Raw genomic sequence first — 41,994 nt, 5'->3', positions numbered from 1 at the left:
GGTGGCGCGCTCAGGGTTGTTTCGGTTTCTTCATCAGGAAGTCCATGTAGGTCGAGGACTCCGGAAAGAGCTCTTTCTCGGCCTCGAACTCCTGCATGGCCTGCGTGTCGTTACCGACGTTCGCGTACAGCATGCCCAGTTGCGCGTGAAAGCCCGGCGGCGGCGTGTGGCCCTGGCCGCGAATTTCCTGCAATGACTTCTCGAGCGAATCGATCTGCGCCTGCGGCGCCTTGTCGCCCTTCAGGTAGTCGTAGACCGCGGGCTGATAGCCGTTCCATTGGTAGAGCGGCGGCGGACCGTTCGCGACGCATCCTGTGAGGAGCATCGCAGCAGCAGCCGTGGCCGGCAGGCAGATTCCCCGTATCGTGCCGATGTACTTCATTGGTAACCCCGTTTTCGTGGTTGTTGTCAGTGATTGATTCTTCCGGGACGCACCGAGGTGCGCCCACGGCGCGCCGAATCGCGCCCAACTGCGCTTACCGCTGTTACTGCGCCGCCTTCAACGCGCCCGCATCCACCTGCTCTGCGAGATGATTGACGGCTTCCTGGATGGCAAGCTCGAGCACCTTGCCGTTGAGCGTGGAGTCGTAGCTCGCGGTGCCGCCGAAGCCGATCACCTCGCGGTTCGACAGGCTGAATTCGCCCGCGCCCTGGCTCGACGCGACGACTTCGGACGTCGTGGTGTTCACCACGTTGAGGCTCACCTTCGCGTACGCCACCTGGTTCTTGCCGCGGCCCAGAATGCCGAAGAATTCGTGGTCACCCACTTCCTTGCGGCCGAACTCGGTCACGTCGCCGGTGATCACGTAGTTGGCGCCCTTGATGGCCTGCCCCTTCTTCATGAAGCCGGCTTCCTGGCGGATCTCTTCGAGGTTGTCGCGATCGAGCACGTTGAAGCGCCCGCTCTGCTGCAGCGACGTGATGAGGATGGTCTTGGCCTGGCCGCCCAGACGGTCGATGCCGTCGGAGAAGATGCCGCGCATGTAGCTCGAACGGTTATCGAACTTGCCGACGGCGATGCCCACGGGCTTGCCGGTGGCGGGCCGCTGCGCGCTCGTGACGGGCGGCACGGGCAGCGTGCGCGACGACTCGGTGGCACATCCGCCCAGCGCCACGGCTGCGACAGCAGCAGCGGCGGCAAGCGTGATCCCGCAGGTCTTGAAGAGCTTCATTATTTCTTCCTCGATGGTCACGAAAACAGCAATGGTCAACACGCGACGCGCGACACGACGGCCGTGCGAAAGCACGCCGGCAAACGCGGACGCGTGAAAGAACTAGAGCGCCTGGAAAGGCAGGGAAACGTTGGGGACGCGGTAGCGGCTGTGCGCCGGCCGCGAGGCATGCAACACGCGCGACGACGCGCGGGCCGCTGCGATCTTATGGTGATCTGCTCGATCTGCTTGATCTAACCGGACGGCGATCGCTTTTTCAGCGACCGTGACCGTCATTCCCCGAAGCCCGGTGGGCTTGAACCCGTTGGTGCGGTGGTTCATTTTTATAGTAGAAGCCTGTTTGTAACAGGTTGTAATCTACCGAAATTTGCAATTAGCTGCGACCAAACTTCGCAAGAAATGCATAAATACGACAAATTATGCAGTGCGCATCGCAGGCATCACAGGCCGAGCCCGCGGGCAAACCGCTGCCGCAGAAACTGGGTGAAGGCGCGAATCGTGACGGCGCCCTCGCGGTGCTGCGGGTACACCGCGTAAAGCGCAAGCGGAGGCGCGACGAAGCCGTCGAGCACTTCGATCAGTTTCCCGCTGCCCAGCGACCCCGCCACGATGAACTCGGGCAGCAGCGCGATGCCGAGCCCCGCCACCGCTGCATCGCGAATCACCTCGCCGTTGTTGGCGCGCAGCGGCCCGTGCACCTCGAAGGTCTGCCGCGCGCCATCCACGACGAAATCCCACCCCGAGCGTCCCTCCTGCCCATACAGCAGGCAGCTATGGCGCGCGAGGTCCGCAGGTTCAGCCGGTAGCCGGTGCCCCGCCGCATAGCCGGGACTGCTGCACGCCACCATCCTGATCTCCGCAAGCTTCTGCGCAATCAGCGTGGAGTCGGCCAGGGTGCCGATGCGCAGCGCCATGTCGAAGCCCTCGCCCACCACGTCCACTACGCGGTCGCTCAGGTCCATGTCCACGCGCACGTCCGGGTTCGCGCGCATGAAGTCGGCGATGAGCGGTGAAAGATGGACGGTGCCGAACGACATCGGCGCGCTGATGCGCAAAAGCCCACGCGGATCGGCACGACGCGACGACATGGCCTGCTCGGCGTCGGCCACGTCCGCGAGGATGCGCTTGGCGCGCTGGTAGAAGTCGTTGCCCAGGTCCGTCACCGCGAGCTTGCGCGTGTTGCGCACCAGCAGCCGCACGCCCAGGCTCGCTTCGAGCGCCATCACGCGCCGGCTCACGAACTGCTTGGAGAGCTGCAGCCGGTTGGCGGCGGCCGTGAAGTTACGCGCCTCCACGGTCGCCACAAAGATTCGCAGGTCATCCAGTTGCATGGTGCCGTCCGGTTCGGTGTCGAGAAGGCTGGCTGCGCGGCGCGCCGCTTTGTCCACCACAACGCGACAGTGATTCACATTTGATGGCGATTATAGCCACATGGATTGACCTACACTGCCTTCACTGCTTCCGACAACGACGTCGTCGCTGCCGGCCCAGAAACAGATCACCGGAGAACGTCATGCTTGAAATCAGACATGCCAGCGAACGCGGTCGCGCCGAACACGGCTGGCTCAACTCGCGCCACACGTTTTCGTTCGCCAACTACTACGACCCGAAGCAAATGGGCTTTTCGGACCTGCTCGTGATCAACGACGACCGCGTCATGCCGGGCCGCGGCTTCGGCAAGCATCCGCACCGCGACGTGGAAATCTTCTCGTACGTGCTGGAAGGCGCGCTCGAACACAAGGACACGATGGGCAACGGCTCCGTGATCGTGCCCGGCGACATCCAGTTGATGAGCGCCGGCACGGGCGTGGCGCACAGCGAGTACAACCCGTCGGCTACGGACCGCGTGCACTTCCTGCAGATCTGGATCGCCACGCAGAAGAACGGTGAAACGCCGCGCTACCAGCAACGCATGTTCACGCCCGAAGAGAAGCGCGGCACGCTGCGCCTCGTGATCTCGCCGGAAGCGAGCGGCGAATCGCTGCAAATCCGTCAGGACACGCGCGTCTATGCCGGTCTCTTCGACGGCGACGAGCGCGCGGAACTGGAGCTTGCCGCTGAGCGCTACGCCTACGTGCACGTTGCACGCGGCAGCATCGAGGTGAACGGTGTGACGCTGGGCGAAGGAGATGGCGTGCGCATTCGCGACGAACGCAAGCTCACGTTCAGCGGCGGCAAGGACGCCGAGATTCTCGTGTTCGACCTGCGCAACATCGAGGTCTCGGACTTCTGGGGCTGATCCGCCCGTGGGTCAGTAAATGAGGGATGGCGCGGTACGCTACGTACCGCGCCATCGCTTTGTCGTTTAGCCGGCCGGCCGAGGACCGCAACCAGCGCCCGGCCCGGCAGCGCGCTTCGCCGGCTTATCCGCTTTGTCCGCGCTTTGTTCGCGCTTTGTCCGCGCTTATTTCACCGACACGTCGATGTCGCCGAAGTACTTGCGCGCCAGCGTCTTCACGGTGCCCTCGGCCTGCACTTTGGCGATGGCCGCGTCGAGTTGCTTCTTCAGTGCCGCGTCGCCCTTGCGGATGCCGAACGCGATGCCGCTGCCCAGAATCTTGTCGTCGCGCACGGGCTGGCCGACGAACGCGAAGTCCTTGCCGTCCGGACGCGAGAGGAAGCCCGTCTGCCCCGCCGGCGCGAGCACGAGCGTCGCGTCGAGGCGTCCTGCCTGAAGGTCCGCGTACACCTGGTTCTGGTCCTGGTACGGCACCACCGTCACGCCCGCGTTCTCCCAATGGGCCTTCGCGTAGCTCTCCTGGATCGATGCCTGCAACACGCCCACGCGCTTGCCTTTCAGCGATTCAGCCGTGGGCAGCAGGCCGCTGTCGCGGCGCGCGATCAGTTGCGTCGGCACGCGGTAGATCACGGTGGTGAAGTCGATGGCTTCGCGGCGCTTTTCCGTGGCATTCATGGCCGAGTTGATCGCGTCGAACTTGCGGCCCTGCAACGCGGGAATCAGGCCGTCGAACGAGGTTTCCACCCATTTGCAGGTCAGATGCGCCGCACCGCACACCGCGTTGCCGATGTCGATGTCGAAGCCTTGTAGTTCGCCGTTAGGCCCCTTCGATTCGAACGGCGGGTACTGCGCTTCCAGGCCGAAGCGCAACACCGAATCCGCAGCGAACGCGCTGACTGAGGCAGATGCCGAGGCGAACGCGCATGCAAGCACGAGCAGTTTTCCGAGCAACTTCATGGATGATCCCCTTTCGTCTGTTTCGTCTGTGATGTGACGCCGCTTGTGGACGTCCATAAGCGATGCGCGGAAGTGTCCGCGCCGCCCTGTTTTCCAACCTCGTGCTTCCAAACTCGTTGTTGCCGGCGTTCATGCCGACCTGCCCGATCATGCGGTGGGTGCCACTTCCGCAGGCGTCGCAATGCGCCGGTGTTCGAGCACCGGCAAGCGCGCGCGCACGGCGTTAAGCGTCTCGGCGCTCAGCGTGGCAAGCGCCACGCCGGGCCCATCCGCGTGGCACGCCAGCACCTCGCCCCAGGGCCCGACGATCATACTGTGACCAAAAGTTCGCCAGCCATTGGGATGTGTCCCGCACTGACCCGACGCGAGCACATACGCCTCGTTCTCCACGGCACGCGCGCGCAGCAGCAATTCCCAATGCGCGAGGCCGGTGGTGTGCGTGAACGCCGCGGGCACAGCGATGACGTCCGCAGCCGGCTTCGCACGAAAGAGTTCGGGAAAGCGCAGGTCGTAGCACACGGACATGCGTAGCATCCCGAACGGACCTTGCGCGGTGCCGATCGCGTCGCCGCCCACCATCGTGTCGCCCTCGGCGTGCTGTTCCGCGCCCTGGTTGAAGCTGAAGAGATGAATCTTGTCGTAGCGCGCCGTGCAGGCGCCCGTGGGATCGAACAGCAGCGACGTGTTGTACGCGTGCGTGTCGCGTTGCTCGCCGCTCGCGGGACGAATCGGCACAGTGCCGCCGATGAGCCACGTCTGCGTGTCGCGCGCAAGATCGGCGAGCGCGCGTTGAATCGGCCCGTCGCCGAACGTTTCGGCCAGCTTCACGCGCTCGTCTTCGCCTACGCCGATCCAGCAGAAGTATTCGGGCAGGCAGACCAGCGTGGCGCCGCGGCGCGCCGCCTCTTCCACCCAGCGGCGTGCCTCGGCCAGGTTGTGTGCCACATCGGCCGTGCTGCTCATCTGCACGACCGCTGCCGTCGTTGTGCCTTGCATGGCGCTCATGCCGCGCTCCCTCAGATTTCGCACAGCCGCCGCGCGCCTTCCAGCAGCGTGGCGTCGTCTTTCGAAAAGCTCAGGCGGATCAGGCCGGAGTCCGTGCCATCGGTGTAGAACGCCGACAGCGGAATAGTGGCCACGCGGGCATCGCGAATCAGGCGCAGCACGAAGTCGCTGTCGCGCTCGTCGGAGAAGTGGCGAAAGCGCGCGAGCATGAAGAAGCTGCCTTCGCTCGGCAGCAATTCGAAGCGCGATCCGGCCAGCGCGTTCGCCAGCAGATCGCGCTTGCGTTGATAGAACGCGGCGAGGTCGAGGTAGCTCGCAGGGTCGGCAAGCGCCTCGACGAACGCGTACTGCATCGGCGTGTCCGCGGAGAACACCATGAACTGGTGCACCTTGCGGATCTCGTGCATCAACGCCGCGGGCGCGAGGCAATATCCCACGCGCCAGCCCGTGACGTGGTACGACTTGCCGAACGACGACACGATCACGCTGCGTTCGGCGAGTTCGCGGTGGCGCGCCATGCTGTGGTGGCGAGCGCCGTCGAAGATCACGTGCTCGTAGACCTCGTCCGCGAGCACCACGATGCCGGTGTTGTGCGTTACGGCCTTGAGCCGCTCGATGTCGGCGTCGCTGAATACCGTAGCCGTAGGGTTGTGCGGCGTGTTCACGATGATCATGCGCGTCTTCGGTGTGATCTTCGCGGCCACTTCGTCCCAGTTCACGCGGAAGTGGTCGGTGGAAAGCTTGATGGCGACGGGCGTGGCGCCCTGCAGCCGCACGATGGGCGCGTAGCTGTCGAACGAGGGCTCGAAGTAGATCACCTCGTCGCCCGGATGCACGAGCGCGCTGATGGCCGAATACAGGCCCTCGCTCGCGCTCGCGATCACGGTGACTTCGGTGGCCGGGTCGTAGCGCGTGCCGTAGAGCTGTTCGACTTTCTCCGCAAGCGCGTCGCGCAACGCGCCGACGCCTGCCATCGGCGCGTACTGGTTGTGGCCCTCGCGCATGGCGCGCGTCACGCCGTCAACCAGCCTTGCATCCGGATCGAAATTGGGTGCGCCCTGCGAGAGGTTCAGCGCGTCGTGTTGCGCGGCGAGCTGACCAATCACCGTGAAGATCGTGGTACCGACGTCGGGCAGTTTCGAGCGAATCTGCAAGGCGCTCTGCATGGGGCTTTCTCCATCTGACAGGATCTGCGGCCGGCCTGCGCGGCAGGCGGCGCCTCGATCCGATGGTAGCGATTAAGCCCGATCCACCCTGCGCCCACAATCGAAACTTCGTCATGCGGGCCATGCATTTACATCATGGCGGCGGCGCTCACAGAGGCGCCGCGTCGCATTCACTGCAACGGCCGCCCTTCGATCTGTTCATACAGAACGTTGCCCTCGTCGTCCTCGAAGCGCTCCACGTAATTGCGTGCGCCGCACAACGGGCAGCGGAATAGCAGGCCTTGCCCTTCGTTCTTGATGACGACATCGGACAGCTCCCACGGCTGGCCGCAGGACTGGTTTCGGCAGACAAACTGGCTGGACATGCTGGGTTCTCCTGGCGGTAGGGCTGCCAAGACTACCGCATGTGGGCGGACAAGGGAGAAAACGGCGAGGATGGCCAGCGCAAGCCTGTTTCCTGAGGGGAGCAGGCCCTAGTGCGCAAAGGCCGGCGTCGGCATGCCGGTCATGCCCTTGAGCGTCTCCGACGGACGCACGCCGAAGAGCCGCCGGTAGTCCGTTGCGAACTGACTCAGGTGCCAGAAGCCCCACGCTGCGGCCACGTCCTGCACCGAGCAGGCGTCTTGCGCGGCGCGGCCTTCGCGCGCCGCGTTGCACAGGTCGCGCCGCGCGCCGTTCAAGCGAATGGCGCGCAGATAGGTGACGGGCGCCATGCCGAGCACGTCCTGAAAGCAGTACTGCAACGTGCGGCGGCTCACGTGCAGCCGTTCGCAGAGTTCCGGCACGCCCACCGGCCGGTCGCGGTGCTCGAGCACGTGGGCGCGCGCCGCTGCCACGATTGCCTGGCGCCGTTGCGGCGTAGTTGCCGCAAGCGGCTGCGCGTGGTCGGCCGAGCAGAGGTCGAACAGCGCCGCCAGCACCGACGATTGCAGGTTGCTGCGCGCGAAGCCCGAAAGCGGCACGCCGGCCTGCGCGCCGTCGTCCAGCATCTGGCGCAGCGACGTGCACAGGCGCAGCTTGCGCGCCGCGCCGATGGAGACCACCTCGGTGTGCGGCACCTGGTTCGTGAGCCCGAGGTGCTCGACCTCGGCCGCATAGCGCCGCAGCACGTCGCCCTGCACCACCACGCCGAAAAACTCGTAGCCGGCCGGCGTGACGAGTTCGAACTCGACGCCGCCGGGCCGGAACGCGAGGGCGTCGTCGCCGATCAGCTGGGCGTCGATGCGCCCATTGCCCTCACGGCAAAGCGGAATGCCGAACCAGTACGCGTCCGATTGCACCTCGCAGGTCTGGCGCAGCGCGTGGCTCGTCGTTTCGCGAAACACCGTCATGTGGTCGAGAAACAGCTCGGTGAGCGTGCCCGTGAAGCGGCCCGCGCTCAGCTGATCGTAGATCTGGTCCCAGCCGTGAAGACTGCGCGCCTGCTCGTCCGCATCGTGCGCGACCGAGTTGCGCAGACACAGATCGTCGTCCGTGGCGGCGCGAGCGGTGGGCGCAGCGGCGTGGGGATACGGGGAATCGGTGTTCATACCGGGCCGGCAAAAGAGGCATTCATGACGACTCCATCACGCAAGTCCCATGCCGATGGGGCTCGCCGCCCTGCGGCAGGGTGTCGCGGCGAGGTTGCTCCATTCGTGAACAGAACCACGGAATCTGTTCAGAAATGGCGCGCTACATGAAACAGCACGAAACAGTGAGAGAACAACGAGACAACAACGTCATGCCATGCCGCAAAGCAGTCTCGGCCTGCGCATGCATCGCCGCAGTGCGCCGCGCACCGCGATGCGTCATGCCGCGTCCGCATTGGCACGCTTCTGGCGTAACGAGCGCCCGGCAGGCGCGCCGCAGCGCCGGACCAACAATGCAGACCCATGCAGACACATGTGAGGAGCGACTGATGAACCACGCGGAAATGCAGTTCCTGACCACCGAATACCCCTACAAAAAGCAGTATGGAAACTTCATCGGCGGCGAATGGGTGAAGCCCGTCGGCGGCGAGTATTTCGATAACGTCTCGCCCATCACCGGCGAGCCGTTCACCTCGATTCCGCGCTCACGCGCCGAAGACGTCGAACTCGCGCTCGATGCCGCGCATCGCGCCAAGGACGCCTGGGGCAAAGCCTCGCCCGCCGAGCGCGCGAGCGTGCTCAACCGCATCGCCGACCGCATGGAAGCCAACCTGCAGCGCCTCGCCGTGGCCGAAACCATCGACAACGGCAAGCCCCTGCGCGAAACCCTGGCCGCCGACATCCCGCTCGCCATCGACCACTTCCGCTACTTCGCCGGCTGCATCCGCGCCCAGGAAGGCTCGGTCTGCGAGGTCGATCACGACACCGTCGCCTATCACTTCCACGAGCCCCTCGGCGTGGTCGGCCAGATCATTCCGTGGAACTTCCCGATCCTGATGGCCGCCTGGAAGATCGCCCCGGCGCTCGCCGCCGGCAACTGCATCGTGCTCAAGCCCGCCGAGCAGACGCCCGCTTCCATCCTCGTGCTGATGGAGCTGATCCAGGACATCCTGCCCAAGGGCACGCTCAACGTCGTGAACGGCTTTGGCCTGGAAGCGGGCAAGCCGCTCGCCACCAGCAAGCGCATCGCGAAGGTCGCCTTCACCGGCGAGACCACCACGGGCCGGCTCATCATGCAGTACGCGAGCGAGAACATCATTCCGGTGACGCTCGAGCTGGGCGGCAAGAGCCCGAACATCTTCTTCGCCGACGTGATGGACCGCGACGACGGCTACTTCGACAAGGCACTGGAAGGCTTCGCGATGTTCGCGCTGAACCAGGGCGAGGTCTGCACGTGCCCGTCGCGCGTGCTGATCGACGAGAAGATCTACGACCGCTTCATGGAACGTGCGCTCAAGCGCGTAGCCGCCGTGCAGCAGGGCCACCCGCTCGACCCGAAGACGATGATCGGCGCGCAGGCCTCGCAGGAGCAGCTGGAAAAGATCCTCTCGTACATCGACCTGGGCCGCCAGGAAGGCGCGCAGTGCCTCACGGGCGGCGAGCGCAACGTGCTCGCGGGCGAACTCTCGAAGGGCTACTACGTGAAGCCCACGGTGTTCCGCGGCCACAACCGCATGCGCATCTTCCAGGAAGAGATCTTCGGGCCGGTGGTGTCCGTCACGACGTTCAAGACCGAGGAAGAAGCGCTGGAGATTGCCAACGACACGCTGTACGGCCTGGGCGCCGGCGTGTGGACGCGCGACGGCACGCGTGCGTATCGCTTCGGGCGCGCGATCCAGGCGGGCCGCGTGTGGACGAACTGCTACCACGCGTATCCGGCGCATGCGGCATTCGGCGGCTACAAGCAGTCGGGTATCGGCCGCGAAACGCACAAGATGATGCTCGACCACTACCAGCAGACCAAGAACCTGCTGGTGAGCTACAGCGAGCAGCCGCTGGGGTTCTTCTGATCGGTGGCTTGATGCGTTGGTGAAAGACGGGCGGCGGGCGGAAGAAACGCACGCCGCCCCCACGTTTTCTTCTACAGGGAGGCTCGCATGAGTATGCGCAACTGCGCAGCTTTCCGCGCGGCGGCATCGGCACGCCGGCGCACCGCACGCAGCTATCCGCGTGGGCGTTCGCGCGCTGGCGGCGCGGTCGTCGCGTACCACCATCACGGAGCAACACGATGTCTGTTGAAGACGTCTCTCGCGTAATTGCCACGCCGGCCGCCGTAGCGCTGATCGACAAGCTCAAGGCCGAGCACGGCAACGTGATCTTCCATCAGTCGGGCGGATGCTGCGACGGCAGCGCGCCGATGTGCTTTCCCGCCGCCGAATTTCGCGTGGGCGCATCCGACGTGAAGCTCGGCGCCATTGCGGGCGTGCCGTTCTACATGAGCGAATCGCAGTTCGAATACTGGCAGCACACGCAATTGATCATCGACGTGGTGCCAGGCAATGGCGGCATGTTCTCGCTCGAACGTCCCACGGGCCTGCGCTTTCTCACGCGCTCGCGGCTCTTCGACGACGCCGAAAACGACTGGCTCGCTGTGCATCCCGTGGAGCGGGCCGACGCGTAGGGCTTAAGCGGCAGTGTCCGCCGTTTCAAGCGCTACGCGTCGCAAGCCAGTCAGTTGCTTACGGCTGACCGCCAGGTGCTTCCACTGCCGCTGCCGGTGCCACCGAAGAAAGCAGCGCGTCGCTATCGTCCTTGAGTCCGACGCCGGTCAGGCCCAGTCTGCGAGCGTGCGTGAGCAGATAGTGGAGCTTGTGCGCGGCGGCCGCGTAGCTCAAGCCTTCGGGGCGCACGTTGGAAATGCAGTTGCGTTCGGCGTCGGTACGGCCCACCTTCGGTTCGTAGGTGAGATAGACGCCCAGGCTATCCGGCGAACTCAAGCCTGGCCGCTCGCCAATCAGCATCACCACGAGCTTCGCGCCCAGCAGTTCACCAATCTCGTCGCCCAGTGCCACGCGCGACTGCCGCGCCACGATCACCGGCCCGATCTTCCAGTCCGCGAGCTTCGCCTGTACTTCGAGGAAAAGCGGCATCGCCTGCTTTGATGCGGCGAACGCGGAGAGCCCGTCGGCAATCACGAATACGACGTCGGGCGCGCCCTCCATTGCCGCAGTGCGCAGCGTTTCGCGGCTTTCGTCCGAGAGCCGCCGGCCCAGGTCCGGACGGCGCAGATAGTGTTCGCGATCAGGCGCGGCACTGTGCACATCGAGCGAGACAATGCCGCGCGCGCGCAGCGCATCGTGCAAAGGGCCGGCATCGAACGGCTGATGCACGGCGTCGCGTGCCTGCGCGTGCGAGAGATTGAAGGCGAGCAGCGGCTGCGTAGGCAGGCTGTTGCCCGCGCGGCCCAACGCGATGCGCGCCTGCGTGAAGCGCCGCAGCGCCTGCCACGGGTTCTTTTCGAGAAAGTCGCTCATGCCACGCCCATCCATTCGCTCGCGCCCTCCAGCAGCGGCTGGCGCGGCGACACGGGCAGCAGCGCGCCGCGCGCGTCGATGATCTGCATGGACTCCAGCCATTCCTCGAACTCGGGCGCACGGCGCAGGCCCAGCACCTCGCGCACGTAGAGCGCATCGTGAAACGAGGTGCTCTGGTAGTTGAGCATGACGTCGTCCGCGCCGGGAATGCCCATGATGAAGTTGATGCCCGCCACGCCGAGCAGCGTGAGCAGGTTGTCCATGTCGTCCTGGTCCGCTTCGGCGTGGTTCGTGTAGCAGATGTCGCAGCCCATCGGCACGCCCAGCAGCTTGCCGCAGAAATGGTCTTCGAGCCCCGCGCGAATGATCTGCTTGCCGTCGTACAGATACTCCGGCCCGATGAAGCCCACCACCGTGTTGGCAAGCAGCGGCCGGAAGCGGCGCGCCACAGCATAGGCGCGCACTTCGCAGGTCTGCTGGTCCACGCCGAAATGCGCGTTCGCCGAAAGCGCACTGCCCTGCCCGGTTTCGAAATACATCACGTCGTCGCCCACCGTGCCGCGCTTGAGCGAAAGCGCCGCCTCGTGCGCCTCGGCCAGCAGCGCGAGCGAAATGCCGAAGCTCGCGTTGGCCTTCTCGGTGCCGGCAATGGACTGGAACACGAGATCGACAGGCGCGCCCTTTTCGATGGCCGCGATCGAGTTGGTGACGTGCGTCAGCACGCAAGTCTGCGTGGGTACGTTATAGCGCTGGCGGAACTCGTCCATCATGACGAGCAGCGTCGTGATGGCGGCGAGGCTGTCCGTAGCGGGATTAATGCCGATCACCGCGTCGCCACAGCCGTACATGAGGCCGTCGAGCATCGAGGCGGCAATGCCCTTGACGTCGTCGGTGGGATGGTTGGGCTGCAGGCGCACCGACATGCGGCCCGGCAAGCCGATCGTGTTGCGAAAGCGCGTAATCACCGGACGCTTGCGCGCCACGGTAACGAGATCCTGGTTGCGCATGAGCTTCGAAACGGCTGCGACCATCTCCGGCGTGAGGCCGTCGGTAATACGCAGCAGCGCGTCGGAATCCGTCGTGCCTGAGAGCAGCCAGTTGCGAAAATCGCCCACGGTAAGGTGCGCGATCTCGGCAAATGCCGCTTCGGAATGACCGTCCATGATGAGGCGTGTGATCTCGTCCTGTTCGTACGGAATCACGGCTTCGTTCAGGAACGTGCGCAGCGGCACTTGGGCCAACGCCATCTTCGCGGCCACGCGTTCCTCTTCGCTCGCCGCGGCCACGCCCGCGAGCTGATCGCCGGAACGCAGCGGGCTCGCCTTCGCGAGCAGCGTCTTCAGGTCGGCGAAGCGATAGGTGCGTGCGCCGATTGTCTCCGTATAGCTCATCGTCTTTGCTCCATCGTGCGAGCGCCGCACACGGGCAAATAGGCCGTGTGCGGCGCCGCGCGTCTTGCGGGTCGCTTACTCTTCGAGCAGCGCGTCGGCCGGTGCCGTCTCGCGCTGGCTGCGCGTGGCGAGGAAATACACGTAGCCGAGCGCCATGAACACTGCGAACACCAACGCCACTTCGAGGTTGAAGTACACCATCGTCGCGAGCGAAATCACGGCGGCAACGAGCGCGAACGCCGGGAAGAACGGGAACAGCGGCGCGCGGAACGGGCGCTCCATATTCGGGTCCGTACGGCGCAGCTTGAAGAGCGCCAGCATGCTCACGATGTACATGACGATAGCGCCAAACACCGACATCGTCACGATGTTCGCCGTAAGCGTCTGGCCGGCGAACTGGATCAGCTCGTCGCTATAGATGGCTGCAATGCCGATCACCCCGCCCGCCAGAATCGCACGATGCGGCGTCTTGAAGCGCGGATGCACCTTGGCGAGCCACTCGGGCAAATAGCCGGCGCGAGCCAGCGCGAAGATCTGCCGCGAGTAGCCGAGGATGATGCCGTGAAACGACGCGACGAGCCCGAACAGGCCGAGCCACACGAGCATGTGCATCCAGCCGCTGTGCTCGCCGACGATGTACTTCATGGCTTGCGGCAGCGGGTCGTTGATGTTGGAGAGCTTGGTCCAGTCGCCCGCGCCGCCGGCGAACACCATCACGCCGATCGCGAGCGCGACGAGCGTCAGAATGCCGGTGACGTACGCAATCGGAATGGAACGCTTCGGGTTCTTCGCTTCTTCGGCGGCCATGGCCACGCCTTCAATGGCGAGGAAGAACCAGATCGCGAACGGGATGGCTGCGAACATGCCGTGAAACGCGCCCATGCTGAAGTGATCGGCGCCGGCCCAGCCGCCCTTCGTGAAGTTTGACCATTCGAAGCCGGGCGAGACCACGCCCATGAACACGAACAGTTCGAAGATGGCGAGCAGCGTGACGAAAAGCTCGAAGGCGGCAGCTATCTGCACGCCTACGATGTTGAGCGCCATGAAGACAAGGTACGCGCCCATGGCCGCGTGCTTCGGTTCAAGGCCGGGAAACTGCACGTGCAGATACGCGCCAATGGCGAGCGCAATGGCAGGCGGTGCGAACACAAACTCCACAAGTGTCGCGGCCCCCGCGATGTAGCCGCCCACCGGACCGAACGCGTGCCGCGCGTAGGCGAACGGGCCGCCGGCATGCGGAATCGACGTGGTGAGTTCCGTGAAGCTGAAAATGAAGGTGGTGTACATCGCGGCGATGAAAATCGCCGTTACGACGAAACCCAGTGTGCCGGCGCTCGCCCAGCCATAGCTCCAGCCGAAATACTCGCCGGAAATGACGAGCCCCACCGCGATGCCCCACAGCTGCCACGTGCCCAGCGTCTGCTTCAGCTCATGATGCGTGACTTGCCCTACATGCTGGCCCTTCGACTCTGCTTTCATCGGAATCTCCCCTGACGTTGCGGCCCGGCGCCCCACGCGGACCGACAGCCTTGGGCGGATAGTAGAAAGCCATAAATAGAGGCGTTATCGAAAATCGGCAAAGGTGTGCTGCGCCGCCGTACCGCCGTGTTTTAAGGAGCGGCTGCTTACTGCGCGTCGCCCGGCCCTTCGATTTCGGCCTGCGCCTTGCGATCCACCGCATGACGCCAGCGCGCGCCGAACGTGAGGTTGTGCAGCCAGATGGTGAGTACGCCCATGAACGTTTCGTACGAGCCCGCTGCCGCGTAGGCGATGGGCACATGCAGGAACAGCGGGCCGAGCAGCGCGCCCATCGCGGGCGCCGAATAGGTGCCGAGCGTCAGGCCGAGCCGCGCGGGGTTCACGCCCATTGCTTCCTTCATGCCGGCGCGCCACGCTTCGAGCCGCCCTGCGGGCGCGCTCTGGTTCAGCAACGACTCGATGGCCTGCGGGCTGTCCAGTTGCCTCATTTGCGCGACGATGCGCTCGCGCTCGGTGCCGTCGGTGCCGCATTGTTCGAGTGCCGCGTCCACGATGCGCGCGAGTTCTTCCGGCGAGGGGTTTTCCGCCGCGAGTGCGTCGAGCCGTTCGCGCGTGGCGACATCCAGCACAATGCGCTCGGGCAATTTGCCTTCGCGTTCCAGCTTGCGATAGTTGTCCGCGAAATACTTCACCGACATGAGCCCCGTTGCTGCGGAGAGCATCACCGCGCCCGTGGAAAACAGCGCGCCGCCCGCGTGGTCGCCCACCGTGTGCGAGACCTCGTCGATGGAATTCGCCGCGAACAGCGCGAGCACCGCGACAGGCGCGAGCGTGGCGATGCGCTTGCGCATCTCGTCGTTGCTCATGCCTGCGCCGCGCAACGCGGAGAGTTCGGCACCTTCGGCCATCACGTCGTCGGCGGAGGCGGCGAGGAACTTCGCAAAGCCGCCCATGTGCAGCGCGTCCTGCACGACTTCCACCGTGGGCGCCATGACAGCAAGCGACGTGAGAATGGCGCGCGCGCCTTCGGAGGTGCGATTCGCGTCGTCGGCACTCAAGCGCCGCAACGCGTACTCGCGGCCGAACGTGTCCGCGAGCAGCGTGTCGAGCCGTGCGACGTCGGCCTGCGTGCGCGCATCGTGCTCGCCGCTGGACGCAGAAACGCTCAGTACGTCCGACGAAAAATCGCGAATGAGGTTGATTGGCGTGTCGAAGTCTTCGTCGTCGGCGAGCGCACCGCTCGACATCTGCGCGAGGACCGCGCCGCGAAAACCGTCTCGCGCTTGCGGGCCTGCTTTTTCGAGCGCGCGGCCCAACTGCTTGCCGCTCTCTTCACGCAGGCGTTCGAGGTCGCTCTCCAGCACCTTCGGGCGCGCACCCGCGCGCACGAGCCCCGGCAACCACGTCGTGACGAACTTGTGCTGCGAATGCGTCGCCACGTGGCGGATCGCGTCGAGCACAGCGTCCGGCGTCTGCGAGCAACGCACGAGATGCAGCGTGGCGCCCTGTGCATAGAGGCGTTCTACGATCTGTGCGGCCTCTGGATACATTTCAACGAGCGCCGCCATTTCCGTGGGCATTTCATCGCTGTCAGCATCAAACGATTCACGCTCGAAGTGGGCCTCGACGAATTCCTCGGCCTCGGGTCCGCTCGTCACACCGAGCGCATTCCACCGCTCGCGGCGCGTCTGCAACGCCTCGCGGGTTTGCGGCGGCAGCGCGGCCAGCACGTCGGCGGGTACGTTGAGCATGTGGCCGGCGTCGAACGACGTTTCGTGCTCGCCGTCGCGCGTTGCGATCTTGAAAGCGCGTGTCCATGCGGGACCACCCGACGCTTCATGCACCACGTGCAGGCCCGCACGCTGCTGCGGCGTCAGTGCGCCGACCCAGTCCAAAAGCGCATTGCGTTGTCCCCACTCGTCGTGCTCCCAGACCGCGCGCTCGTGCAGATGCGAGACCACGTCTTTCACGCGCTCGTCGCAACTCTTCATGCGCGGCATGACGCGACGCACGGTGTCGGCGCTGCGGCGAAAAAACGGTGCGCGTTCGTAGCCGAGCACGTACGCGATGTCGCGCGCGGAAAGCTTCACCTCGGCCGCATGGGCCGTAGAAAGCAATGTGATTGCGCGGCTCAGTTCCTCGCGGCCGGCAGCGGTATCGAAGGGCGGCGATGAAGGCGTCGGCAGAGCCTGTGGCTCGTGTGCCTCGTTTTCATCCTCGTCGCGCGAGCCACCAGCGATGGGAAATATCGGGCCGCGTGCGCCGGCGCCGATGGCAGCGAGACCGGTGTGCGGATCGATTGCGGTGTAACCCTTCGGCAAGCCGGTGTTCGCGTCGGCTTCGATCAGCGCGTAACGCGTCGTTCCGCTCGCTGCGTCGTAGCGCATTGCGAGGTAGGCGTCGGTGCCCGCCGGCTTCGCGAACTCGCCGCCGCCCGGCGCGGCGATACGCGCTTCCTTGCCGACCGCATAGCCCAGGCTCGATAGACGGACCATCGGCACGGTGCCCTGCTCATCGAGCAACGCACGGTTGGCGGCAGCACTTTCGCGCAACCGTGCGGCCCCCGTCCTGGAGGACGAAACGCTCGCACTGTTGGCCGCCATGCTGACGAAATGCGTGAGAACAGGAGATGGCTGTGGTGGCTTAGGTGGCTGTGGTGGTTTTGACCTGCTCGAGAGCGTGGCTGGCAACGCAGACGTGCGCCGAAGCGCTGAGGGCGCGTTCGCTGACCCCGCTTCTGCAACGTCCGCTCCTCGCACAACCGATTCACCGTCGCGCTGGCCGCGCGGACTTGGGCCGAGCGCCGAAAGCCCGGCGCCGGCCGCAGGCCGAGACATCGGCGCGGGCGGGGTGGCGCCGCCTCCCTCTGCGGAGAGGTTGCTATTGTTCTGCACCCCAACATTTTTTGCGGCATCGCCGCCCGAAGTCACTTTCACGCTGGATTCCTTACTGATGGTCGGGTGGTATGTCGCGACGTCTGCCTGCCGCGCGAATGCAACGCGGCCCGCGTGACGCCTCCATGCGTCACGCGAGCCGCCTCATGCACGCTCACCAGCCAAGCGGCAGGTGCGATGGCGCTGTGCCGGCAGATGTCAGAAATCGTTCTGCTGGTTCAGATCGCCGGCGCTCACGGTCACGTCGGACGACGAGAACGTGACGTTGCCGCCGTCGCCCGTTTGCCCCTTCACCGCATGGCCCGACAACATCGCGAGCGGATTGCCGCCGTCCTGCAGGCGCTCGATCTCTTTCGTCGCGCCGGAATTCAGCGTGACGTTGCCTTGCGAATCGATCACGCCCACCGAATCTCCGCTCTTGTTGTACAGGTTCCCGTTCGAGTCTTCCTGTAGATGCAGTGCCTCGCCACCGGCCTTCGAATTGATCTTCACGTCGTGCAAGCCCTGCCCGTTCGGTGCTCCGGTGCCGGTGGTGGACGGCTGGCCCGTGAAGTTGACCGGCGTGTACGGCGACGGAGACTGGCCTGTCGTGCTCGCGCCGCCCTGCTGCGGGAACTGCCCGGTATTCGGCTGATTGGTGGGCGTGCTCGCGCTGTTGCTGTCGGCGAGCAGCTTCTCGATGTCCTGAAGAATTTCTTCGGTGAAGCCTGCATTGTTCGACGCGCCGGTCTCGAAAGACGGTTGCGTTTGCGAATTCAGATATTGGGTTGTGATGGAGTTCGTGCTCATGGAGATCTCGCAAAGGTTGACACAGTGGGTCAGCAAGACAAACCAGACAATGAAAGACAGGCGGCCCGCGCAAGGACAACGCCCCATCGCATAGCGTAGAAACTGCCTGCGGCAAAGCGGTGCGCAACGCGAAGCCAGGTTTTGCGCTGCGAAACGTTTGATGCAGGCACGAGAGCAAGTGCCGCTCATTGCGGCCATACCTTCCATGCCGCATCGCGCATCCAATGCATCGATTCGTTCGCGCGTGCGCGTCTTCGCATGTCATACGCCAGCAACGCATCTCAGCAAGAGAATCGGGAACCGGCCTTGCGGACAGGCTGTGCACGCGTGCGCATGTACGCTGGCGCACATTCGCGTTTGCCGCATTTGCGCTCACTCACGATGCTCGATATTCAATGCGATCCTGTGGTGCTCGGCGTACTGCTCTCGATCTTCGCGACGGGGCTGCGTATCGGCGCACACGCGGAGCTTGAAGATCTGCTTATCGTGTTGCGCCTGCTGCATCCGAAGCAGGCTGCCGTGGACATCTGCGAGGTGCGTTTGCTGATCGCAAGGCACCGCTGGGTAGATGCCTTGAGACTGCTGCGGCAAATGGAGGAACAAGGCAACGGTTCGCCCGTCGTGTGGGCGCTCCAGGGCTGGTGCCTCTACGTGATGCGCGATACGGACTGGCGGCGCTGCGTGTCCGCTGTGCTGCGCGCGGGCGACCCCACGGCACTCGCCATTACGGCCCGATTCCTCGAAGTACCCGAGGCTGGCGACGCCACCGCCGAGCGCATCGCCGACGCGATGGAGCGCGGCCGCCGCGTCGGCGCACGCCTCGTGCAGCGCTGGTAACGCGCGCACGCATCGACATTTCAGCGCTCCCCGCAACGTTGCGCGCTCGCCTTCGCTAGAATCATCCGCGAACGCAGCGCCGTATCGCATGCTGCCGATACCGGCATTCACCGCAGCGCATCATTGGTGCACCGCACCGAACGGGGATCCCTCCATGACGGACAAGAGCAACACGAGGAACGCAAGCGCATTTCGTCCTGCCCTCGAACGGGCGCTGGGTCATTCGCTCGACTATCTGGAGGCGCTCGACGAAAGCCCCGTGGCTGCAAGGGCCAGCCTCTCCTCTTTGCGCGAACGTCTGGCAAAGCCGCTCGGCGACGAAGGCGTGGCCGCTGAACGCGTGATCGACGATCTCGTGAAAGACACGGCAGGCGGCATCGTAGGCAGCGCGGGAGGCCGATTCTTCGGGTGGGTGATTGGTGGATCGTTGCCGGCTGCGCTCGCGGCCGACTGGCTCACGAGCGCCTGGGACCAAAACGCCGCGTCGTTTTCGTGCGCGCCCGCCGAGGCCGTAGTGGAAGAAGTGTGCGGCGCGTGGCTCAAGGAACTGCTCGGATTGCCGGCGCAGGCGAGCTTCGGCCTGACGAGCGGCTGCCAGATGGCGCATGTCACGGCGCTTGCGTCCGCGCGTCATGCGTTGCTCGCGCAACGCGGCTGGGACGTGGAACGCGACGGCCTGTTCGGTGCGCCCGCCATCCGCCTGCTGAGCAGCGATCAATTGCACGGCAGCATCTCGCAAGCCACGCGGCTGATCGGCATGGGAACGGGCGCGGTACAGACCTTGCCCTGCAACGACACGGGGCGGCTCGACGCAGCGGTGCTCGAAGCGGCCCTGCAACAGGCGCCCGATGCACCGACCATCGTGCTGCTACAGGCGGGCGATCTCAACATCGGCGCCTACGATTGCTTCGCGGAACTCATTCCGCTTGCGCACCGGTACGGCGCGTGGGTGCATGTGGATGGCGCCTTCGGCTTGTGGGCGAACGCGAGTCCCCGTTACAGGCACCTGCTCGCGGGCGTCGAACACGCAGATTCGTGGACCACGGACGGCCACAAATGGCTCAACGTCCCCTACGACAGCGGATACGCGTTCGTCGCACATCCCGATGCGCACCAGCGCACCATGGGCTACCAGGCGAGCTACATCAGCTACAACGAACAGGTGCGCGAGCAGAAAGATTGGAGTCCGGAATGGTCTCGCCGCGGGCGGGGCTTTGCTACTTACGCCGCGCTACGGCAATTGGGCCGCGGCGGCGTGGCGAACCTGATCGAACGTTGCTGCGAAGCGGCGCATGCGATCGTGATGGGCGTTGCAGCGCTGCCCGGCACTCAACTCATGTGGGAGCCGCAAATCAACCAGGGGCTCGTGCGCTTCCTGCATCCCAAGCCAAACGCAACGCAAAGCGATCACGACCAGTGGACCGACGCCGTGACGGCCGCCGTGCTCGCGAGCGGCGAAGCGCTGTTCAGCAACACGACATGGCGCGGCAAACGGTGTATGCGCACATCGGTCTGCAACTGGCAGACGGACGAGCATGACGTGAAGCGATCGATTGCCGCGGTGGCCGCCGCATTGCGGCAACTTCGCGGATGAGCCCACACGATAGGCATCGGCGCGCTTCGGTGCACGTCAAAGCACCTTCGTCGCCGAATGCCACAACTGCATCAATTCGTCGAACTGCGTGATGAGCTCGTAGCTCAAGAGAAAGGCGAACATGTAGCCGGGGCCGGGAAAGCGCTCCACGCTGTGAAGAATGGGCCGTGCGAGGCGCGCCCTCAGCATGTCGCGCGTGAGCACCCACGTGATGACAATACCGATCACTGCGCCCGCGATCACGTCGGTGGGATAGTGCAGACCGAGATACACACGTGGCGCACAGATGAACACCGCGGTGTAGATCAGCGCCAGCGTACCGATGCCTCGCCACACGAGGAAGATACCCGTGGCTATGGCGAACCACAGCATGGCGTGATCGCTCGGAAACGAGCTCCACGTTCTCATCACGCTATCGCCCAGCCCCACGGCAGGGAAGTTCAGATGCAGGCTCGTGTCGTAGATAGGCCGCTCGCGAAACGGGAGCGCGTGGGCGAGAAGCCGGCCCGTCATGAGCGCAATGAACCCGCTTGCGATCGTGGCCACCACCATTTCGCGCGCCCATTCGCGGCGCTCGCCGGGCGTGAACCAGATCCACCACAGCGCGGCAATCAGCATGAGGCCCTTGAACAGATACAGAGCCGCGATCGTTCTGATTGCGTGGTTGATTATCGCGGAGTGGGCTGCGTGGTTGACGATGAAGGTTTGAACTGCTGTATCGAAACCGCTCACTTTGACGTCCTGAGTTGCAATGGAAAATAAACGAGGTCTTGTTCTCGTGTTTTCCTCTCGCTGTCCCCGTCAGAAGATTGCGCGTTCGCTGCTGCATTGCGCAACCGTGGCGCGTACAGAGCGCCGTGTGGTGAGGGACGATGATACGGTCAAAGCCCTAGCCAGCAGGCATAAAAATCGTAACGGGGGGTAACGGGAGCGAAGCGGGACAGCAAGCGGCGCACCAGAAAGCCGCAAAGAGGCCGATTGACCTGCATCAAAGGGGCCCGATACCGGCCGCGTAGCGTGTTCGTAGTCGCGCCTTATATTGAGAGCGGCGGGCATTCGAGCCGCTGCGTGCATCGCACTTGCCGGAACGGCGATACCCTCTTTGCGGATTTGAGATATGCGGATACGTGCACTGTTGAGCCTGTTGCTGCTGGCAATCGTCGTGGTGCTGCCTGGGTGCGGCTACAACGCCATCCAGACCGAGGACGAACAGGTGAAGGCGAGTTGGTCGGAAGTGCTGAATCAGTACCAGCGCCGCGCAGACCTCGTGCCTAATCTCGTCAACACGGTGAAGGGATACGCAAATCAGGAAAAAAATGTGCTCACGAGCGTAACCGAGGCACGCGCGAAGGTGGGTTCCATTCAAGCGACGCCCGGCCTTATTTCGGATCCCCAGGCGTTCGCCAAATTCGAAGCTGCACAAGGACAACTCACGTCGTCTCTCTCCAGACTGCTAGTGGTGTCGGAGAACTACCCGCAACTCAAATCGGACGCGAATTTCAGAGACTTGCAGGCGCAGCTCGAAGGAACGGAAAACCGCATTGCCGTCGCGCGGAATCGGTATATCAAAGCGGTGCAGGCGTACAACGTCACGATCCGGTCGTTTCCCAGCAATCTCACCGCAAAAGCTTTCGGCTATCAGGAGCGGCCCAATTTCTCGGTGAGTAATGAAGCCGAGATTTCGAAGCCGCCGCGCGTGGACTTTGGCACCCCGCCAGCGCCAGCGGGCGGAGCATCCAATTGAACGTCGTTCGTCTCGCGATTGCACTCGTCGTCGCGTTGCTCGTCCTTGTCGGTGTGCCCGCTCACGCCGACGCACCGGTGCCCGCGCTAACTGCGCGCGTCACCGACGAAACGGCTACGCTCACCAGCGAGCAAAAGGCCACGCTCGAACAGTCGCTTAAAGGCTTCGAAGCCCAAAAGGGGGCGCAGATCGCCGTGCTGATCGTTCCTACCACTGCGCCCGAGACGATCGAGCAGTACTCGATTCGCGTGGTCGAGCAGTGGAAACTCGGCCGCAAGAACGTGGACGATGGTGTCCTGCTCATCGTGGCGAAGAACGATCGCACGCTGCGCATCGAGGTCGGCTATGGCCTTGAAGGCGCGCTCACGGATGTCACGAGTAACCGCATCATCAACGAGACCATCGTACCGCGCTTCAGGCAGGGCGATTTCTACGGCGGTATCTCGGCGGGTGTCGACAGCATCATGCGTGTCGTGAGCGGCGAGCCCTTGCCGGCACCGCCCGCCCAGAAGCGCAGCGCCGACGGCAACGGGCGTTTGCTGCCCGTACTCTTCCTGCTGACCGTGGTCGCCGGCGGCATCTTGCGCGCGATATTGGGCCGGCTTCCGGGGGCGGTGGTAACGGGCGGCGCAATCGGCTTCCTCGCCTGGCTGCTTTCCGGCGCGATGCTCATCGCCGTCGTGGCGGGTGTAATTGCGCTGCTGTTCACGCTGCTGGGCAGCGGCATGGGCGCATACGTGGGTGGACGCTCCATCGGTGGTGGAAGGTTTGGGGGCGGTTCGAATCGCGACATCTTTCGCGGCGGTGGTGGCGGATTCGGTGGCGGCGGCGCCTCGGGCAGGTGGTAGCAATGGACGTCAAGCGCCTTCTCAGGCATCTCTTCATGACGCGCTGGCGAGTCAACGCAGCGTTTCCCCGTTCATCGCTGCTTGTGATCGAGAAAGCTGTGCACGAGAGCCATCAGACCCATGTGGGCCAGATCCGTTTCGCCGTAGAAGGGGCATTGCATAGCGGGGCGCTGCTCAAAGGCCAGTCGGCCCGCGAACGCGCAATCGACGTGTTTTCCGAACTACGTGTCTGGGACACCGAGCACAACAACGGAGTACTGATCTATTTGCTTCTGGCAGATCGCGACGTGGAGATCATCGCCGACCGCGGCATCGACGCCAAAGTCGATCGCGAAGAGTGGGAGACCATCTGTCACGCCATGGAATCGGAGTTTCGGCGCGGAAACTACCAGCTCGGTGTGATGGGGGGAATTGCGCTGGTCACACAACTGCTGAAGACGCACTTTCCGGCTCATCGTCCTCCGCGCGAAGAATTGCCGAGTTCACCGGTGGTGCTTTGACGCGTTCAGGTAATCTGGATACCTGACGATATGCGTTACTCGAGTAACGTGATCTCGATTCGCTCCTTTCCTTTCCCCGTATTTTTTCGTTTGAGCTTCAGGGCGCCAACTTCGCCCGTCGATTTCGGATGCGTGCCGCCGCACGCCATCGTGGCAAAGCCCTCCACCTTCCAGTAGCGACGCTGCGCTTCGACATCGCTGAAATTGGTCACGATAGCCAGATCGCGCTTCGTCAAATCCAACGCGGCCTGTTCGATCTCGGGAAATAGCGGCGAGACGCTCTCATCGCTCGCGAAGTCGATGCGTGCCTTGTCTTGCGCAATATGCGCACCAATGCGCTCGATACCCGGCCTGAGTCGATACACGAGTTGCAGCACCATTTCGGCTGCGAAGTGCAAACGCATCAGCCGGTAGCGACGTTCCCAGTCGATTCGCCACGTCACTCGGTCGCCCACTTTGAGCGAATGCTCAGGTGGAAGGGTGTAGATGATTTCGAGGCCTATCTTTTCGGCCTTGATGACGGGATAGACGCCAAGCCAACCCGAGTCGCTTTCCTGACCGCCTGAGGCGGCGAAAAAAATCGTCGCCTCCACCTGGACCTGCTTGCCGTTCGCGTAGCTCACCACGGTATCTAACGTGGTTCGATAGGGCTCGTCCCAGAATACTTTGCGCGTCATGACTGGGTCTGTTCTTGTGAAAGGGAGAGACAGCGTAGCCAGGGACGGGTGGTGTGGCTTGTACGATCTTGCGGCCCCGCCAGGCTCACCAACGAGTTCACGAATTCCATGGCGAATCGTTCATACCGGCAGGACGCGCACGGGAGGAGCCACGAGCATGCTGCAGACACAGATCGCATTGCAAATGCTGCTGAATGCCATCGCTCGCCGCCCGGCCCGTCCTGCAGCCACGCATGTAGCCGCGGCTACCACTGCCAGTCCGCCCCCCGCCACGAAGGAGAGCAAGATGCCGAGCGAATTCGATTTTCTTGACAAGCACTACGATAAAACGGACATCCCCGAGGTCGCCGCACAGTCCGCGCGGGAGCGGTTCGGCAACTATCCCGTCGCACGCACGAGCACGGTCATATACGGCATCGACTGGGAAACGCTTGTCGATTCGATTATCAAAGCCGTCGACAACTATTCGTACGGCGCAATCTTCAACACATCGGCATTCGCGTATCTCGGCCAGTACAACGGCGCGCCGCAGTGGAACATCGTCCTCACCGGATTGAAATACGTGAACGCCACGATCAAGGTGGTCGGCTCGACGCCGACGTACACCATCGAGGACTACGACAACGGAACGATCGTGGTCAACGCACAGGTCGCGGGCAACAATCCGCCGATGCTCGGCGATATCGTGCATTTGCAGGCTGCGATCGGTAACTACATCGGGACGGTGCAGTTGAAGAATTGAAGACAGGGACGGCGTTGTTGTTGTGGGGCGCGAGATGTGCGATTGGGGTGCGATTCAGATGCCCAGTCGGGCTTGCTGCGAAGCTGTGGATGATTGCCAATGAAAAGACCCATAAGTCTCTCGACTTATGGGTCTCGGTTTCTTGCGTTATGAGGCTATCTACAGACACCCTCAAACATCAATATTCCCCGCCCTCAACGCATTCGACTCGATAAACGCCCGACGCGGCTCCACGTCGTCGCCCATCAGCGTCGTGAAGATGCCGTCCGCCGCAATCGCATCCTCAATCTGCACGCGCAGCAGGCGCCGCACGTTCGGGTCCATCGTCGTTTCCCAGAGCTGTTCGGGGTTCATCTCGCCAAGGCCCTTGTAGCGCTGCTTCGAGACGTTGCGCTCCGCGTCCGTCATCAGCCACTTCATGGCGCTCTTGAAGTCGTTCACGGCCATGCTGCGCTCGCCGCGTTTGATGACTGCGCCCTTGCCGATCAAACCCTTGAACGTGTTGGCCGTATTCAGAAGTTGCTGATAGTCGGCGGTCAGCAGGAATTCCTCGTCGATCACCGTGACCTTCACGTTGCCGTGATGGCGCCGCTCCACGCGCAGCGAGCGCAGTTCGCGCACCTGGTCGTACATGGGCACCACGCTGACTTCGGGCTTCAGCGGGTCGTCGCGCAAAGCGATTTCAAGCGCCTGGGCCGATGCCTGGGTGGACGCCTCGCTCGTGAGGTCGATGGCCACGCCGTCCATCACGGCCTCGAGCGCGCGCTCGTCATAGAGACGGCTCAGACGATTCACCACCGCGCGTGCGAGCAGGTATGACCGCGCCAGTTCGCCCAGCGCGTCGCCTGCGATCGGCGTGCCGTTTTCGGTGGGCAGCAGTTCCGATCCGTTCAACGCCACTCTGAGCATGTGTGCGTTGAGTTCGGCATCGTCCTTCAGGTATTGCTCGTCTTTGCCGGCCTTGAGCTTGTAGAGCGGCGGCTGCGCGATATACACGTAGCCGCGCTCGATCATGTCCGGCATCTGGCGATAGAAGAACGTGAGCAGCAGTGTGCGAATGTGCGCGCCGTCCACGTCAGCGTCGGTCATGATGATGATGCGGTGGTAGCGCAGCTTCTCGAGGTTGTAGTCTTCCTTGCCGATGCCGCAGCCCAGCGCGGTGATCAGCGTGACGATCTGCTCGGAAGACAGCAGCTTGTCGTAGCGCGCCTTCTCGACGTTGAGCACCTTGCCGCGCAGCGGCAGGATTGCCTGGAACTTGCGGTCGCGGCCCTGCTTGGCCGAGCCGCCTGCGGAGTCGCCCTCCACGATGTAGATCTCCGACTTCGCCGGATCTTTCTCCTGGCAGTCCGCGAGCTTGCCGGGCAGACCCACGCCGTCCAGCACGCCTTTACGGCGCGTCATTTCGCGGGCCTTGCGTGCGGCGTCGCGCGCGCGTGCGGCGTCCACGATCTTGCCGCAGATGATCTTCGCGTCGTTCGGCGTTTCGAGCAGGAACTCTTCCAGCGCCTTCGCGACCACTTCCTCAACGGGCGCGCGCACTTCGGACGAAACGAGTTTGTCCTTCGTCTGCGAGCTGAACTTCGGCTCGGGCACCTTCACGGAGAGCACGCACGAAAGGCCTTCGCGCATGTCGTCGCCGGAGGTTTCCACCTTCGCCTTCTTCGCGACTTCGTTGTCCGCGATGTACTTGTTGATGACGCGCGTCATCGCAGCACGCAGGCCGGTCAGGTGCGTGCCGCCGTCGCGCTGCGGAATGTTGTTCGTGAAGCACAGCACGTTCTCGTTGTAGCTGTCGTTCCACTGCATGGCCACTTCCACGCCCACGCCGTCTTTTTCGCCGTTCACGTGGAAGATCGTGGGATGCAGCACCTGCTTCGTCTTGTTGATGTACTCCACGAAGCCCTTCACGCCGCCCACGAACGCGAAATCGTCTTCCTTGCCGCTGCGCTGGTCGGTAAGGCGGATGCGCACGCCGTTATTCAGGAACGACAGCTCGCGAATGCGCTTGGCGAGAATGTCGTAGTGGTATTCGACGTTGCCGAAGATGGCCTCGTCGGCCATGAAGTGCACTTCGGTGCCGCGGTTTTCGGTTTCGCCGACGTACTGCATCGGCGAGACGCGCTCGCCGTTCACTTCTTCGATCACGCGGTTCTGTGCGATGCCGCGGTGGAATTCCATGAAGTGCTTCTTGCCGCCGCGGCGCACGGTGAGGCGCAGCCAGCTGGACAGTGCGTTCACGCACGACACGCCCACGCCGTGCAGGCCGCCCGACACCTTGTAGCTGTTCTGGTCGAACTTGCCGCCCGCGTGCAGTTCCGTCATCACGATTTCGGCGGCGCTGCGCTTCGGGTCGTGCTTGTCGTCGAGCTTGATGTCGGTGGGAATGCCGCGGCCATTGTCCTGCACGGAAATGGAGTTGTCCGCGTGAATGATCACGTGGATGTCGTTGCAGTGGCCGGCCAGCGCTTCGTCGATGGAGTTGTCGAGCACTTCGAACACGAGGTGGTGCAGACCGGTGCCGTCCGACGTATCGCCGATATACATCCCCGGGCGCTTGCGGACCGCCTCCAGACCCTCGAGGATCTGAATGGAGGAGGCGCCGTAGCTGTTGTCGGGTTGCGTATTGTTCAGTTCACTCATGGAATTTTCCGGTTCTGCGTCACTGCCAGTGTTGCTGCTCGATACGTTTCAAAAAGCCATAAAAACGCCAAAGGGGCGCTGCGCCCCCTGGTGTTCTTGTTTTTTTGCGGCGTCAGATGCGCATTGGCATCACCACGTATTTGAACTGTTCGTTCTCTGGAATGGTGATGAGCGCGCTGGAGCTGGCATCGCCCAGGCTTACCTGCAGCATGTCGACCTTCAGGTTCGCGAGTACGTCGAGCAGGTACGTGACGTTGAACCCGATGTCGATGGTGTCGCCTTGATAGGCGATCTCCAGTTCTTCCTGCGCCTCCTCCTGGTCCGCGTTCGTGGACATGATCTTCAACTGGCCCGGCTGCATGATGCAGCGCACGCCCTTGAACTTGTCCGACGTGAGAATGGCCGCGCGTTGCAGCGAATGCTGCAGTTCTTCGCGGCCAATCAGGAACGTGTTCTTGTGCGACTTCGGAATGACGCGCTGGAAGTCGGGGAACTTGCCTTCCACGAGCTTCGACACGAGCTCGACCTGGCCGAAGGTGAACTTGACCTGGGTCTGCGCGATGTCGATTTTCAGCGTGTCGTCGATGTCTTCGAGCAGGCGCTGGAGTTCGAGAATCGTCTTGCGCGGAATGATGACTTCCTGACGCGGGAACGCGCCCTCGATCTTCATCGACGAGAACGCGAGGCGGTGGCCGTCGGTCGCGACTGCCATCAGCTGGTCGCCGTCCACCACGAGCAGCATGCCGTTCAGGTAGTAGCGGATGTCCTGCTGCGCCATGGCGAAATACACCTGGCCCAGCAACTGGCGGAACGTTTTTTGCGGAACCGTGAGGCTCGCGCCGAAGTCTTTGGCTTGCGCGACCGTAGGGAACTCGTCCGCGGCGAGCGTCTGCAGCGCGAAACGGCTCTTGCCCGATTGCACGGTCAGACGCTTGTCCGACAGCGACAGGCTTACTTCGCCGCCCGGCATGGCGCGCAGGATGTCGAGCAGCTTGCGCGCAGCCACCGTGGTTGCGATGGAATCGCTGCCTACGCCGAAATCGGCGCGCGTGGTGATCTGGAGTTCGAGGTCCGTGGACAGGAACGACACATCGGAACCGGTTTTGGTAATCAGCAGATTGGCGAGGATCGGCAACGTGTGGCGGCGTTCGACAATGCCGCTCACCGTTTGCAGCGGCCTGAGGAGGTTATCGCGTTCGGTCTTGACCAGTTGCATAGAGTTCCTTCGTTGATGTGACGGCCTGCGCGTCTCGCCCGGCTCGTCACCGCGCGGCCCCGGTCCCCGCCGGCGCCTGCGTGCAGTACCGGCCTCGGCGTGAAAATCCCGCCCGCGACCGCCGGGCGGTTAAACCTGTATTGTGCCTTAAAACGGAACCACTTCCCCAAAATGGGGGTGTTCTGCGAAATAAACAGAGCTGGGCTGCACGGCCTGGCCACCCCGTCTCACCGCCCTTCCCGCATGCGTTTTCACGGTACTGCCTGGCCGGGCGGCAGACCCGGTTGCAGGCGCGATTGAGGTGCAATTGAGGCGCAATTTGCAACAGTGGCAACCGGTCCTGCTATCCCTTCAACGTCTGTTCCAGCACATGCAGTTCGTGATTGAGCTGGGCGTCCTTGCTGCGCTCGTCGGCGATCTTGCGCACGGCGTGCAGCACGGTCGTATGATCGCGCCCGCCGAACAGCTCGCCGATCTCGGGCAGGCTCTTCTGCGTCAGCTCTTTCGCGAGGTACATGGCGATCTGCCGCGGCCGCGCGATGTTCGCCGGACGCTTCTTCGAGTACATGTCCGCGACCTTGATGCTGTAGAAATCGGCCACCGTCTTCTGGATGTTTTCCACCGAAATCTGCCGGTTCTGCACCGTGAGCAGGTCTTTCAGCGCTTCCTTGGTGAGTTCGATCGAGATCTCGCGGCCGTGGAACTTCGAGTACGCGAGGATCTTGCGCAGCGCGCCCTCCAGCTCGCGCACGTTCGAGCGCAGATGCTTGGCCACGAAGAACGCGACGTCCTCGTTCAGGCTCACGCCTTCCGACTGCGCCTTGCGCATCAGGATCGCCACGCGCATCTCGAGCTCGGGCGGCTCGATGGCAACGGTCAGGCCTGAATCGAAACGGGAGATCAGGCGGTCGTCGATGCCGGAAATCTCTTTCGGATACGTATCGCTGGTGATGATCACCTGCGCCTTGTTGGCCACCAGCGCCTCGAACGCGTAGAAGAACTCTTCCTGCGTGCGCGACTTGCCCGAGAAGAACTGGATGTCGTCGATCAGCAGGAGGTCGAGCGAATGGTAGTAGCGCTTGAAATCGTCGAACGCCTTGCGCTGATACGCCTTCACGACGTCGGACACGTACTGCTCCGCATGGATGTAGCGGATGCGCGCGCCGGGCTTGTCCATCAGCAGCTGGTTGCCGATGGCGTGAATCAGGTGAGTCTTGCCGAGCCCCACGCCGCCGTACAGGAAGAGCGGGTTGTACGAGATGCCCGGGTTGTCCGCCACCTGGATCGCGGCGGCGCGGGCGAGCTGGTTCGCCTTGCCGGTCACGAAGTTGTCGAAGGTGAGCACGGGGTTCAGCTTGGAGCGCTCGTAGGTGGGATCGGCTTCATTGCTGGCCGCGCCCGCCGCGGCGCCGCCCGGGCGCCATGTACGGCGTGCCGCCGCGGCTTCGTTGGCGTCGAGGCTGGGGAGGTCGAGATCTGCGGCGTCGTCGGCGATCTGGTTTGCACCGTTGCCGGCCGTTGCCACCTGGGCGACCTGGGCTGCGGCGTGAGCCGCATGAGCGGCCTGCACGGCGCCGACGGCGGACTCCACGGCAGCCGCGCCCGGCCCTGCCGCGGTACCAAGCGGCCCAAGCGGCCCGAGCGGGGCACGTGGCGCCGCGGGCGGCCGCACGCCCCCCTTGGGATCGAGGACGAACTGGACATCGATTGGCGCCTGCCAGAACTCGCGCGCGAGATCGGCGATACGACCGGAAAACTGGCTCTTGACCCAGTCGAGCTTGAAACGGTTCGGCGCGGCAATGCGCAGCGTATTTGCTGCGGCGTCGAAGGCGACCGGGGCCAACGGTTTTATCCACGTCACGTACTGCTGGGGCGTCAATTCACGCTCCAGCAGTGCGGAACAGTGTTGCCAGAAATCGTTCATCAAGTTGCGTCGTTTTGTATGCACCGCCTCCGTCTGCTGCCTTCGTCGCGCGAACACAACGAGGCCCGGGCAGCAGGCGGACAACGCCCCGCCGGGCCCGCGCAGCAAGCGTTTGCGCAAGCGGGCCAAGCCGGAGCGTGGTGCAGGATTCTTGGGATCAAGGCGAGATTCTACCGCCAAAATGCAGGGGGAAGCGAGTTATCCACAGGGCCGGATCAAGGCCCGGCGCGGGGGGTTCAGGAAGGGCTCCGGCCTTTCGGGGCCATCTCGCAGCCGCCTGGACGGCTGCTGAAGTCGCGGCCTAAGCTATTGACGACCAAGAGAAAACCGGCTTAAATAGCGGGTTCCGCGAAAACCAAATCCCTTGACCTGCCGGTTGTCGCCTTGTGTGGCCGGTGTTAACACTGATTAGCGCTGGTCATGCTGGTTATCGGCTGGTCGTAGCGTGAAATGCACGCGTGAGATGCGGCTGCCCATGCAGCCTTCCATGCGATTACCCGCAGCGATGTCCGCGCGGTGGATCCCGGCGAGCAGGCCGGCAACCGACTCTCGACAAGTGAGATCAACATGAAACGTACTTTCCAACCTTCCGTGACGCGCCGTAAGCGCACCCATGGCTTCCGCGTTCGCATGAAGACCGCGGGCGGCCGCAAAGTGATCAACGCCCGCCGCGCGAAGGGCCGCAAGCGCCTCGCCGTCTAAGGCGCGCTGCGAGCGGATTGCGCGCCGGTTCCGGCACTCGCGCCAGCGCGAAACCGGATCTGCGCGCCGCATCAGGCCCAGTTCCGTTGCAAGCGCAAGCCGCCTTTCCCAAAGCCGCAAGGCTGCTGAAAACGGATGAGTTCTCATCCGTTTTTCGTTTGCGCCCGTGGCGCCGTTCGGCGCACTTCGTGGTGTACGGCCGGCCCACCGGCAACGAAGCGCGCCTCGGCCTCGTGATCGGCAAGAAGTTCGCGCCGCGCGCGGTCACGCGCAATCTCGTGCGCCGTATTGCGCGCGAGATGTTCCGGGTGCGGCGCGCCGAGTTCGGCGGATGGGACGTGCTGCTACGTCTGCATACGCGCATCGACCGCAAGGCTTTGCCGAGTGCGTCCTCGCCGCCGCTGAAAGCGTTGTGCCGCACCGAGATCGGCATGCTGCTCGACAAGGCCGCTCGCGAGATCGCAAAGCGCGAAGCACAGGCGGCGCCGCAGGAGAGCCAGCCGGCGTCGGGCGAGGCCGCGCAAACGGTGCGGCCCGCAGAGCCTGGTGCGGCAGGCACGGCCGGCGCCTCGGGCACCGGCAAGACAGCGCCGGCGTGACCATGACCGCGAACGATGTAACCGACCTGCTACGATCCAGGCCAAGCGCGAACGCTGCCACTGCAATGGCCGTCGCCGCACGAACGCCGACCGCTCCCGCATGCCGAAGGCGCCCTCGGCTAAACCGGGGTAACCAGCGGGGCAGACAGCTCGCTATCCGCTCCACTTCGCGGCTTCACCTTGCCGCACTGCCATGCAAACGGTACTGATCGCATTACTGCGCTTCTACAAGATTGCCGTGAGTCCACTGCTCGGCAACCGGTGCCGCTTTTACCCCTCCTGTTCCGACTACGCGCGCGAAGCAATCCAGTATCATGGCGCCGCGCGTGGTACTTACCTCGCGGCAAGGCGTCTGTGCCGGTGCCATCCGTTTTCCGCGGGCGGCATCGATCTGGTCCCGCCACCTACTTCCCAAAGCGCTGACGCGCCACGCCATCGACACTGAGACAACGCATGGATATCAAACGCACCGTCCTATGGGTCATCTTCTTCATGTCAGCGGTCATGCTGTTCGACAACTGGCAACGCGACCATGGACGCCCGTCGATGTTCTTCCCGAGCGCGACGCCCACCCAGACCGCTGCAAGCGGAGCCTCCGGCGCCGCTGCGGCGTCGGCCACGCCGGAAGCCGGGCAGGCACTGCCGGCCGCCAGCGGCGCCGCACCCGCGAACACGGCGCCGGCCGCGCAGGCGCAGCTCGTGCATTTCCGCACCGACGTCTATGACGGCGAGATCGACACGCGCGGCGGCACGCTGGCCAAGCTCTCGCTCGTGAAGGAAGAAGACGGCAAGCCGAACCAGTACATCACGCTCTTCGACCACACGAAGGACCACACGTATCTGGCCCGCACGGGTCTCCTGGGCGGCGACTTCCCGAACCACAACGACGTCTTCACGCCGGCCGCTGGTCCGCGCGAGCTCACCGGCAACGCGAATTCGTTCCAGCTGAGCTTCGAGTCGCCCGTGAAAGGCGGTGTGAAGGTCGTGAAGACGTACACGTTCACGCGCGGCAGCTACGTGATCGGTGTGGACACGAAGATCGACAACGTCAGCACTGCGCCCGTCACGCCGACGCTCTACATGGAACTGGTGCGCGACAGTCAGCCCGTGGAAACGCCGCGCTTCTCGCACACGTTCATCGGACCGGCGGTCTACACGAACGAGCATCACTTCCAGAAGATCTCGTTTAGCGACATCGACAAGAACAAGCAGGACTACGCGAGCTCGTCGGACAACGGCTGGGTCGCGATGGTGCAGCACTACTTCGCGACCGCGTGGATACCGAAGCAAGGCGCGAAGCGTGACATGTACGTCGAGAAGATCGACCCGACGCTGTACCGCGTGGGCGTGAAGGAGCCGGTGGCGACCATCGCGCCGGGGCAGTCGGCCGACGTGTCGGCACGCCTGTTCGCCGGTCCCGAAGAAGAGCGCATGCTCGAGGGCATCGCGCCTGGCCTCGAACTCGTGAAGGACTACGGCTGGGTCACGATCATCGCGAAGCCGCTCTTCTGGCTGCTCGAAAAGATTCACAGCGTGGTGGGCAACTGGGGCTGGGCGATCGTGCTGCTCACCGTGCTCATCAAGGCCGTGTTCTTCCCGCTTTCGGCGGCGAGCTACAAGTCGATGGCGCGCATGAAGGAGATCACGCCGCGCATGCAGGCGCTGCGCGAACGCTTCAAGAGCGACCCGCAGAAGATGAACGCCGCGCTGATGGAGCTCTACAAGACCGAGAAGGTCAATCCGTTCGGCGGCTGCCTGCCGGTGGTGATCCAGATTCCGGTGTTCATTTCGCTGTACTGGGTGCTGCTCTCGTCGGTGGAAATGCGCGGCGCGCCGTGGGTTCTGTGGATTCACGACCTCTCGCAGCAGGACCCGTACTTCATCCTGCCGGTGCTGATGGCCATCTCGATGTTCCTGCAGACGAAGCTCAACCCCACGCCGCCGGACCCCGTGCAGGCCAAGATGATGATGTTCATGCCGATCGCCTTTTCGGTCATGTTCTTCTTCTTCCCTGCCGGCCTCGTGCTGTACTACGTGGTGAACAACGTGCTTTCCATCGCGCAGCAGTGGTACATCACGCGCATGATGGGTCAGAAGAAGAAGGCGGCCTGATCGTCGCACGCGTCGCAAAAAAAGCCGCCCGGCTATCAAACCGGGCGGCTTTTTCTTTTGGCTCGTCGCGGCGCCGTCGCGCTAGCCTGGGCGGCCAACCGCGTGCCAGTTCGAGCCAGCCAGCTTCCGCCGCTCAGCTTTTGCCGGCGTTGCCGTAGAACTCCGAAATGAGTTCTTCCACGAGATAGCGATGATGCGGCGACAGCGCTTCGATCTTCGACGCCAGTTCCAGTGCTTCGGGCGAGAGCGGATACTTTTCGTCGCGGGGCCGTGGCTTCGGCACTGTTGTCGAGCCCGCGCTGCCCGAGGGCGGTCCGTAGTGCAGCCAATGCAGATCGACACTCAGCCATTCAGCGAGCGTGCGGAGTTTGTCTTCCTTTGGAATCGTGCGTCCGGTCAGCCACTTGTGGGCCGTTTGCGGCGATACTGGCTCACCGTGATAGCGCAGGTTGAAATGCATGGCGAGGTCAGTACCGCCGCGAAGCTTTTCGGGCGCGCGCTTCATCGCGAACTTGAGTCGTTCGGTAAAAGCGGCTTTTTCTTCGGGCGTTGGCATGGCGCGATTGTGCAATCCGCCTCATATGGTGCTAACAACCAGCCAGGCTATATTTAGTGCATTTACGCTATATATAGCCTGATTTGACGATTCTTTGATGCAAACTGGATTCAACTGGCCAACCCTCGCCGAGCCTTGCGGATGGCCGATCTCGTCACGAAGAGACAAAGTCGTCCACGCAATTTCGTCCCAAAATGCATTAGCTAATTCGAGATATCGGATCACCATTAGATATTCGACATGGTCGATTCGCCATGCGCGCACTTCGCGTTCCTGGCCTCAACGGCGTGCGCGATACAATGCCAGGCGCTCCATGCTTGAGCCCGCAATACGCAACCCGCAACTCGCCGCTCCACCGTTTTCGCTCTGATTCGCCACCATGCTCGCCACCGATTCCGATCCGATCGTCGCCATTGCCACTGCGCCGGGGCGCGGCGGAATCGGCGTAGTGCGTGTCTCGTTCGGTCGCGCCGGCGAGCCCGCCGCCCGGTTGCTGATGCAGACCATCGTCGGGCAAACGCTCGCGGCTCGTCACGCGAGCTATGTGCCCTTCCTCGATGCAAACGGCAATGCGCTGGACCGCGGCATCGCGCTGTACTTCCCCGCGCCGCACTCGTACACCGGCGAGCACGTGCTGGAACTGCAAGGGCACGGCGGCCCCATCGTGCTGCAGCTGGTGCTGCAGCGATGCATCGACGCAGGCCGCGAATTCTCGCTGCGCCTCGCCGAACCGGGCGAATTCACGCGCCGCGCGTTTCTCAACGACAAACTCGACCTGGCCCAGGCCGAGGCCGTGGCCGACCTGATCGAGGCCAGCACGGAAGCGGCCGCGCGGTCGGCCGGGCGTTCGCTCGAGGGCGCGTTTTCGCGCGATATCCACGCGCTCGTCGAGGACGTCATCGCGTTGCGCATGCTCGTCGAAGCGACACTCGATTTCCCCGAGGAAGAGATCGACTTTCTCGAAGCCGCGGACGCACTCGGCAAGCTCGCTCGCATCCGCGAGCAGCTCGCCCACGTGCTCGCTGAGGCACGGCAAGGCGCGCTTCTGCGCGAGGGATTATCGGTGGTGCTTGCGGGGCAGCCGAACGTCGGCAAGTCGTCGCTGCTGAACGCACTGGCGGGCGCGGAACTCGCCATCGTCACGCCGATTGCCGGCACCACGCGCGACAAGGTTTCGCAGACCATTCAGATCGAAGGCATTCCGCTCCATGTGATCGACACCGCAGGGCTGCGCGAGACCGAGGACGAGGTGGAGAAGATCGGCATCGAGCGCACGTGGAGCGAGATCGAACGCGCCGACGTGGTGCTGCACCTGCTCGATGCGCGCGTCGGCATGACCGGTGAAGATCGCGCCATCGCGACGCGGTTCCCGGCCGCGGTGCCGGTCATCCGCGTACTCAACAAGAGCGATCTCACGGGTAAGGAGCCGGCCGTGAACCGGCTGGACCCCGCCGCCGAAGGCGACTTGTGCGAAGTGCGGCTCTCGGCAAAGCAAGGCGACGGCATTTCGCTGTTGCGCGCGGAGTTGCTGCGCATTGCAGGTTGGCAAGCCGGCGCCGAAAGCGTGTACCTTGCCCGCGAACGCCATCTGATCGCACTGCGCGCAGCAGCCCAGCATCTCGAACAGGCAACCATGCACGCCGACCAGAACGCCCAGGCACTGGATCTCTTCGCCGAGGAACTGCGCCTTGCCCAGGAACAGCTGAATTCGATCACCGGCGAATTCACTTCCGACGATTTGCTGGGTGTGATTTTTAGTCGGTTTTGTATTGGGAAATAAGCTGTCGGCAAGCGATGCCGAGGCTCACAAGAGCGTCACCGCAGCGCGATAGCTCATTGAATTGTCAGAAAGACAAAGCGCCGCGCAGAAGCCGAAACGCAACCGCGGAAAAATGGAAACGAGGCGCTACAAAGGGAACGTCGCGGTCGTGATGGAGGCCTTGGCGCCACGGCCTCGGCGGGCGGTCAGAAACCGTACGGACGGTAATTTTCGGACACAACTACTACAGCGCGAAGGCGCTATTCTCGCCCTCCATGACTCAATGAGGAGCACGCATCATGGTGAGGCTACTGACGGTTCTCATGCTGGCGGCGGGACTCGCGGGCTGCGTCGTGGCCCCGCCCGGCTACTACGGCTACGCACCGGCGCCCGCGTACTACGGCTATGCGCCCGGTTACTACTACGGGCCGTCGATCGACGTCGGTATCGGCTTCGGCGGCGGACATGGCTGGCACGGCCGCTAATCCCAATGAGGCCAAGGGGCATCGGCAACGCGCCGATGCTCGCGACAAAAGCGCGCTGCATGGGCAACGGCCAGGCACGCGCATTTGATCGTGCCTAACGTCGGCGGAAGTGTCCGCTTCTGGGATCGACGAAAGATGCAAAGGCGACAAGCGCGCCGATAGCGATCGGCGACGCAATCAGGACTGCGGTCAGCATGACTTGCCCCGTAACGAAACTGGTGGTCTAGACGTCTATGGCTTTTCGGTATTGTGGGCAAATCATCGGACAAGAGCGCCATCACGCCAATAGGGACCGCACATTACGTGAATTCCCTGCCGCAGCTTTGTTTCTTCATGCAGCCGGCGTGGGCTGTAGACATTCCTTCAATTCACCTTTTGCGCCCTGGCCTGCTGCTCGGAAAAAGCAAGCAGATCGCCCAGCGACTTGTGGAGGTCGCGCAGGCTTTGCAGCGGCAACGCGAATGCGAGCCAGCCGAAACGTGTGTGGCGCAGCTGCAGCAGCGCGCCGCCCACGAACATCTCCGGCGCGACCCACCACCTCGGATCAAGCTGTGCCTGCACCTGCTCGCCTGCGACGGGGTCGCGCGTGCGCACCGGCGGCTGCAGTTGTTCCCGCAGCAGGCCAAGACCTTCGATAAGCCGTTCGACGTGCTCGGCCGCGAGCGGCATAGTGGCATCGGCGCGCTGGCAGTTCATCGAGATGCGCCCGTCTTCGTCGATCAGGGAAACCGTCATTAAGGTGGTCATGCTGCGCTTCGTGCTGCCTGTGCTGCCGCGTGTGGATGGGAAAGAAGCGACCCGTCTCACCTGAGCGAAGCAACGGCCCATGAGTGTGACGCGGTGTGCCGCCGGGCGGGCATGCCGCGAGCGTGCGCGCCTATCGTACTGGCACGCCAGGAGGAAAACGAGAGTGAAGACCTTGCCAACTCTTGCCGCTGTGTGAACTCGTAAGAGCGGCCTTGAGAATTAACCGTGACGCGCACTTTGTCGGGCGTGCCCGGCATCGTGCCCGTCGGCCTCGCCGTGCGGCGGGCCATTGCGTTGGCGTGGCGGCACCGTTCCGCACAGCGTGGTCAGCGCGATGCTGAGCACCATGAGCGCAAACAGCGCGAGGAAGTACGTCATCCAGGAGAACTCGAACAACACGAGCGCCTCCTTCCCTCATACAACGATCTGATGAGACGCAGCGGAGTCAGTGGTGAATGAGACTGCGAACAGGATGCCGCCAGTCGATACGGCGCTGCTCCGTATCGTGGACAACACGTTGCCGATGTTCCTGCCAGAGCTCGTCCGAAAACAGGAACGCAACGATTAACAACGGCACGATGAGAAACGCGCCCAGTACCAGATGCTCGATCACGATAGCCTCCTGATCGCAGAGGAGCCGTGATTTTCATTCTAGACGGCCGCCGGCGAATTGCATCGTGGGCAAACACGCATTGCAGGCAATCGGGCAGGCGCGGCGCGGCTTGTGGCCGTCCTGTCAAACGGCCGGCAAGCCGCGCGCTTATTGGCTGGGCGGGCCTTCACGGCGCGGCGGGAAGTTCGCGCCGAACCGGCTCCCTCCCCTTGATTGAATCTGTTGAAGACGCACGGTACGTCGTACGGCGAACGTCTATCGCGGCGACTGATGGTCCCATCGGATCTGCGTGCGCGCTGCCAGGTGAAACGTCAGCGCCCCTTGTTCAGGCCGCCGACTTTTTCCACACCGCTGCCAGTAGCCCGGCACCGATCAGCAGCGTGCCGCCGGTGCGGTTCACCACGCGCTGAACCTGCGCGCTGCGAATCGCGCTGCGGGCCGCCGAGGCGAGCATGGCGTAAGCAAAGGCATTGGCCGTAGCCAGCGTGACGAACGTCGCTTCGAGGACGACGATCTGCGGCCACGTTGGCGCGTGGGCGTCGAGGAACTGCGGCACGAACGCGACGAAGAAGATGATGCTCTTCGGGTTCAACGCAGTGACCGCGTACGCATGGGCAAAGATGCGGCCCGTGCGCGTTTCGGCAGGGGCCGGCATGCCGTCGGCGGGCGCACCGCTTTCCGTTGTGACCGCAGGCGCGGCTGGCGCGCGCCACAGCTTGATGCCCAGATACACCAGATAAGCAGCACCTACCCACTTGAGCGCGGTGAACAGCGTCGCGGACGCGGCAAGCAGGACGCCAAGTCCGAGCATGGACGCCGTCATCGAAGTGAGATCGCCAAGCGCGACACCGGCCGTGGTGGCGAGCGCATAGCGTCGGCCATGGCCGAGTGCATATGAAATAACGAGCAAGACGGTGGGGCCTGGGATGGCGATGAGAATGGCGGACGCGATGGCAAAAGGAAGCCAGTGAGCGAGGGTCATGAAAATCTCCGGGGAAGACGTTTGATTTATCCACGAAGCCGCGGCGTGCGCAAGTACACCAGACGGCCGGCAAGGCCAAACATGGAACGAACGGGTAAACCCTCGTTATTGGCATTCCCGACTGCATTCGTTTGCCGCCGATTTATCGGGCTGACGTAATAAAACCGACGATATGGCATCCTTTTTATTCTGCATCCGATGCGTTATGAGACGCCTATGACGCGCGTTTCACATCCCATTCATGTGACTTTAGGTGCGGCGCGTCATTTTCTCCTGTGATTTAGTAAATCACTTAACTGGATTATCAGGTTAACGGTTTGGATCACGCACAGCCTTATAGGGCAAGCGTCACAAGGCGGCTCCGGCGGAACGCAAGGCTATCGCTTCCCTTTTCCGGCCAGCATGTGCGGCTGCTTCGATATGTCGCATAGGGTGCGACAATTCGCCACTGTTGCGAACGCACACAAGATGTGCTTGCAGTCTTTTGCGCTTCTTCTAAATTGAAAGCTGCGGGAATTCCTTTGAAGTTAAATACATAGCTAACCTGAGCAAATTACCCGCAGGAGGCGAATATGAAGATGCTAGCCGGTTTGATTGTCGCAGCAGCGGGACTCGTTGCCGTTTCCGCCGTACAGGCGCAGGACACGGTAGTCCGGCCGCAACAAACCATTCAGTTCAAGCCAGGCTCCTACGGCTGTCTTTCGCGGGACAAGCTCGACGCGGTCAACGACCATCAGCGGGCGGGCGAACAGCAAAAGATGCAGGAGTTCTTCTCCGGCTTCGAATGCCTGTCCACCCCGGAAAACCAGCAATTCCGCGTCGTGCAGGTTGTCGGCCATGAAGTGGAATTCGTGAACGCGGGCAACACCGACCAGCAAGGTCTCTGGACAAACGACAGGTTCATCAAGCAATAACGCAGCTGTCGTTCGCTGTACGAGCGCGAAGCGGCGCCCAAGAGCGCCGCGGAGGGCGCGCATGGGCGGCGAGCAGTGACGAACGGTCTGGCCATTGCGCCAGGCCGTTTGTTTTTGTCCATCCTCTGCCGACTGGCAACCCGCCAGATCGCACGACGTCGCGCAACCCTCAAATCGCTATCTCGCCGTGAGCAATAACGGAAAGGCGCGCGGCGCGACGGCAAAGCGTCCGGTATCATCACGCGCCGGCGTTCAGTCTGAATGATCGAACGTCGTCTTCATGAAGGGCGACGCGCTGCGATCGCCTCCATCGTTGGGCCGGGAACAACGCGTGCTTTTCTCACTACATGAAACGCACGCTGTCGCGCCGGTCAATCGTGCTCCAAAGGCTCGAAATAAGACGGCCCGTTTTTACGGGTCCGGGATACTCCATGGCGCTCAAATCGACGATATACAAAGCCGAACTCCAGATCGCGGACATGGACCGCCATTACTACGCCGATCACGCGCTCACCATCGCGCGGCATCCGTCGGAAACGGACGAACGCATGATGGTGCGCATCGCCGCGTTCGCGCTCTTCGCGCAGGAACGGCTGGAATTCTGTAAAGGTCTCTCGGACATGGACGAGCCAGACCTCTGGCAAAAGGATCTGACGGGCGCCATCGAACGATGGATCGAGGTCGGCCAGCCCGACGAGCGGCGCATCGCCAAGGCCTGCGGCCGTGCCGAGGACGTAGTCGTGATCGCCTACGGCGGCCGTACTTCGGATATCTGGTGGCAAGGCGTCCAGACGCGGCTGGACCGGCTTCGCAACGTGACGGTTTGGTCGCTGGGCGAGGGCGTCGCGGCATCGCTCGGCGCGCTCGCGGAGCGCACCATGCGCCTCCAATGCACCGTGCAGGACGGCGCCGCATGGCTTGGCAGCGCGACGACCGAGCCGGTGGCAGTCGACTGGACGGTGTTGAAGGCGCCGGCGAACGCGGCATAGCCGGCGAGGGCGGCCGCGCGGCCCAAACCTAGAGCGAAGTGGTCAGCGCGTCGTCGGGCGGCCCCTTGAGCTCCACCATGTTGCCTTCCGGATCGAACAGATAGAGCGACGGGCCGTAACCGTCCGCGCCGTAACGCACGCCCTGGGCGCCCACTTCGGCGCCGCCCGCCTTCAGATGCGCCACGAGCGCCTCGGCGTCGAACTGCTCGATGCGCAGACACAGATGGTCCATATTGCGACCGACGCCCGGCGTGCCGCTTTCAGGGCGGTCGATCCTGGCGCCCACCTGCAGCAGGTCGATCAGCGAGCGCCCCGCACGCAACTGTACGAGCCCCAGATCACGCTGCTCCTTTTCGACGAAGCAGCCGAGCACGTCGCAGTAGAACCGCGCCAGCGCATCCAGATTGGCGGCCCGGATCACGACATGGTCGATCTCGCGGATGTGGATCTTCATCGGAAAGCCTCCTGCACGTTCGCGGCCGATAACGGCAGTGTAGGGGACGGGCGGAACGGTGGCACAGGCCGCGCGATCTGGGACACGGCGAGGCGCAAAGGCACGGGCCAGTGACGGCGGCGCAGGCCGCGACGCCGAGCGTCAACGGCAGCCAGCGGGTACGATGAGGCGCTACCGGGGAGGAAAGAGTCGGCCCGCGCAAACCCGGCCGAACCGGCCCGCGAGCCTTTCCTGAAACCTATGGACGAAAAAAAGCCCACTCAAGTGAGCGGGCTTAATCCATATCAGGAGGAGACATGGAGGAGACAGAGACCAATATACACAACGGGTTGGTGCGACGCAATGTTTTTTTAAGGGAAAACCCGTAACGATGTCGATTTGTC

The 41,994-nt window shown here is 63.5% G+C and carries 41 protein-coding genes; 17 read left to right on the top strand and 24 right to left on the bottom strand.

Annotated elements, in window-relative coordinates; genetic code table 11:
• Positions 1 to 10 precede the first annotated feature (10 nt).
• From P2869_RS17590 to P2869_RS17580, 3 genes are all read right to left on the bottom strand, one after another.
• A complete protein-coding gene (locus tag P2869_RS17590) occupies positions 11 to 382 on the bottom strand; it encodes a DUF4810 domain-containing protein (protein ID WP_017772352.1) in 372 nt (123 codons plus the stop codon).
• 103 nt (positions 383 to 485) lie between these two features.
• Positions 486 to 1,172 carry a CsgG/HfaB family protein gene (locus P2869_RS17585; protein WP_026120954.1) on the bottom strand — a complete coding sequence of 229 codons (687 nt, stop codon included), beginning with the start codon at positions 1,170 to 1,172 and terminating at the stop codon, positions 486 to 488.
• Positions 1,173 to 1,612: 440 nt separating this feature from the next.
• Positions 1,613 to 2,503: a LysR family transcriptional regulator gene (locus P2869_RS17580; RefSeq protein WP_277597107.1), complete on the bottom strand. Its 891-nt coding sequence runs from the start codon at positions 2,501 to 2,503 to the stop codon at positions 1,613 to 1,615.
• Positions 2,504 to 2,685: 182 nt separating this feature from the next.
• On the opposite strand from P2869_RS17580, the gene P2869_RS17575 reads away from it, so the two are divergent.
• Positions 2,686 to 3,411, top strand: a complete 726-nt coding sequence (locus P2869_RS17575; protein ID WP_277597106.1) for a pirin family protein — start codon at positions 2,686 to 2,688, stop codon at positions 3,409 to 3,411.
• A 165-nt stretch (positions 3,412 to 3,576) separates the two neighbouring features.
• Here the strand turns inward: P2869_RS17575 and P2869_RS17570 are convergent, their stop codons facing one another.
• From P2869_RS17570 to P2869_RS17550, 5 genes are all read right to left on the bottom strand, one after another.
• Complete coding sequence (locus tag P2869_RS17570) at positions 3,577 to 4,368, bottom strand: ABC transporter substrate-binding protein (protein ID WP_017772348.1); 792 nt, start codon at positions 4,366 to 4,368, stop codon at positions 3,577 to 3,579.
• Between the two features lie 147 nt (positions 4,369 to 4,515).
• The gene (locus tag P2869_RS17565; protein ID WP_277597105.1) at positions 4,516 to 5,373 is read right to left on the bottom strand and encodes a carbon-nitrogen hydrolase family protein; all 858 of its coding nucleotides are present in this window, start codon (positions 5,371 to 5,373) and stop codon (positions 4,516 to 4,518) included.
• An 11-nt stretch (positions 5,374 to 5,384) separates the two neighbouring features.
• Positions 5,385 to 6,539: a pyridoxal phosphate-dependent aminotransferase gene (locus P2869_RS17560; RefSeq protein WP_277597104.1), complete on the bottom strand. Its 1,155-nt coding sequence runs from the start codon at positions 6,537 to 6,539 to the stop codon at positions 5,385 to 5,387.
• Positions 6,540 to 6,709: 170 nt separating this feature from the next.
• Positions 6,710 to 6,904, bottom strand: a complete 195-nt coding sequence (locus tag P2869_RS17555; protein ID WP_017772345.1) for a hypothetical protein — start codon at positions 6,902 to 6,904, stop codon at positions 6,710 to 6,712.
• A gap of 108 nt (positions 6,905 to 7,012) precedes the next feature.
• Positions 7,013 to 8,068 carry a helix-turn-helix domain-containing protein gene (locus P2869_RS17550; protein ID WP_277597103.1) on the bottom strand — a complete coding sequence of 352 codons (1,056 nt, stop codon included), beginning with the start codon at positions 8,066 to 8,068 and terminating at the stop codon, positions 7,013 to 7,015.
• Positions 8,069 to 8,436: 368 nt separating this feature from the next.
• Here P2869_RS17550 and adh point away from each other — a divergent pair, with 368 nt between their 5' ends.
• Both adh and P2869_RS17540 read left to right on the top strand, forming a co-directional pair.
• Positions 8,437 to 9,957 carry an aldehyde dehydrogenase gene (gene adh, locus P2869_RS17545; RefSeq protein ID WP_017772343.1) on the top strand — a complete coding sequence of 507 codons (1,521 nt, stop codon included), beginning with the start codon at positions 8,437 to 8,439 and terminating at the stop codon, positions 9,955 to 9,957.
• Between the two features lie 218 nt (positions 9,958 to 10,175).
• Complete coding sequence (locus P2869_RS17540) at positions 10,176 to 10,568, top strand: DUF779 domain-containing protein (RefSeq protein ID WP_277597102.1); 393 nt, start codon at positions 10,176 to 10,178, stop codon at positions 10,566 to 10,568.
• Positions 10,569 to 10,626: 58 nt separating this feature from the next.
• On the opposite strand, the gene eutC is transcribed toward P2869_RS17540, so the two are convergent.
• The 5 genes from eutC to P2869_RS17515 form a co-directional block, all read right to left on the bottom strand.
• On the bottom strand, positions 10,627 to 11,421 hold the full coding sequence (gene eutC, locus P2869_RS17535; RefSeq protein WP_277597101.1) for an ethanolamine ammonia-lyase subunit EutC: 795 nt from the start codon (positions 11,419 to 11,421) through the stop codon (positions 10,627 to 10,629).
• Positions 11,418 to 12,812, bottom strand: a complete 1,395-nt coding sequence (locus P2869_RS17530; RefSeq protein WP_277597100.1) for an ethanolamine ammonia-lyase subunit EutB — start codon at positions 12,810 to 12,812, stop codon at positions 11,418 to 11,420. The genes eutC and P2869_RS17530 overlap by 4 nt, the downstream gene beginning before the upstream one ends.
• Before the next feature lie 75 nt (positions 12,813 to 12,887).
• Positions 12,888 to 14,291, bottom strand: a complete 1,404-nt coding sequence (eat, locus tag P2869_RS17525) for an ethanolamine permease (protein ID WP_017772339.1) — start codon at positions 14,289 to 14,291, stop codon at positions 12,888 to 12,890.
• 146 nt (positions 14,292 to 14,437) lie between these two features.
• Positions 14,438 to 16,792, bottom strand: coding sequence for a hypothetical protein (locus P2869_RS17520; protein WP_277597099.1), 2,355 nt, complete (start codon positions 16,790 to 16,792; stop codon positions 14,438 to 14,440).
• A 591-nt stretch (positions 16,793 to 17,383) separates the two neighbouring features.
• Positions 17,384 to 17,974 (bottom strand): hypothetical protein, encoded by a 591-nt coding sequence (locus P2869_RS17515; RefSeq protein ID WP_126878630.1) that lies wholly within the window; start codon positions 17,972 to 17,974, stop codon positions 17,384 to 17,386.
• Positions 17,975 to 18,307: 333 nt separating this feature from the next.
• Between P2869_RS17515 and P2869_RS17510 the strand changes: the two genes are divergently transcribed.
• Positions 18,308 to 18,811, top strand: coding sequence for an HrpB1 family type III secretion system apparatus protein (locus tag P2869_RS17510; RefSeq protein WP_277597098.1), 504 nt, complete (start codon positions 18,308 to 18,310; stop codon positions 18,809 to 18,811).
• 154 nt (positions 18,812 to 18,965) lie between these two features.
• A complete protein-coding gene (locus P2869_RS17505) occupies positions 18,966 to 20,405 on the top strand; it encodes a pyridoxal-dependent decarboxylase (protein ID WP_277597097.1) in 1,440 nt (479 codons plus the stop codon).
• Between the two features lie 36 nt (positions 20,406 to 20,441).
• Here P2869_RS17505 and P2869_RS17500 read toward each other — a convergent pair whose 3' ends face one another.
• Positions 20,442 to 21,137, bottom strand: coding sequence for a phosphatase PAP2 family protein (locus tag P2869_RS17500; RefSeq protein WP_277597096.1), 696 nt, complete (start codon positions 21,135 to 21,137; stop codon positions 20,442 to 20,444).
• A gap of 385 nt (positions 21,138 to 21,522) precedes the next feature.
• Between P2869_RS17500 and P2869_RS17495 the strand changes: the two genes are divergently transcribed.
• The 3 genes from P2869_RS17495 to P2869_RS17485 are packed head-to-tail and all read left to right on the top strand — an operon-like array spanning position 21,523 to position 23,497.
• The gene (locus tag P2869_RS17495; RefSeq protein WP_277597095.1) at positions 21,523 to 22,149 is read left to right on the top strand and encodes a LemA family protein; all 627 of its coding nucleotides are present in this window, start codon (positions 21,523 to 21,525) and stop codon (positions 22,147 to 22,149) included.
• On the top strand, positions 22,146 to 22,997 hold the full coding sequence (locus P2869_RS17490) for a YgcG family protein (protein WP_277597094.1): 852 nt from the start codon (positions 22,146 to 22,148) through the stop codon (positions 22,995 to 22,997). The genes P2869_RS17495 and P2869_RS17490 overlap by 4 nt, the downstream gene beginning before the upstream one ends.
• Before the next feature lie 2 nt (positions 22,998 to 22,999).
• Positions 23,000 to 23,497, top strand: coding sequence for a TPM domain-containing protein (locus P2869_RS17485; RefSeq protein WP_277597093.1), 498 nt, complete (start codon positions 23,000 to 23,002; stop codon positions 23,495 to 23,497).
• A 35-nt stretch (positions 23,498 to 23,532) separates the two neighbouring features.
• On the opposite strand, the gene P2869_RS17480 is transcribed toward P2869_RS17485, so the two are convergent.
• The gene (locus P2869_RS17480) at positions 23,533 to 24,174 is read right to left on the bottom strand and encodes an alanyl-tRNA editing protein (protein WP_277597092.1); all 642 of its coding nucleotides are present in this window, start codon (positions 24,172 to 24,174) and stop codon (positions 23,533 to 23,535) included.
• Positions 24,175 to 24,331: 157 nt separating this feature from the next.
• Here P2869_RS17480 and P2869_RS17475 point away from each other — a divergent pair, with 157 nt between their 5' ends.
• The gene (locus P2869_RS17475; RefSeq protein ID WP_017772329.1) at positions 24,332 to 24,916 is read left to right on the top strand and encodes a hypothetical protein; all 585 of its coding nucleotides are present in this window, start codon (positions 24,332 to 24,334) and stop codon (positions 24,914 to 24,916) included.
• A gap of 171 nt (positions 24,917 to 25,087) precedes the next feature.
• Here the strand turns inward: P2869_RS17475 and gyrB are convergent, their stop codons facing one another.
• From gyrB to dnaA, 3 genes are all read right to left on the bottom strand, one after another.
• Positions 25,088 to 27,559, bottom strand: coding sequence for a DNA topoisomerase (ATP-hydrolyzing) subunit B (gene gyrB, locus P2869_RS17470; protein ID WP_277597091.1), 2,472 nt, complete (start codon positions 27,557 to 27,559; stop codon positions 25,088 to 25,090).
• Between the two features lie 112 nt (positions 27,560 to 27,671).
• Positions 27,672 to 28,775, bottom strand: a complete 1,104-nt coding sequence (gene dnaN, locus P2869_RS17465) for a DNA polymerase III subunit beta (RefSeq protein WP_017772327.1) — start codon at positions 28,773 to 28,775, stop codon at positions 27,672 to 27,674.
• A gap of 343 nt (positions 28,776 to 29,118) precedes the next feature.
• A complete protein-coding gene (gene dnaA, locus P2869_RS17460) occupies positions 29,119 to 30,699 on the bottom strand; it encodes a chromosomal replication initiator protein DnaA (protein WP_017772326.1) in 1,581 nt (526 codons plus the stop codon).
• Between the two features lie 567 nt (positions 30,700 to 31,266).
• On the opposite strand from dnaA, the gene rpmH reads away from it, so the two are divergent.
• The 4 genes from rpmH to yidC all read left to right on the top strand — a co-directional run bounded on the left by rpmH (position 31,267) and on the right by yidC (position 34,112).
• Positions 31,267 to 31,401, top strand: a complete 135-nt coding sequence (gene rpmH / locus P2869_RS17455; RefSeq protein WP_026120950.1) for a 50S ribosomal protein L34 — start codon at positions 31,267 to 31,269, stop codon at positions 31,399 to 31,401.
• Between the two features lie 59 nt (positions 31,402 to 31,460).
• The gene (gene rnpA, locus P2869_RS17450; protein WP_277598170.1) at positions 31,461 to 32,000 is read left to right on the top strand and encodes a ribonuclease P protein component; all 540 of its coding nucleotides are present in this window, start codon (positions 31,461 to 31,463) and stop codon (positions 31,998 to 32,000) included.
• A gap of 193 nt (positions 32,001 to 32,193) precedes the next feature.
• A complete protein-coding gene (gene yidD / locus P2869_RS17445; protein ID WP_081601712.1) occupies positions 32,194 to 32,445 on the top strand; it encodes a membrane protein insertion efficiency factor YidD in 252 nt (83 codons plus the stop codon).
• A gap of 8 nt (positions 32,446 to 32,453) precedes the next feature.
• Complete coding sequence (gene yidC, locus P2869_RS17440; protein WP_277597090.1) at positions 32,454 to 34,112, top strand: membrane protein insertase YidC; 1,659 nt, start codon at positions 32,454 to 32,456, stop codon at positions 34,110 to 34,112.
• A gap of 133 nt (positions 34,113 to 34,245) precedes the next feature.
• Here yidC and P2869_RS17435 read toward each other — a convergent pair whose 3' ends face one another.
• Entirely contained in the window at positions 34,246 to 34,668 is a 423-nt protein-coding gene (locus P2869_RS17435) for a transcriptional regulator (RefSeq protein ID WP_017772322.1), read from the bottom strand.
• Positions 34,669 to 35,047: 379 nt separating this feature from the next.
• Between P2869_RS17435 and mnmE the strand changes: the two genes are divergently transcribed.
• Together mnmE and P2869_RS17425 are read left to right on the top strand one after the other, a co-directional pair.
• Positions 35,048 to 36,448 carry a tRNA uridine-5-carboxymethylaminomethyl(34) synthesis GTPase MnmE gene (gene mnmE, locus P2869_RS17430; RefSeq protein WP_277597089.1) on the top strand — a complete coding sequence of 467 codons (1,401 nt, stop codon included), beginning with the start codon at positions 35,048 to 35,050 and terminating at the stop codon, positions 36,446 to 36,448.
• 278 nt (positions 36,449 to 36,726) lie between these two features.
• Positions 36,727 to 36,912, top strand: coding sequence for a hypothetical protein (locus P2869_RS17425; RefSeq protein ID WP_017772308.1), 186 nt, complete (start codon positions 36,727 to 36,729; stop codon positions 36,910 to 36,912).
• A 363-nt stretch (positions 36,913 to 37,275) separates the two neighbouring features.
• Here P2869_RS17425 and P2869_RS17420 read toward each other — a convergent pair whose 3' ends face one another.
• The 4 genes from P2869_RS17420 to P2869_RS17405 all read right to left on the bottom strand — a co-directional run bounded on the left by P2869_RS17420 (position 37,276) and on the right by P2869_RS17405 (position 39,254).
• Positions 37,276 to 37,659: a hypothetical protein gene (locus P2869_RS17420; RefSeq protein WP_152494922.1), complete on the bottom strand. Its 384-nt coding sequence runs from the start codon at positions 37,657 to 37,659 to the stop codon at positions 37,276 to 37,278.
• Between the two features lie 219 nt (positions 37,660 to 37,878).
• Positions 37,879 to 38,058, bottom strand: coding sequence for a hypothetical protein (locus tag P2869_RS17415; protein ID WP_017772306.1), 180 nt, complete (start codon positions 38,056 to 38,058; stop codon positions 37,879 to 37,881).
• Positions 38,059 to 38,104: 46 nt separating this feature from the next.
• Positions 38,105 to 38,272, bottom strand: coding sequence for a hypothetical protein (locus P2869_RS17410; protein WP_017772305.1), 168 nt, complete (start codon positions 38,270 to 38,272; stop codon positions 38,105 to 38,107).
• Positions 38,273 to 38,597: 325 nt separating this feature from the next.
• Positions 38,598 to 39,254 carry a LysE family translocator gene (locus P2869_RS17405; RefSeq protein WP_017772304.1) on the bottom strand — a complete coding sequence of 219 codons (657 nt, stop codon included), beginning with the start codon at positions 39,252 to 39,254 and terminating at the stop codon, positions 38,598 to 38,600.
• A 572-nt stretch (positions 39,255 to 39,826) separates the two neighbouring features.
• On the opposite strand from P2869_RS17405, the gene P2869_RS17400 reads away from it, so the two are divergent.
• On the top strand, positions 39,827 to 40,168 hold the full coding sequence (locus tag P2869_RS17400) for a hypothetical protein (protein ID WP_017772303.1): 342 nt from the start codon (positions 39,827 to 39,829) through the stop codon (positions 40,166 to 40,168).
• Between the two features lie 431 nt (positions 40,169 to 40,599).
• Positions 40,600 to 41,157: a YaeQ family protein gene (locus P2869_RS17395; RefSeq protein WP_277597088.1), complete on the top strand. Its 558-nt coding sequence runs from the start codon at positions 40,600 to 40,602 to the stop codon at positions 41,155 to 41,157.
• A gap of 28 nt (positions 41,158 to 41,185) precedes the next feature.
• Here the strand turns inward: P2869_RS17395 and P2869_RS17390 are convergent, their stop codons facing one another.
• Positions 41,186 to 41,611, bottom strand: coding sequence for a VOC family protein (locus P2869_RS17390; protein ID WP_017772301.1), 426 nt, complete (start codon positions 41,609 to 41,611; stop codon positions 41,186 to 41,188).
• Positions 41,612 to 41,994 lie beyond the last annotated feature (383 nt).

It is taken from the genome of Paraburkholderia sp. SUR17 (assembly GCF_029536165.1).
Lineage (GTDB): Bacteria > Pseudomonadota > Gammaproteobacteria > Burkholderiales > Burkholderiaceae > Paraburkholderia > Paraburkholderia kururiensis.
This window is presented reverse-complemented; position numbering and strand designations above follow the sequence as displayed.

Coding starts and splice junctions, on each gene's coding strand:
- P2869_RS17590 (WP_017772352.1), bottom strand. CDS start 382: ATGAAGTACATCGGCACGATACGGGGAATCTGCCTGCCGGCCACGGCT.
- P2869_RS17585 (WP_026120954.1), bottom strand. CDS start 1,172: ATGAAGCTCTTCAAGACCTGCGGGATCACGCTTGCCGCCGCTGCTGCT.
- P2869_RS17580 (WP_277597107.1), bottom strand. CDS start 2,503: ATGCAACTGGATGACCTGCGAATCTTTGTGGCGACCGTGGAGGCGCGT.
- P2869_RS17575 (WP_277597106.1), top strand. CDS start 2,686: ATGCTTGAAATCAGACATGCCAGCGAACGCGGTCGCGCCGAACACGGC.
- P2869_RS17570 (WP_017772348.1), bottom strand. CDS start 4,368: ATGAAGTTGCTCGGAAAACTGCTCGTGCTTGCATGCGCGTTCGCCTCG.
- P2869_RS17565 (WP_277597105.1), bottom strand. CDS start 5,373: ATGAGCGCCATGCAAGGCACAACGACGGCAGCGGTCGTGCAGATGAGC.
- P2869_RS17560 (WP_277597104.1), bottom strand. CDS start 6,539: ATGCAGAGCGCCTTGCAGATTCGCTCGAAACTGCCCGACGTCGGTACC.
- P2869_RS17555 (WP_017772345.1), bottom strand. CDS start 6,904: ATGTCCAGCCAGTTTGTCTGCCGAAACCAGTCCTGCGGCCAGCCGTGG.
- P2869_RS17550 (WP_277597103.1), bottom strand. CDS start 8,068: ATGAACACCGATTCCCCGTATCCCCACGCCGCTGCGCCCACCGCTCGC.
- adh (WP_017772343.1), top strand. CDS start 8,437: ATGAACCACGCGGAAATGCAGTTCCTGACCACCGAATACCCCTACAAA.
- P2869_RS17540 (WP_277597102.1), top strand. CDS start 10,176: ATGTCTGTTGAAGACGTCTCTCGCGTAATTGCCACGCCGGCCGCCGTA.
- eutC (WP_277597101.1), bottom strand. CDS start 11,421: ATGAGCGACTTTCTCGAAAAGAACCCGTGGCAGGCGCTGCGGCGCTTC.
- P2869_RS17530 (WP_277597100.1), bottom strand. CDS start 12,812: ATGAGCTATACGGAGACAATCGGCGCACGCACCTATCGCTTCGCCGAC.
- eat (WP_017772339.1), bottom strand. CDS start 14,291: ATGAAAGCAGAGTCGAAGGGCCAGCATGTAGGGCAAGTCACGCATCAT.
- P2869_RS17515 (WP_126878630.1), bottom strand. CDS start 17,974: ATGAGCACGAACTCCATCACAACCCAATATCTGAATTCGCAAACGCAA.
- P2869_RS17510 (WP_277597098.1), top strand. CDS start 18,308: ATGTACGCTGGCGCACATTCGCGTTTGCCGCATTTGCGCTCACTCACG.
- P2869_RS17505 (WP_277597097.1), top strand. CDS start 18,966: ATGACGGACAAGAGCAACACGAGGAACGCAAGCGCATTTCGTCCTGCC.
- P2869_RS17495 (WP_277597095.1), top strand. CDS start 21,523: ATGCGGATACGTGCACTGTTGAGCCTGTTGCTGCTGGCAATCGTCGTG.
- P2869_RS17485 (WP_277597093.1), top strand. CDS start 23,000: ATGGACGTCAAGCGCCTTCTCAGGCATCTCTTCATGACGCGCTGGCGA.
- P2869_RS17480 (WP_277597092.1), bottom strand. CDS start 24,174: ATGACGCGCAAAGTATTCTGGGACGAGCCCTATCGAACCACGTTAGAT.
- P2869_RS17475 (WP_017772329.1), top strand. CDS start 24,332: ATGCTGCAGACACAGATCGCATTGCAAATGCTGCTGAATGCCATCGCT.
- gyrB (WP_277597091.1), bottom strand. CDS start 27,559: ATGAGTGAACTGAACAATACGCAACCCGACAACAGCTACGGCGCCTCC.
- dnaN (WP_017772327.1), bottom strand. CDS start 28,775: ATGCAACTGGTCAAGACCGAACGCGATAACCTCCTCAGGCCGCTGCAA.
- dnaA (WP_017772326.1), bottom strand. CDS start 30,699: ATGAACGATTTCTGGCAACACTGTTCCGCACTGCTGGAGCGTGAATTG.
- rpmH (WP_026120950.1), top strand. CDS start 31,267: ATGAAACGTACTTTCCAACCTTCCGTGACGCGCCGTAAGCGCACCCAT.
- yidD (WP_081601712.1), top strand. CDS start 32,194: ATGCAAACGGTACTGATCGCATTACTGCGCTTCTACAAGATTGCCGTG.
- yidC (WP_277597090.1), top strand. CDS start 32,454: ATGGATATCAAACGCACCGTCCTATGGGTCATCTTCTTCATGTCAGCG.
- P2869_RS17435 (WP_017772322.1), bottom strand. CDS start 34,668: ATGCCAACGCCCGAAGAAAAAGCCGCTTTTACCGAACGACTCAAGTTC.
- mnmE (WP_277597089.1), top strand. CDS start 35,048: ATGCTCGCCACCGATTCCGATCCGATCGTCGCCATTGCCACTGCGCCG.
- P2869_RS17425 (WP_017772308.1), top strand. CDS start 36,727: ATGGTGAGGCTACTGACGGTTCTCATGCTGGCGGCGGGACTCGCGGGC.
- P2869_RS17420 (WP_152494922.1), bottom strand. CDS start 37,659: ATGACCACCTTAATGACGGTTTCCCTGATCGACGAAGACGGGCGCATC.
- P2869_RS17405 (WP_017772304.1), bottom strand. CDS start 39,254: ATGACCCTCGCTCACTGGCTTCCTTTTGCCATCGCGTCCGCCATTCTC.
- P2869_RS17400 (WP_017772303.1), top strand. CDS start 39,827: ATGAAGATGCTAGCCGGTTTGATTGTCGCAGCAGCGGGACTCGTTGCC.
- P2869_RS17395 (WP_277597088.1), top strand. CDS start 40,600: ATGGCGCTCAAATCGACGATATACAAAGCCGAACTCCAGATCGCGGAC.
- P2869_RS17390 (WP_017772301.1), bottom strand. CDS start 41,611: ATGAAGATCCACATCCGCGAGATCGACCATGTCGTGATCCGGGCCGCC.